The sequence below is a fragment of the Candidatus Pelagibacter sp. HIMB1517 genome (genome assembly GCF_052047895.1).
GTDB lineage: Bacteria > Pseudomonadota > Alphaproteobacteria > Pelagibacterales > Pelagibacteraceae > HIMB114.
Map to the genome: position 1 here is coordinate 1 of NZ_JBNAIW010000011.1, position 41,255 is coordinate 41,255.

The window sequence follows — 41,255 nt, forward strand, 5'->3', positions numbered from 1 at the left end:
TAATTAATGTAGCCTTTTTTTTATTTGCTTTATTAAGTAATTGATTTCTAGATGATAAAGCTAATCCATTACTATCTCTTATAGTTTTGCAGTTAATTATTTTAGTTTTGATTTTATTTAGAAATATAAAATCTTTTATAATTTTTAATTGTTGAAAATCCTTCTCTCCTAAATACATTTTTGAAGAAGGCACAATATCAGTAAGCTTTTCAATAACTTTCAAAACACCTTTAAAATGTCCTTTTCTATATTTGTGTTCCATAATTTTATTTATTTTTGGATATTTTCTTTTTTTTGACTTCCAGGAGTAAATTTCATTAAAAGATGGAATGAATAAGTAGTTTACCTTAAGCTTTTTACAAATACGGATGTCATCATTAATTTTTTTTGGATATTTTTTTAAATCATTCTTATTATTAAATTGTTTTGGATTTAAAAAAATACTCACAACTGTTATCTTGTTTTCTGTGATAGATTTTTTTATTAAATACTCATGTCCTTTGTGCAAAGACCCCATTGTAGGAACAAAACCAGATTTCTTGATATTCTTAAAAAGTAAATTGATTTCTTTGGATTTTTTTATAATTTTCATTTAAAGTTTTAATAATGATTAAACAAGCAATTATACCACTTGCCGGCTTAGGTACAAGGATGCTGCCCTTGACCAAAGCTTTTCCAAAAGAACTTTGGCCGTTAGGGAATAAATCAATTCTTGAAAATATTTTAGATGAATGTTTTGACGCAGGTATCAATGAAATTATTTTAGTGATTTCAAAAAAAAAAAAATCAATAAAAGATTACTTTAAAAAAGATATTGTTCTTGAAAAAAAAGTTAAAAATAAACCTGAACTTTTAAAGTCTTTAAAAAATTTAAATAAAATATCTTCTAAAATTAAATTTGTTTACCAGGACAAGCCCAAAGGATTAGGCCATGCTGTTTTGTGTGCAAAAAAATTAATTAAATCAAAGCATTTTTTACTATTACTTCCGGATGACATTATAAATGGTAAGAATTCTTCTAAAGAACTTATTGCCATAAATAAAAAAACAAACTCTTCAGTTATTGCAATAAGAAAAGTGATTAAAAAGGATGTTAAGCGATATGGTATAGTAGGGTTTGATGAATTCAAAAATTTAAAAATTAATAAAATGGTAGAAAAGCCTTCAGTAAAAAACTCACCATCTCAGTTTGCAATTATAGGAAGATATATTTTGAATAAATCTATTTTTAATTACCTAGGTAAACAAAAAAGTGGTAAATTAGGTGAAATTCAAATTACAGACGCAATGAACGCAATGCTTTTTCATGAAAATTTTTATGGATGCAAATTTAAAGGTAAATATTTAGACTGTGGAACTATAAATGGGTATATAAATTCATTTAAAGAAATAAATAAATAATGAAAATTTGTTTTATAGGTACTGGTTATGTTGGCCTTGTTTCTGGTGTGCTTTTCTCTGATTTTGGTAACAAGGTAACATGTGTAGATAATGACCAAAAAAAAATAGATAATTTAAAAAAAGGAATTATTCCAATTTTTGAACCTGGTCTTGATGAGCTAGTAATAAGAAATTATAAATCAAAAAGATTATCTTTTACAACTGACATAGCTAGAGCAATTAAAGACTCAGATATAATATTCATTGCAGTGGGAACACCTACAGCCAAAGACGGAGTCTCCGCAGATTTAAAAAATGTTTATGCAGTAGCAAATGTTATTTCTAAAAATATAAATAAGTATAAAATAATTATCACAAAATCTACCGTCCCGGTTTGTACTGGAGATGAAGTTGAAAAAATTATTAAAAAAAATAATCCATCTTCAAAATTTGATGTAGTTTCCAATCCAGAGTTTTTACGTGAAGGTGAGGCTATTCGGGACTTTAGATATGCTGATCGAGTTGTCATTGGATCAAATAATTTGTCAAAAACAAAACCAATATTGGAAAAACTTTATGAGCCAATTATTAAAAAAGGTGCAAAATTTATAGCAACAACTAGAAGAAGTTCAGAATTAATTAAATATGCAGCTAATGCATTCCTGGCTACCAAGATTACATTCATTAATGAAATAGCAAATCTTTGTGAACAGGTTGGCTCTAATGTTGAAGATATTGCCATTGGCATTGGAACAGACGCAAGGATAGGGCCTAGGTTTTTAAGGGCTGGCCCTGCTTATGGTGGTTCTTGTTTTCCAAAAGATACTAAAGCTCTTACTAAAATTGGAAACAAATTTAAAACGGATATGTCAGTTGTTAAATCTGTAATAAAAAGTAATGAAAAAAGAAAATCAAAACTTGCTGATCAAATATTAAAAATATTAGGTAATCCCAAAGGAAAAAAAGTTGGTTTTTTAGGTGTTACTTTTAAAGCAAATACAGATGACATGAGAGATACTCAATGTTTAAAAATTTTTCCTAAACTTTTGAATAAAGGAGTTAAGATTTCGTATTATGATCCAACTGGTGAAAAAAAAGAATTAAAAAAAATAAAATTTTTAAAAAGTTCTGATGAAATTTTAAATCAAAATGACTTAATAGTAATACACACTGAGTGGGATGAATTTAGATCGTTAAATTTTAAAAAAGCTAAATCTAAAAAGATTAAAATTTTTGACATGAGGAATTTATATCAGCCAGATAGTTTTTCAAATAAAAAAATTATTTATTATTCAATCGGTAGACCTGTGAATGAAAAAAAAGCTCGATAAACTTAATCAACTTGAATTTAAAGAACAAACCAAGAAACCTAAATTTTTCAAATTAATTCTTCTAAACGATGATTTTACAACAATGGATTTTGTTGTTAAGATTTTAGTAATGTTTTTAAATAAATCAAATCATGAAGCAAATTATTTAATGCTTAAAATTCACAATGAAGGATCTGCAATTTGCGGTGTTTTCCCTAAAGATGTTGCGCTTACGATTCAAAACAAGATTCATAACTTTTCAAAAATAAATAAACAACCTTTGAAATGCATTGTTAAAGAATAATGGCAACTTTTACAAAATCTTTAGAAAAATCAATTTCAAATGCATTTGCCTTAGCTACTGAAAAAAATCATCAGTATGTAACATTGGAGCATCTTTTGTTTTCATTAATGGATGAAGAAGATGCTCAAAATGTAATGAAAGCTTGCAGCGTTGATATAGGTTTATTAAGAGAAAATTTGGAACATTATATTGATCATGAATTAGATAATATAGTTAACTCTGAAAAAATTTCAGATCCTCAACCCACCGCTGGTTTTCAAAGAGTTATTCAAAGATCGATAGTACACGTTCAATCTTCAGGTAAATCTGAGGTAACAGGAGCAAACATTTTAGTTTCGTTATTTGCTGAAAGAGAAAGTCACGCAACTTATTTTTTACAAGAGCAGGAAGTTACCAGATACGATGTCGTTAATTTTATATCACATGGAATTACCAAAATAGAGAATTTTTCATATACGGAAAATTTAGAAACAGATCAAAAAATTGGACAAAAGACAAATGAACGAACTGCACTAGATAATTTTTGCGTAAATTTAAATCTAAAAGCTTCAGCCAATAAAATTGATACTTTGATCGGTAGAGATGATGAGGTGAATCGTATGGCTCAAATTTTATGCAGAAGAACCAAGAACAACCCACTATTAGTTGGCGATCCTGGTGTTGGCAAAACAGCAATTGTTGAAGGTTTAGCTAAAAGAATTTTTAATAAAAATGTTCCAGAACCATTAAAAGATTCTGTGATATTTTCACTTGATCTTGGATCATTACTAGCTGGAACGAGATATAGGGGTGATTTTGAAGAGCGTCTGAAAACAATTATTAATGAAATTGAAAAAAATGATAATTACATTCTTTTTATAGACGAGATTCATACGCTTGTAGGAGCTGGTACAACAACTGGTAACTCAATGGATGCAGCAAATATGCTTAAGCCAGCTTTACAATCTGGAAAAATTAAATGTATTGGCTCAACTACTTTTACAGAATATCGGTCAAATTTTGAAAAAGATAGAGCTCTCCAAAGAAGATTTCAAAAAATTGATGTTTCTGAACCAACTATTGATGAAGCTTATAAAATTATGTTTGGTTTAAGAGATAAATACGAGGAATATCACAAAGTAAAATACAGTGATGATGCTATTAAAGCATCTGTTGATTTATCAGCTAAATATATTGGAAACAAAAGACTTCCCGATAAATCAATTGATATTTTAGATGAACTGGGCGCGTTTGAAAATTTAAAAGAAAACAAAGACAGAAAAGAAATTTTAGACGAGAGTGATGTGGAGCAAGTTGTTGCCAAAATAACAAAAATACCAGAAAAAAGTATTACTGCTAACGATAGGTATTATCTTAAAGATTTAGATAAAAATTTAAAAAGGTTAATATATGGACAGGATCATGCAGTCGACGCACTTTGCTCATCAATTAAACTATCTAGATCTGGCTTAAGAAATCCAGAAAAAACTATAGGGAATTATTTATTTAATGGTCCAACAGGTGTTGGCAAAACAGAATTGGCAAAACAATTATCAAAAACTTTAGGGGTCGAACTTGTTAGATTTGATATGTCTGAATTTAGTGAGAAGCATACCATTTCTAAATTAATAGGCTCACCTCCTGGTTATGTTGGCTTTGATCAAGGCGGGCAACTTTCAGAGTCTATAGAAAAAAATCCATATTGTGTACTTTTGATTGATGAAATTGAAAAGGCACATCCTGATATTTTTAATATTCTTTTACAAATTATGGATTACGGAAAATTAAAAGATCAAAATGGAAAAAATGTTGATTTTAGAAATGTTATATTAATTTTAACTAGTAACATTGGTGCCGCAGAGTTAGAAAAAGATCAAATTGGTTTTTCAACTAAAAAAAATAATGAAATCGATCAACAGACAATAAATAAAGTTTTTAGTCCTGAATTTAGAAATAGATTAGACTCAATAATTAGTTTTAACAGACTTGATAAATCTATAATTAAGCAAATTGTCAGCAAGTTCATTCTTGAGCTCGAGACTCAATTAAATGCTAGAGATGTTGTGATTGAACTGTCTAACACTGCAAATGATTTAATATGTGAAAAAGGCTATTCACAAACAATGGGCGCGCGACCAATATCGAGGTATATAGATGAGCATATTAAAAAAACTTTAGCTGATGAAATTATACATGGAAAATTAGTAGATGGAGGACATGTTAAAGTTGATGTTAAAGATGAAAAAATTATTTTTAATTATAAAAAATTCTCAAAATCTGAAAAGCCAGAAAAAGTTCTAGGTAAAAATTAAACTTCAAATATAGTTTCTAACTCAACTGCTGCATCCAAGGGTAGGGTATTTGCACCAATTACAGCTCTTGCATGTTTACCTTTATCTCCAAAAATGTTTACTATTAAATCAGATGCAATATTTAAAAGTTTTGCATGTTCTTTAAATTCAGCAGAGCAATTATAGTAGCCTGTAATTTTAACACACCTTTTTACTAGATTTAAATCATTGGTTGCTTTTTTTAATTGTCCCAAAACATTGAGAATGGCTATTCTAGTTGCTTGTTCACCTTCTTCGATTGTTAAATTTTTACTAATTTTTCCCTTAATTATACTTCCGTCTGGAAGTATAGGTAACTGTCCAGAGATAAAAATTAAATTATTTGATTTTATAAAAGCTGAATAATTCCCAACAGGGTCAGGTGGATTTGGTATTTCGATATTTAGATTATTAAGCTTATCCTCAATAGACATTATTTTTTCTTTTTAGTCTTCTTTGTTTTTTTGAGGGTTTTACCTTTTTTTTGAGCGTCATACTCTAAACGTTTATCAATATAAACTAATGCCTCTTCCATGGTAATATCATTTGGATCTTTATCATCAGGTATGGTTGCATTTATTGTTTTGTATTTAATATACGGACCAAATTGACCTTTCATTACTTTTACTGGTTTTTTATCTTCGGGATGTTCACCGAGGTTTTTAATTTCGTTTGAAGACCTTCTTCCTGGCTTTGCTTCAGCAATTAAAGTAATTGCTTTATTGATTCCAATTGAAAAAATATCTTCAGGAGATTCTAAGGTAGCCGATTTGTTGGCGCACTTTACGTAAGGACCAAACCTTCCGTTATTTAAAGTAATATCCTCATTATTTTCGGGATACTTTCCTAAAACTTTTGGTAATCCTGATAAAAATTTTGCTTTTTCAATATCAACATCATTAGGCGATATTCCTTTTGGAATTGAAAAATTTTTCATTTCTTTTTCATCATTGCCAACTTGAAGGTATGGCCCAAATCTACCTTTTTTAAGCATAATTTTTTTGCCTTCATCAGTTTCTCCAATTTCCTTTGGCTCTGACATAAAATCTTCTTGAGCAGCTTTTATTCTTGATAAAGGTCTTGTAAATTTACATTCAGGATAATTAGAGCATCCAATAAAAGCACCAAATCGCCCAACTTTTAAGCTTAACTCGCCACCGCACTGGCATTTTCTTAAAACTTTTCCTTCTCCATCTTTATCAAAAATTATATCTGCTAAACTTTCATTAAGCATATCAAGAATAGTTCTTGTTCTTAATTCTTTGACTTCATTTATATTTGAATTAAATTTTTCCCAAAATTGACTTAAGACATCGATCCATTTGATTTTACCAGATGTTATTTCATCTAAGCTATCTTCTAAATTTGCGGTAAAGTTATAATCAACATATCTATTAAATAATTTATCTAAAAAAGCTGTTATTAATTTTCCTCGGTCTGTTGGGGTAAATTTTTTATTAATTAATTCTACATAATTTCTAGTTGATAAAACTGAAATAATACTTGCATAGGTTGATGGTCTGCCAATTCCTAGCTCTTCAAGTTTTTTAACTAAACTTGCCTCAGAATATCTTGGAGGAGGATTTGTAAAATGTTGTTCATCTATAATTTTATCTAATATTAGCTCATCACCTTCATTAACATTGGGTAAAATATTTTCATCATCATTATCGTCTTTTTTTTCATCTTCTTCTTTTGTTTCTTGATAAAGTTTTAAAAAACCATCAAATTTTTGAATGGAACCATTTGCTCTAAATCCTATAGTTTTGTCACTATTATAAATATCAACTGAAGTTCTCTCAAACTCAGCAGATTGCATTTGAGATGATACAGTTCTATTCCAAATCAGTTCGTATAACCTCATTTGATCTCTATCTAATATTGATTTTAAGGATGCTGGGTCTCTGTTAATGTCAGTTGGTCTAATTGCTTCGTGGGCCTCTTGTGCATTTTTTGCTTTTTTCCCACTGTAGTTCCTCGCTTGTTCTGGCAAATATTCTTTTCCAATTTTATTTTCAATAAAAGTTCTACAAGTCTGTAGCGCTTCATTGGATATTTGTATTCCATCAGTTCTCATATAAGTAATTAGTCCAACTGTTTCTCCATCAATTTCAAATCCTTGATATAATCTTTGAGCCACTTGCATTGTTCTTGAAGCTCCAAAGCCTAACTTTTTAGAAGCTTCTTGCTGCATTGTTGAAGTCGTAAAGGGTGCGTATGGATTTCTTTTATATGGTTTTTTTTCTATTTGAGTGATTTTAAAATTGTGTTTTTTTATTTCTTCTACTGCTGATTTAGTTTGTTCTTCATTTTTAAAGAAAAATTTATTTGTTTTTTCTGATTTAAATAAGGTAATTTTTGAATTTAAGTCTTTATTTTCTTTATTTTTAAATAAAGATTGAATACTCCAATATTCTTCTGGTTTAAAAAGTTCTATTTCATTCTCTCTTTGAACAATTAATTTTAAGGCAACAGATTGCACTCTACCTGCAGATTTAGATCCAGGTAGTTTTGTCCAAAGTATTGGCGATATATTAAAGCCAACCAAGTAATCCAAAGCTCTTCTTGCCATATAAGCGTCAACTAGCTCAGTGTTAATTGATCTAGGATTATCTATTCCATTTTTTACTGCTTTTTTTGTGATTTCATTAAATACAACTCTTTCAACTTGTTTGTCTTTTAATAATTTTTTATCATCAAGAATATTTTTAACATGCCAAGCTATTGCTTCACCTTCTCGATCGGGGTCAGTTGCAAGGATAATTTTTTTAGCATCTTTAGCCGCATCATAAATTTCTTTTAAAGGTTTTTTAGAACCAGGATCAATTTCCCAAGTCATATTAAAATTATTTTCAGTATCAACCGATCCATTTTTTGAAGGCAAATCTCTTACATGACCATAACTTGCTAACACGATATAATCTTCACCAAGATATTTGTTAATCGTCTTTGCTTTTGCAGGACTTTCCACAATTACTAAATTCATAGCAAAATCTAGTCTCAAATATTTTAATAATTGTCAATTTAATGTTGTTTGAAAGCAATAAAATGGTGCTTTTATTTAGTTTTTATTTTACTTTCGTCGCCAGAAATAATTCTCTTGATGTTATCTCTATGGGTGTAGATACTAAAAACTGTAAAGAAAAACATTAGTAAAGATAAATTAAAATCATAAAAAACAAATGTTACAAATAGAGTAACAATAAAAGCTATGATTGCTGACAATGAAGATATTTTAAAAATTTTGGCAATCACTCCCCATGTAATTAAAAAAACTAATCCTAAAATGTAATTTGTTATTAATATTCCACCAATAAAAGTTGCTACACCTTTTCCACCTTTAAACTTTAGCCAAACAGGAAAAATATGACCAAGGTATACAATTAAAAAAGATAAAAGACTGTACTCACTAAAAAATTTATTTGTAATTAATACTGCAATACTGCCTTTTGCAATATCTGATAACAAAGTATATGCCGCAACCTGCTTATTGCCCGTTCTAAGAACATTAGTTGCACCAATATTTCCTGATCCTATATTTCTAACATCACCTAATCCTGCAATTTTTGCATAAATTAATCCAAAGGGAATGCTGCCCAGTAAATACGAATATAAAATAACTAAAGTTATATTCATTATAGTTCAAAGACTAGCTTTCCATTGAGGAAAGTCTTCTCAACCTTGCCTTGTAGTTTTTTATCTTCAATTGCAGTATTTTTTGATTTTGATTGCATTTGATCTCTTTTTACTACCCAAGGTTTTTCAAGATCTATAACCGCTATATCAGCGGGCATTCCCTTTTCTAATGAACCGGCATTGATCCCAAAAATTTTTGCAGGATTTTCAGTAATTGCTTTAACTATAGTTTTAAGTTCGAGATTCCCGTTATGATACTGCTCCAAGGCTAGAGATAAAAATGTTTCTATTCCAGACGAGCCTGTAGCACACTTTTGAAAAGTTAGTCTTTTAGACTCTTCATCTTCTGGCTTGTGGTCAGACACAATAATATCAATTGTTCCATTTTTAACACCTTTGATTAAATCAAGTCTATCTTGCTCAGTTCTTAAAGGTGGTGATAATTTTAAAAAAGTTCTAAATTCACCAATATCATTTTCATTAAGTGACAAATGATTAATAGAAACACCAGTTGTAAAATCTATATTTTTTGATTTCCACTCATTTATAATTTCTAATGATTTTCCTGATGATAGTAGAGCAATATGATATTTAGATTTGTACTGACTAAGTAATCTTAAATCTCTCTCAATTACGACATGCTCAGCGTAATCGGGAATACCTTTTAAACCTAGTTTAGTTGCAATTAACCCTTCATTAATTACACCATTTTTGGATAATTCGTTATCCTGAGGCATTTGAACAATTAAAGCATTTTGGTTTTTCGCATAATTAAAAATCTTGTCCATTACATTGTTGCTTTGAACACACTTAATACCGTCAGTAAAACCTACGGCCCCACTAAGTTTTAATAATCCAAACTCGGTAATTTCATTTCCATCTAAGTTTTTTGTTAGAGAAGCTAAAGAATGAATTTTAATTAAAGATTTATCTCGAGCTCTTCTTTTAATAAAATCAAATGTAGACACATCATCAATAACGGGGTCAGTATTTGGCATAGTAACAACAGAGGTTACACCACCAGAAATAGCTGCTTGGCTTAAGGTTCTATAATTTTCTTTATACTCAAAACCTGGTTCCCCAGCAAAAACTCTACCATCAATTACACCGGGTATTGCAATTTTATTTGCACAGTCGTAAATTTTTACATCACCAACATTATTTTTAGTAACTTCTTTTCCAATAGCCTCAACAAAACCTTTTTCATCTATTAATATTCCACCAACTTCATCTATATCATTCTTTGTATCAATTATTCTTGCATTGATAATTGCTGATTTCATATTTGGTTCTCCATAAGAATTTTTAGACACGCCATTCTAACTGCAACACCCATTTCAACTTGCTGAACAATAATACTTCTATTAATATCATCAGCTAATGACGCATCAATTTCAATCCCTCTATTCATAGGACCCGGATGCATAATCAATGCATCTTCTTTGGCGTGCTTAATTTTTTTATAATCCAGGGCAAAAAATTCATAATATTCTCTTGTAGATGGGATATAAGATCCATCCATTCGTTCTAGCTGCATCCTTAACATCATAATAATATCTACATCTTTAAGCCCATCTTCCATGTTGGTATAAACTTTAACACCGAACTGATGAATTTCCTTTGGCATTAAAGTACTGGGAGCAATAACCCTTACTTCTGCACCCATCATTGTTAATAGATATATGTTAGACCTCGCAACACGTGAGTGCATAATGTCTCCACAAATTGCTATTTTCAATCCTTCAATTTTTCCAATTTTCATTTTGATTGTCATTGCATCTAGAAGAGCTTGAGTAGGGTGCTCTCTCCAACCATCACCAGCATTAATTACTGCACAATTTACTTTTCTTGATAATAAATTTGCCGCTCCAGAGTCTCCGTGTCTTATGACCAAAATATCTGGATGCATTGCATTTAAAGTCATTGCTGTATCTATAAGTGTTTCACCTTTTTTAATTGCAGAGTTTGAAACGTTCATGTTCATGACATCTGCACCAAGTCTTTTTCCCGCAAGCTCAAAAGATGAAAGAGTTCTTGTAGAACTTTCAAAAAATAAATTAATCTGAGTTTTTCCTTTTAATAAGCTTAATTTCTTGTTTTCTTTTCTATTTAGCTCAACAAAGGATTGGCTTTCGTTTAGTATATGAACAATTTCAGGAATAGATAAATCTTGAATACCTAGAAGGTGCTTCTTTTCATATTTAACAGCTTGTTTAGTTTTGAATAAAGCCATTAAAACCAGTCCTATAGGCTTATTTCATTAATTAGGCAAGCTATTTATTAAGAAAGTCAAGATAACCTTGAAGGATAAAAGCCGCCGCATGTTGATCTAGATTTTTTGATTTTTTAGAAGAGTTAATGTCCAAATCACTCATTAGATTAAACGCACCTTCACTTGATAATCGCTCATCCCATAAAGTTATAGGTAATTTCGTATTTTTTGAAATATTTTGTGCAAAGTCTCTAGCTGATTGCGATCTTGGTCCTGGGGTTCCGTCCATATTAATTGGATTACCAATTACTATCCCTTTGATTTCGTATTCTCTAATTATATTATTTAGTTCTTCTAAAAACTGTTTAAATTTTTTCATTACAATAATTTTAAAAGGTGTTGCTATTTTTTGATTAGGATCACTAACTGATAATCCTATGTTTTTTTTTCCAGGGTCTATTCCGAGTATTCTAGAATTTTTTCCAACTTTAATAAGAAAGTCGTTATTATCGCAAAGGTTGATAGTTTCCATTAAAGTGTTATTTTACCGCAAATTTTATCAAAGTCTAATGACAATTACCAAAGATACAGTAAAGAAAATTTCTAAACTTTCCAGGATTGCCTCAAACGAAAAGTTTGAAGAAAATATGATTAAAGATTTAAATGCAATTTTAAAATTCGTTGACCAACTTAATGAAGTAAAAATTGAAAATATAGAACCACTTGCTTCGACTGTTGAACAAGAATTAACCAAAAGAGATGATGAAGTAAAAAAAATGAATGAGAAGAAAGATATTCTTATTAATTCTCCAGAAGAAAATGATGATTTTTATGTTGTTCCAAAGGTTATTGAGTAATGACTGAAATTTATCAACTTACACTTTATGATTTAATAGAAAAAATAAAATCAAAAGAAATTTCTTGCGAGGAAGCAACAAAGTCATACGTCGATAGAGCTAAAAAATCACAAAAACTTAATTGTTTTATCGAAGAAACATTTGATCAAGCCTTAGATAAGGCAAAAAATCAGTCAGACAAAATAGATACTAGTAAAAAATTATTTGGCGCACCATTTGCAGTAAAAGATTTATTTTGTACTAAAGGTATTCAAACAACAGCTTCTAGTAAGATGCTTGAAGGATTTAAACCTGAATACGAGTCAACTGTTACTTCTAAACTATGGGATGAGGGAGCTAATCTTTTGGGCAAATTAAATTGTGATGAGTATGCGATGGGCTCATCAAACGAAACTAGTTATTTTGGAAATGTAATAAACCCATACAGAAATGATAAGGATTTAGTACCTGGTGGATCATCAGGAGGATCAGCGTCTGCGGTTGCAGCCCATCTTACATCGGCTACTGTTGGGACGGATACGGGTGGATCAATTAGACAACCAGCATCATTTACTGGAACTGTTGGTTTAAAACCAACTTATGGAAGATGTTCGAGATGGGGAATAGTTGCTTTTGCTTCTTCATTGGATCAAGCAGGACCAATGACAAAAGATGTTAGAGATGCTTCTTTATTAATGGAAGTTATTTCAGGACATGACAAAAAAGATTCAACGTCTGCACAAATAGAACAAGAAGCTTTTAGTCAAAAATTAACTAAAGATATTAAGGGTTTAAAAATTGGAATACCAAAAGAATATAAAATCGACGGTATGTCAAAAGAAATAATAGATCTTTGGGATAAAGGAATTGAGCTAGTAAAATCCTTAGGATGTGAAATTAAAGAAATATCGCTTCCGCATACAAAGTACGCTCTTCCAGCTTATTATATAATTGCCCCAGCAGAAGCTTCTTCTAATTTAGCAAGATACGATGGGGTAAGATATGGTTTTAGAGCTGAAGGTAAAGATTTAATAGAAATGTATGAAAACACTAGATCTTTGGGATTTGGTGATGAGGTAAAAAGAAGAATTTTAATTGGTACTTATGTTTTATCGTCAGGTTATTATGATGCCTATTATTTAAAAGCTCAAAAAGTTAGAAGGTTAATTAAAAATGACTTTGATGAAGCCTTTAAAAGTGTAGATACTATTCTAACACCTACAACACCATCAGCAGCATTCGCGATTGGTGAGAATGTTGATGATCCAATTTCTATGTATTTAAATGATGTGCTTACTGTGCCTGTAAATCTTGCAGGGTTACCAGCCATATCTATCCCTGCTGGATATGATCAAAACAATCTTCCATTAGGCCTACAATTGATTGGTAAATCTTTTGATGAGCAAACAGTTTTAAATAATGCATTTGCAATTGAACAGTCGATTAATTTTAAACCAAATTTCAAAGATTGGTGGATGTAATGTCAGAAAAAGAATTTGATTATTATTTAAAAGGTGAAAAAGGTGAGTATGAGGTTGTAATTGGTTTAGAAGTACATGCACAAGTTTTGTCAGAAGCTAAATTATTTTCTCCGTCTGCTACAAAATTTGGTTCAGAGCCAAATTCTCAAGTAAGTTTGGTCGACGCTGCGATGCCTGGAATGTTGCCTGTTATAAATAAATTTTGTGTAGAACAAGCTGTAAAAACAGGTTTAGGTTTAAATGCAAAGATAAATACCTTTTCTAAATTTGATAGAAAAAACTATTTTTACGCAGATCTCCCGCAAGGGTATCAAATTTCTCAATTTAAACATCCAATAGTAGGTGAGGGAAAAGTGATATTAGACATGCCTTACGGTACAAAAGAGATTGGAATTGAAAGATTGCACCTTGAACAGGACGCGGGAAAAAGCATACACGACCAAGATCCAAAAAATTCTTTAGTAGATTTAAATCGATCTGGAATAGCATTAATGGAAATCGTAAGTAAACCTGACCTAAGATCACCTGGTGAAGTTGGAGAATACATAAAAAAATTAAGATCAATTATGAGATATTTAAATACCTGTGATGGTAATATGGAACAAGGTTCATTGAGAGCTGATGTAAATGTTTCTGTGAGAAAAAAAGGATCAAAAGAATTTGGAACACGTTGTGAAATTAAAAATGTTAACTCAATTAAATTTATGCAGCAAGCCATTGACTATGAGGCCAGAAGACAAATTGAATTAATTGAAGAGGGCAATGAAGTTGATCAAGAAACGAGACTTTTTGATACAAAAAAACAAGAAACTAGATCGATGCGTAGTAAAGAAGACGCTCATGATTACAGATATTTTCCGGATCCGGATTTATTACCATTAAGATTGGAAGATTCTTATATCGAAGACTTAAAAAAAAGTTTACCAGAATTACCAGATCATAAAAAACAAAGATTGATATCAGAGTTTAAACTTTCAAATTATGAAGCAAGTGTAATTATATCTGATCAAGCCGTTTCGACATATTATGAAGAGGTAGCTAAAAATTCAGATTATAAACTTGCCGCAACGTGGTTAATGGGTGAATTGTTTGCAACTTTAAATAAAGAGGGCAAAGATATTACCGAAAGTCCAGTGAGCGCGGTTAATTTAGCTAAGATGATTAACTTAATTAAGGATGGAACAATTTCTGGAAAAATTGCCAAAACAGTTTTTGAAGAAATGATTAAAAACGATGGAGATCCATCAAAAATTGTTGAGGACAAAGGATTAAAACAAACTTCTGATCCAAAAGAAATTGAAAACATCGTTAATAAAGTTTTAGAAACAAATCAAGATAAAGTAGAACAATACAAGTCGGGCAAAGATAAACTTTTTGGTTTTTTTGTTGGTCAAGTTATGAAGGAAATGAAGGGAAAAGGAAACCCTCAGATGATCAACGATATTTTAAAAAATAAATTAAAATAATAAAAATGTCTGGAAATTTTCTACTCAATGAAAAACTTGAGAAATATATTTATGAAAATGGAGTTAACGAAACAAAAATAGAAGAAGAACTTAGAGAGTATAATAATAAAGAACACTCCAAATCAGCTCATTTGCAAATATCACCTGAGCAATCTGAGTTCCTTAAATTAATAATTAATATTGGTGGTTACAAAAACATATTAGAAATAGGCACTTATCTTGGTTATAGCGCTCTATCGATGGCGCTAGTCACTGAAGGTAGAGTAACCACAATTGACAAGGATGAAAAAACCAATGAAATTGCACTTAAATTTTGGAAAAAAGCAGGAGTTGATCATAAAATTAAGTTAATAACTGGTCTAGCGTCGAAAGAGTTAGATAAATTAAACGAAAAATATGATTTTATTTTTGTTGATGCCGATAAAACAAATAATGCTGAATATTATGAAAAATGCAAAAATCTTTTGAGTGAAGGAGGCGTTATGGCATTTGATAACATGCTTTGGAAAGGCAAGGTGTCAGAAGAAACAAATGATCCAAAGGTAGAAAAAATAAAAGCATTTAACAGTTATGTTAAACGTGATAATTATTTTGAAATTTCATTAATTTCCATAGGCGATGGAATAATGTTATGCAAAAAGAGAAATTCGATATAGTTAGTTTTTACAAATTCTGTCCTATTTTTGTTAATGAGGATTTAAGAATTAAATTCAAAAAAAATTTAATTGATTGTTCTTTAAAAGGAACCATAATTCTCTCACCCGAAGGAATTAATGGAACAATTTCTGGTTTATCAGGTTTTTTTTCAAGTTTTGAAAGTTTCGTCAAAATAACTTTAAAAATTGATAAATTTGATATTACAAATTCTTCATCATCAAATTTTATTCCTTTCAATAAACCCAAGGTTAAAATTAAAAAAGAAGTTGTCCCAATAGAAATAAAAACAAAAGTAAGAGATGGAAAACACTTAACACCTAGGGAATGGGATGAATTTATTATCAAAGATGATGTAATGCTTGTTGATGTGCGCAAGCCATTCGAATATGAGCTTGGTACTTTTAAAGGTGCAATTAATCCTCAGGTAAATAGTTTTAGAGAATTTAAAGAATATTTTTCAAAAGATTTTGTTAGAAAAAATAATAAAAAGCTTGCAATATTTTGCACAGGAGGAATTAGATGTGAAAAGGCTGCAGACCATTTGAAAACAATTGGAATGGAGAATGTATATCAGCTCGAAGGTGGTATTTTAAATTATTTAGATAATACAGATGAAGAAAAATCAAACTGGAATGGAGAGTGTTATGTTTTTGATCAACGTGTATCTGTTAAACATGGATCAAAACCTGGAACATACTCTATGTGTCATGGATGCAGACTTCCAATTAGCCTAAATGATAAAAAGTCAAAAAAATATATTGAGGGTATCACTTGTCCAAAATGCCATGATAAATTAACAGTTGATCAGAAAAAAAGATTTGCAATGAGACAATTTAATATTAAACATAATAACAAATGACACAAAAAATACCAAATTCAAGAATTGTAATCAGAGAAGATGGCAAGTTTATAGAAAAAGATATTTATGAATATTTTACGGGAAAAAAAATTGTAGCTTTTGCTTTACCTGGTGCATTTACTCCAACTTGTTCTAACTACCATGTTCCTGCTTATGAAGAAGAATATGAAAATATAACAGCTTTAGGTGTTGATGAAATTTATTGCATAAGTATGAACGATCCTTTTGTTATTGAAAAATGGAAGGAAATTTCTGGGGCAAAAAAGATTAAATTTATTCCTGATGGAAATGGTGTTTTTACTAACGATATGAAAATGATTTCAGATCGAAGTGCTTCAGGTATGGGGCCACGTTCCTTTAGGTACTCAATGTATGTTGAAGATGGGAATATAATAAAGTTATTTAAAGACGAAGATGGAAAATTTGATGTGAGCGATCCAAAAACAATGATAAATTTTCTTAAAGAAAATAAATAGTGATAACAAGAAAATCTTTTACCAGACCAGTAACAAAAACATCTAACCCTCAACCAATAAATAAAAAATCTAAAGACTGGATTATTTGGGCTGCATGGGCAGATAGGGTAACTTTTGAAGATATAAAAAGAGAAACAGGCAAAACAGAGTCTGAGGTGATTAAAATCATGAGATCTACATTAAAACCATCATCCTTTAGGCTTTGGAGGAAAAGAGTTCATACTAAATCTATAAAAAACCTTAAAAAATTTAGAGAAGATAGAAAAAAAATAAGAGATAAATCTTACAAAAACTACCTATAGTTGTACTTTTTTGGCGAATCTGCTACATGTTGACCTGTAATTAAGAATAATTCTCAACAGTGTTGACATTGAGAATCATTCTCATTATTACTTTAAAAAATTTAAACAAAGAGATTAAAAAAATTAAATGACTGAGTTTGCCACACCTTTTATGAGTTCATTCTTCATAATCCTAAGAGAGGGATTTGAAGCTATGTTAATTGCAATGCTAGTATTTATGTTCTTGGATAAAATGAATGCTAGACACCAAAGACCAGCTGTCTTTTGGGGAATGGGTGTAGGAGTTTTAGTATCTTTATTATTAGCAGTAGGCTTTAGAAAAATTCACGGCATGACAGGCGCTCATGAAGAAATTTTCGAAGGCTGCGTTATGTTGATTGCTTCAGGAATGTTGGCTTATTGCGCATTATTTTGTCATAATGCAAAAGAACATGTTGAGGGCAAAGTAGATAAAGCAATAGATTCAGGAAAAACTTGGTTATTGTCTTTTACGGTATTCTTAGCAATTGTTAGAGAAGGTTTTGAAGTAGTATTATTTTATGCAGCTTTATTTGCAACGGGAGTTCAAAGTATTAACGCAGTAGTGTTTGGTGCTGTGATTGGATTGGCTGCGCTAGTTGCGTCTTACTATGGTTTAAGTCGTTTAACAAAAATCATTCCAATCGGGATGTTCTTTAGAGCTTCAGCAGTATTTTTACTAATTATGTCTGTATACTTTGGTTATGAGGGTGTGCACGAGTTAGTTGAAGGTCTTGAAGATCTTAAAGTTTTATAAAAATTTAACTTTAAATTTACTTAATTATAATTAAATAAATTTTAATTATTTTTTAAGAATTTATTTTAATTAAAAGGAGAAAAAATGAGCACAGAGTATAAAAAATCAAATGGAAATGGAAAATGCCCAGTTATACATGGTGCATTAACAGAGAGTGGTGATACTCCAACGGCATGGTGGCCAAATAGTTTAAACTTAGACATTCTTCATCAGCATGACACGAAAACTAATCCAATGGATGAAGGTTATGATTATAAACAAGAAGTTAAGAAACTAGATTTTAAAGCATTAGAAAAAGATTTACATGCATTAATGACAGACAGCCAGGAATGGTGGCCAGCAGATTTAGGTCATTACGGTGGATTAATGATCAGAATGGCATGGCATTCTGCAGGAACATATAGAATTTCTGATGGAAGAGGTGGAAGTGGAACTGGTAACCATAGATTTGCTCCACTTAATTCTTGGCCTGATAATACAAACCTAGATAAAGCTAGAAGATTATTATGGCCGATTAAAAAGAAGTACGGAAATAAAATTAGTTGGGCTGACCTCATGATCCTAGCAGGAAACATTGCGTATGAGTCTATGGGTCTTAAAATGTATGGATTCAGTTATGGACGTGAAGATATTTGGCATCCGGAAAAAGATATTTACTGGGGTTCTGAAAAAGAATGGTTAGGTGAAGAAAGATATGACAAAGATGGAGTTAACAGATCATCTTTAGAAAATCCTTTAGCAGCAGTTCAAATGGGATTAATTTATGTAAATCCAGAAGGAGTAGGTGGAAAACCAGATCCTTTAAGAACAGCAATGGATGTTAGAGAAACATTTGCAAGAATGGCAATGAATGACGAAGAAACTTGTGCTCTAACTGCTGGTGGTCACTCTGTTGGTAGAGCCCATGGTAATGGTGATGCAGCAAAGTTAGGAGCTGAACCTGAAGCTGCAGGAGTCGAACAGCAAGGTTTAGGCTGGAATAGAGCAGATGGTGGCGGATTAGGCGTTGAACAAGTAACTAGTGGTATCGAAGGTGCTTGGACTACTAACCCTGATAAATGGGATAATTCATACTTTAAATTACTTCTTGAATATGAGTGGGAATTAAAGAAAAGCCCTGCAGGTGCTAACCAATGGGAACCAATTAATATTAAAGAAGAAGATAAACCTGTAGATTTAGCAGATCCTTCTAAAAGACATAATCCAATCATGACTGATGCAGATATGGCTATGAAAATGGATCCTGAATACAGAAAAATTTCAGAAAAATTCTACAAAGATCACAAATACTTTGAAGAAACTTTTGCTAGAGCTTGGTTTAAATTGACTCATAGAGATATGGGAAAAAGAGTGAATTACATTGGGCCAAACGCTCCAAAAGAAGATTTAATTTGGCATGATCCAGTACAACCAGGAAAAACAGATTATGATGTTGAGGCTGCAAAAAAATTGATTAAAGAAAGCGGTTTAACAACAAGTCAGATGGTTACTACTGCGTGGGACAGTGCAAGAACTTATAGAAGAACAGATCTTAGAGGTGGTGCAAACGGCTCAAGAATTCGTTTAGCTCCACAAAAAGACTGGGAAGGCAATGAACCTGCTAAACTTGCAAAAGTATTACCTGTATTGGAAGGCATTGCATCAAAAACTGGTGCTAGCGTCGCTGATATCATTGTCTTAGCTGGAAACGTTGGTGTTGAAGAAGCAGCAAAAGAAGCGGGAGTAGATATCAAAGTACCATTTAAAACTGGAAGAGGCGATGCAACAGACGATCAAACTGACGTGGCATCTTTTGCAGTATTAGAACCTATACATGATGCTTTTAGAAACTATGTAAAAGAAGATTATGCAGTTTCACCTGAAGAGTTAATGCTTGATAGATCATCATTAATGGATTTATCTGCAAAAGAAATGACAGTGCTATTAGGTGGAATGAGAGTTCTTGGAACTAATCATGGTAGTTCTCAGCATGGAGTATTTACAGATAAAGTTGGAGCCCTAACAACTGACTTTTTTGTAAACCTAACTGATATGAAATTTAAATGGGTCCCAACTGGAAAAAACTCATATGATATCGTTGACAGAAAATCTAATGACAAAAAGTTTACTGCAACAAGAGTTGATTTAGTATTTGGTTCGAACTCCATTTTACGCTCATATGCAGAAGTATACGCTCAAGATGACAACAAAGAAAAATTTGTTAAAGACTTTGTTAAAGCGTGGACTAAAGTAATGAACGCTGACTTACCATCAGTTAACTAAAAAAAATTAAACTTAACCCCGTGTTTTAAGTAATGCGGGGTTATTTTTTTGCTTGAAGATTTGTTGAAACAAGCTGTTCATGTTTAGGCATGAACTTTATCCAAGCTTGTGTTATTGCATTAACAAACTTTTTAATGTCTTCTTTGGAGTGACTTGGAGTAGGAGTAATTCTTATTCTTTCAGTTCCTTTTGGCACTGTTGGAAAATTAATTGGTTGCACATAAACTTGATGTTCTTCTAATAAATAATCACTTATTTTTCTACAAAGTTTACTTTCACCAATAATTACTGGGATAATATGAGATCCAGAGTCTAAAAATGGTATTCCAGCTTTTTCGAGTTCAGATTTAACTAATTTAACATTCTCAAAAAATTTCGATCTAATTTCAGGATTATCTTGAACAGTTTCAACACTTTTTAATGTTCCCGCTGCAACTGCTGGACACATAGATGTAGTAAAAATAAATCCTTTAGAAAAGCTTCTTACAAAATCAATAATAGAGTTTGATGAAGCAATATAACCTCCGGCTAGACCAAAAGCTTTTGCTAAAGTTCCGTTAATAATATCTATTTGATTTGCTACACCTTCTTGTTCCGCAATACCTGCTGCATTCTCACCGTATAGCCCAACCGCATGTACCTCATCTAAATAAATTAAAGCTCCATGCTCATGAGCAACTTCAACAATTTCTTTTAATGGGGCAAAGTCTGCTTCCATTGAATATACAGACTCCAGTACGATCATTTTGGGTCTGTTAAAAGGAATCCCTTTCAGAACAGCCTTTAAATGTTCTACATCATTGTGTTTATAAATTACCTTTTCTCTTTTACTTGCTCTAATACCTTCAATTAACGAGGCGTGGTTTAATTCATCACTTAATACCAAGCAGTTATCAATTGCAGATAAGATGGAAGTTAGAGCAGAGTCATTTGCACTATAACCAGAGTTAAAAGCAAGAGCTCTTTCTTTGCCGTGTAATTTTGCAATTTTTTCTTCTAATTCTACATGAAATCGAGTTGTGCCAGATATATTTCTTGTGCCACCTGATCCAGCACCTAATTGATCTACTGCATTTTTCATTGCAGACATCACTTCGGTGTTTTGACTCATACTTAAATAATCATTTGAACACCAGACATCAATTTCTTTAGTTTTTCCATCTTTATGGTGTAGGGCTTTTGGATATTGACCTGCTTTTCTCTCAATCTCATTGAAGTATCTATAATGACCTTCGTTTTTTATTTCCTGTAATTTTTGGTCAAATATTGAATTGTATGATGATTTCCAATTGTGAGCTTTATTGACTGACATAAATAGGTTTATAGCTATTAGATTATCTATTAAAATATCTAAATAGACGCACTTATCATATCATTTAAGAACAGTATAATTAAACAATGTCTTTATCTTTAATAATAGGATCCAGAGCTAGTTTTTTAGCCAAAATACAAACTTTTATCGTAAAACAAGAATTAAAGAAAAAAACTAAAAGTATTAAAATTATAACCAAGTATCATTCAACCAAAGGTGACAAGAATCAAGCACACGCACCGTGGAAAAATTTAGGATATGGAATTTTTACTACATCATTAACCAAGGGGCTTATAAATAAACATTTTAATTGTGTCGTTCATTCCTACAAGGATTTACCAATTTTAAAGTCAAAGACAGATTATATCACAATTACAAGAGATGACCCCAGAGATCTTCTTTTAATTAAAAAAAAATCCATAAATAAAAGAAACTTAATTATTGGAACATCATCACCAAGAAGAAGATCATCTGTTAGAGATCTAAAAGATTTAATAGGAGTTAAAAATATCAAAACAAAAACTATACGGGGAAATGTAACTACTCGATTATTAAAAGTAACATTAAAAAATCAATATGATGCAGTGTTTATGGCAAAAGCTGCAATTGATAGAATTTTTAAATATGGGAACAAAGTAGATAAAGTAGAAACAAAAAAATTTTTAAATCTTTTTAAAAAATTTAAACCATTTATTCTACCTTTATCAATTTTCCCTACAGCTGCTAGCCAAGGGGCAATAGCAATTGAATATTTAAAAAATGATAAAAAAACAAAATCTATTTTAAATAAAATTAACTGTAAAAAAACACAGTCTATTTGTAATCAAGAAAGAAGTCTTTTAAAAAAATATGGTGGAGGCTGTGGTCTGGATATTGGTATTACCATAGAGGAAATAAAAAATAATAACTTCTTATTCAGCAAGGGTGTTGACGCCAGGAATAATAAAGAATTTCATATCAATAAAATTTTAAATAAAAAAAGTATAAAGAAAACAAAATCTATATTTCCTCAAAATATCAAAGATTATCAAATATTTTCAAGAATTGAGTTAAAACTTCCAAAAATAAAAAACTCAACAATCATTCTAACAAGACCAGATTTTTCAATTAAAGATTTAAATAATAACAATTTTTTTATTACAAGCGGTATACAAACATGGAAAAGAGTTGCTAAAGAAAATAAAATCGCACAATGTAGTTTTGATGGTTTGGGAGAAGATTATCGCCTCCCGGAAATTTATTATCGAAATTATAAAAATATAAAAAAAATTACCTATAAAAATAGCATGTCAATTTATAAGACTAAGCAAATTAATGGTTACGAGCTTATTCCTCAAATCAATTCTAAAACCATAAATAATTTATTTAATGCAAAAGTATTTTATTGGATGAGCTATTCAGCATTTAAATTAGCAAAAGCTATTAGGCCAGATATTGTAAAATATCAGCATTGCAGCGGCCCTGGATCAACATTTGAGCAATTAAAAAAAGAAATTCCTAAAAAAAGGTTAAAATTGTTTTTTAATTATAAAGATTTTAAAGAGAGTGTATATCAGACCAGATGAAAAATTTATTTAATTCTAATAAACTTAAAGCAAGCAATTTAATACAACCTATATTTATTGAAGAGGGTTTGAAATCGAAAAAAGTTATCAAAGGTTTGGGGGTTAATTACAGTCATACAATCCAGAGTGCCAAAAAAACTATTTCATCTGATATTAAAAAAGGTGTTAAAAATTTTATTTTTTTTATTGTTCCAAAGAATAAGCAAAAAAAACCAGAGGATTTTAATTTTCATTATCAATCATTATCTCAAATCAAAAAAACATTTGGAAAACGAATAATTATGATCGTTGATACATGTTTATGTTCAGTTACAACTGATGGACATTGTGGCATTACTCATAAAAATAAAATAAACTTAAAAGAAACTCATAAATCACTAGGAATTGCAGCTGATATTTTTATTCAAGCAGGAGCTGATATCATAGCACCTAGTGATATGATGAAAGGCACAACAAAATATTTAAGATCATTATTTAAAAAGAAAAAATTCAAAACTCCAATTATGAGTTATTCATCAAAATTTTTTAGTAGTTTTTATGGCCCTTTTAGAAATGCTGCAAAATCTTCTCCAAAAAAATTTGATCGATCTTCTTATCAATTGCCAGTTCATGATCGCAAAAAAGCAATACAGAGTTCTTTAACGAATGCAAAGCAAGGAGCCTCTTTCTTAATGGTAAAACCCGGTATTACATCTATTGATTTGATCAGAGAAATTAAAAATAAAACCAAATTACCTACAGGGGCGTATCAAGTAAGTGGTGAATATGCTTCTTTACAATATTTAGCAAAAAATAAGCTTGGTGATTTTAGTAAACTGTATAAAGAAAGTTTATTAGCTATTCATAGAGCTGGCGCTGATTTTATTATAACTTATGGAGCTAGAGACATTGCCAAAGATCTATAATCAAAAATTTTATAACGCATTACATCGCATTGAACAGAAAGTTCCCCCTATTTGGTTGATGAGGCAAGCAGGTCGTTATCATTCGCATTATCAAAATTTAAAAACAAAACATACTTTTGAAGAATTATGTAAGATACCAGAACTTATTTGCGAGACAACCATGGGTCCGATTCAAGGTTTTGATTTTGATGCAGCAATTCTCTTTAGTGATATTTTGTTTCCACTAGATTATCTTGGGATGGGCTTGGCTTTTAATCCAGGACCAGAGTTTGCTAATCCTTTAACTGAACAAATCCTCAATAATGAAAAAAAACAAAATTTTTCTGATTACATTAAATTTCAAATAGATGGTTTGACTTTAATCAGAGATACTTTGCCTGATAATAAGTCCTTAATCGGCTTTGTAGGTGCTCCATATACTTTATTTAAATTTGCACAAAGACATCCTCAATCAAACTCAAATTTATTAAATGATTTTTTACCTGTTATAGAAAAAATTCTCGAAGAGAATATTGATTTACAATTTGGTATAGATTTAGACATATTAATGATTTTTGATACTGAAGCTCAGCATTTAAATCTCGATGAGTTTAATAAGAACGTAAAACCATTTATTGAGAAAATTGCAAATAAGTATCCTGGAAAAATTGGATATTTTACAAAAGATATTGATGATGAAAAATATGAAAGTCTAAAGACAATAAAAGATTTAAAATTAACTGTTGTAGGTTCTAATCAAGATATTTTTTCCAAATTATCAAATACAGATCTATCTCTTCAAGGTAATTTTCCCAATGAATACCTTGCTATTGAAGATATTGATGAATTTAAAAAGCGTTTAGATAATTTTATTAGATATATAAAAGATCAAGATCTAGCCAAAAGAGCAGGCTGGATTTGCAGTTTAGATCATGGTGTTTTAAAAACTACACCAGAACATAATGTTAAACTATTTATAGATAAAATTAGAACAGAATTATAATGGCAAAATTTATCGGAAATCCTGATTTTAAACACGGTACTAAATTGAAAATTGGTATTTTATTATCTAATCTTGGAACACCTGATAAACCTCAGCGCAAAGAATTAAGAGTTTATTTAAAAGAATTCTTATCTGATCCAAGGGTAATTGAAACGCCAAAGTTAATTTGGCAAATAATATTAAATGGTATTATCTTGAATACCAGACCTCAAAAATCTGCAAAAAATTATCAAAAAGTTTGGACAGATGAAGGTTCTCCACTTTTAGTGATTTTAAATAAGCAAAAAAACCTTGCACAAGATTTATTAAAAAAAGAAAACCTAGATTTAGAGTTTGCTATAGGTATGCGCTATGGAAATCCTAGCATAGAAAAAGGCTTAGAAGAATTAAGAGAAAAACATTGTAATAAAATTATCATATTACCGATGTATCCACATTACTGTGCAGCTACTACTGGTTCAACTTTTGATGCCGTATCAAATACAATGCAAAAATGGAGATGGGTACCGTCATTGAGATTTATATCAACTTATCACGATCACCCAAATTACATAAAGGCATTAGCAAATAGTATCCAAAAGCATTGGGATGAACATGGCAAACCAGATAAAATTTTATTCAGTTACCATGGTATTCCAAAGAAGTATTTTACCAAAGGCGACCCGTATCACTGTCTTTGCAGTAAAACGACAAGATTGGTTAGAGAAGAAATGGGTCTATCAGAAGAATTTGCCATGACAACCTTTCAATCTCGTTTTGGACCTGAAGAATGGTTGCAACCCTACACTGATAAGACGGTAGAAAAATTAGCCAAAGATAAAGTAGAACACCTTCAAATTATTGCACCAGGATTTTCTGCAGATTGTTTGGAAACTATTGAAGAGCTGGATGGTGAAAATAGAGAAATTTTCGAAGAACATGGTGGAAAAAAGTTTAGCTATATTCCTTGTTTAAATGATCAGCCTGATCACATAAACCTTATTGGAGCCTTAATTAAAAATGAACTCCAAGGTTGGGTATGAGCAAAAATATAGAAGACAAAAAAAAATTAACCTCGAATTGGTTTCAAGATTTACAAAATCAAATGATTAGTTCTTTTGAAGCTCTAGATACAAAAAAATTTGAAAAAAAAACATGGGATAGACCAGGTGGAGGTGGTGGCACTATGGCTGTTATGAAGGGCGAAGTGTTTGAAAAAGTTGGAGTTAATATTTCTGTTGTATATGGCAAGTTTAGTGAAGAATTTAGAAAAAAAATACCTGGAACTGAAAACAGTGCAAATTTTTGGGCTGCTGGGATTTCAATAGTTGCGCATATGAAAAATCCAAAAATAGCTGCAGCTCATTTTAATACCAGGTTTATTGCAACTGAAAAATCTTGGTTTGGGGGAGGCTGCGATTTAACACCAGCTTTACCAGAAAATGAGGAAACAAAATCTTTTCACTCTGGTTTAGAAAATTTGTGTAAAAAAAACTCATACGATTATCCAAAATGGAAAAAAGAATGTGATGAATATTTTTATTTAAAGCACAGAAAAGAACCAAGAGGAATAGGTGGTATTTTCTTTGATTATTTAAATGAAGATAATTTTGAAAATGAATTTGATTTTATTAAGAATTTAGGGGTTTATTTTAAAGATTTTGTTCACGACAATGCTGAAAGAAAAAAAGATTTACCTTATACTGAAGAAGATATGAAAAAATTAATGCACAAAAGATCCAGATATGTTGAATTCAATTTATTGTATGACAGAGGCACTTTGTTTGGCTTAAAAACAGATGGAAATGTTGAGGCTATTTTAATGTCAATGCCTCCAAAAGCGGAGTGGAATTGATGTACGAGTGGATTAAAGTTTTGCATATTATTTCTTTTGTAGCTTGGTTTGCAGGGCTTTTTTATTTACCAAGACTTTATGTTTATCATGCAGAAAATGCAGATCACGATCATACAAGAAAAACTTTAGAAACAATGGAATATAAATTGCTTAAATTTATCATGAACCCAGCGATGATTGCGACTTGGATTTTTGGAGTTGCATTAATCCATTATGCTGGTTCAGCGGGGTGGTTGCATGCTAAAATTACCTTAGTTGTAATTTTGTCTGCATTTCATATGTATTTAGGAGTTATTAGAAAGAAATTAATCAACGAACCATCAAAATATTCTTCTAAATATTTTCGATATATTAATGAAGTTCCAACTGTACTTTTAATTTTAATTGTAATTCTAGTAGTAGTTAAACCTTTTTAATTGAAAAAAATATTATAAAAGATTAGAAAACATTCAAGGACAGGTGGGTGAGTGGTTGAAACCAGCTGGTTGCTAACTAGCCTTACGAGTAACATCGTAACGAGGGTTCGAATCCCTCCCTGTCCGCCACAAATATGAAAAAAGATATCTCGATTGGAAAAACGTTAGCTAACTCTTTTCAATTTTTAATTACAAATTTTGACAAAAGATTAAAAGAAGGCTTGCCCGCGGTCATTTTCATTACCATAGCCTTTAATATATTAAATTATTTAATCTCTAATGAGATTGCTACTAATTTTACTATTTTATTTTTCTTTATTTTTACAATGATAATTTCAAGCGCAATAGGTGTTTGTGTTCATGAAGAAATTTTAAATAAGTCTAAGACAGTATTTTTAAAAGAATTTTTATCACCAAGGAGTATTAAGTATTTTTTTAATTTTTTAGCTTTAACAATTATAGCCTTATCACCTTTATTAATACATTTTGTGTTGAAAAATGTTTTAGCTATTAAAAGTGACCACGCCTCTGGTCTGCTAATATTATGGATTTTTACAACTATTTTATCTTTAAAACTAATATTTATTTTACCAAAACTAGCTCTTGGTATTAATTTTAAGTATGATTTTAAAGAACTAAATTCAATTGGGTCAAAATTATTTTTATTATTAACTATTGTTACAATAATTTTTTTAGTACCTTCAATGATTTACTTGACGCTACAATTATCATTTATGACAAGTTACAAAGACCTATACCAAATTATCAAACCTTTGTTTGATGTTGGATCTTTTTACATATCTTATTTAAATTATATTACAATTTTTGCAGTAATTTCTTACGCCTTTAAAGATTATTTTTCAAAATAGAATTTTTTCAATATCGTTAGTTACTGTTTTTTTATTAATTACGTATTTGTAAACTTGAATATTCTCTACAACTCTTTGTACATAGTTTCTCGTTTCTGAGAAGGGTATCAATTCAATCCAATCTATTGGGCTGATTTTTCCTTTTCTTGGATCACCAAATCTTTTTATCCATCTTTTTACACGATGCGGACCGGCGTTGTATGCTGCAAATGCCATATATAAAGCTCCATCTAAATTTGATGTTAAATTAGTGATATAAAATGATCCAATTTGTAAATTAAAATATTCATCTTCAATAAGTTTAGATCTTGAGTACCTCAAACCTGCTTGCTTAGCTACCAATCTTCCAGTTGCAGGCATAATTTGCATCAATCCTTTTGCGCCAACCCAGCTATTAGCTCTTCCATCAAATTCACTTTCTTGCCTGATAAGTGCTAAAATTATTGATTGATCCAGTATATTTTTTTTCGCAACAACTTTGGGTGTTTCGATAATAGGGTAATTTAACTCTAAAAGATTTTTGTTTTCATAAGATGCTTGTTTTGCGATTTGAATAGCAAAGTCTAATCTATTTATTTCTTGTGACAATAAACCAGCATAAACTTGCTCTTTAATAGTTCTTTCTTCAGAACCAAGATGTCGTATTATATCTTTAGCTTTTTGAGATTCATCTAGCTCATCTAGAAGGATCACAGCTTTTGGAAGCTCTTGTTTTAAAAATTTATTAAATTCATCTTTTGAAAATGTGAAATTGTTTTTTACTTTAAATTTTTCTTTTTCAATTTTTGCAGCTGCAAGTTGACCATAAAATGTTGTATTAAATTTAGACGCTGATGCGTACCATTGTTTTGCTCTTTGATTTTCTCCAAGTTTTTCATAAGCTTCTCCCAACCAGTAGGCCCCTCTAGATTTGCTTATTGGATAGTTAACACCATCATGCATTATTTTAAAATGTTCGACTGCAGCTTTAGGGTTATTTAAAAATCTTAGAGCTAACCAACCTGCATGCCACTCTGCTTCTGCTAGCAAGCTACTTTCTAAAACACCATGATTAATTAACAAATCATAAGCTTCTTGATATTTTTTTTTATTTATATGTCTTCTTGCTATAATAAACTTTTCCTTAAACCACAGATCAGGTTTGACTAAGCGTTTTGGGTCATTGGGTAGAGAGTTTATGATTTCTAAAGCGCTATTATACCTTCCTCTTTTCCTTCTCCATTTTGCCCTGTCATATTGTAAGCCAATATTATTTTTAAATTGAGGTGGAACTTTTGCAATTGCACTATCAACACCGTAGGATCTAGTCATAAGTGCAAATCTTGCAAAATAAAGTTCTTTATATCCTTTTGGTAAGTATCTTAATGTTCTTCTTAATTCATAAAAATCTTGTTCCCAAGCTAAATACTCAGCTCTAATAATGTAATCATTTTTAGTTAACAAATTTTTAAATTTTTTATTAAGATATCTATGATCGTCCCTACTTAAATTTGCATTTTTAAAACCATCAGCAATAAGTTGATGAGCTCTATTTGTTTCTCCTTGTATTAAGAAAGCCTCGCCTAATTTAATTTTTCCAAAACCACTTAATGGTTCCTGGTCAGCAAAAAATTTTATTACTTCTTTAGCTTTAATTTCTTTAAAGTTAATTTTATGTTCTGCCAAATACCTTAATCTATTAATTCTTGGCCAATCTGGGTTGTTTTTTATAAAATCAGAATAATCTTGAAATGTTGCACGATTTCTTGGTTCCTTTAAATACATCCAATTCACCAATTTTCTTAAAAGTGGATTTTTTGATTTTGAAACTTGTTTTTGTGCAGAGTTCCATCTTTTTCTTTTAATTTGAGCAAATGTTTTTTGAGCTATCAAAAAATCTTTTTGAGAAAGTATTTTAGAATTCTTTTTGTTTACACCTAGATCATCAGGTTTTTTTAAAGGTAGAATATTATTAGTTACACTGAAGTTTTCTTCTTTATCTTTTTTAATCTCTCTTTTTTTTATTTTAGGAAGTTGTTTTTTATTAGTTTTTTTTGAAACGGTTTTCTCTATTTTTTTAGGAACAATTTTTTTTGGAGTTACTTTTTTTTCAAAAATATTTTTAACTTCTTTTTTCTTTTTTGTTTCTCTTATTTCATTTTTAGTTTTTGAAGTATTAGTTTTAAATTCATTAGGTTTTGGTTGAGGTTTAATTAATCTTGCAAATGAGTTATCATGAATAAAAAAAAATACAGATAAGCAAAGTACTATTTTTAGTATAGTTTTTCTTTTAATCATGTAATAAATCTATATATAAATTCTTATATTTTATAACTATGTTTAAAGGATCTATAACAGCTTTAGTTACCCCATTTAAAGGCAATAAATTAGACGAAAATGCTTACGAAAAGTTTATTGATTTTCAAATTTCCAATGGAACTAATGGTATAGTACCATGTGGTACAACTGGTGAGTCGCCAACAATTAGTCATGACGAACACAGACGCTTAATAGAAATAGCAGTTAAGTCCTCTGGCGGCAAAATACCAGTAATTGCAGGAACTGGTTCTAACTCCACAGATGAAGCTGTAGAAATGACTAAGTTTGCCGAGCAAGCAAAGGCAGATGCAGCACTTATAGTTACTCCTTACTATAATAAACCTACTCAAGAAGGTTTGTATCAACATTATAAAAAAATTAATGATAGCTGTGGCATTCCAATAATTATTTATAATATTCCCGGAAGGTCTGTAGTTGATATGAGCGTTGATACAATGGCTCGACTTTATGAATTAAAAAATATTGTTGGTGTAAAAGATGCCACAGGTGATTTAGATAGAGTTACTCAACAAAAAAATAAAATGGGTAATGAATTTATTATGTTGTCTGGAAACGATGAGAATACACTTGAGTTTAATAAACTTGGTGGTGTTGGATGTATTTCAGTGTCGGCAAATGTAGCGCCAAAAATGTGTTCAGATTTTCACAAATTATGTAACGCAGGTAATTTTGATGACGCAAAGACTTTATTTGAAAAATTGCTACCTATGCATGATGTAATGTTTGTTGAAAGCAATCCTGTTCCAGCAAAATATAGTCTAAGTTTAATGGGCATGATGTCAGAAGATGTTAGATTACCTCTTGTCACTGCTGAAAACTCTTCTAAAGAAAAAATTAAAGCAGTTTTAAAAAAACTAGATTTAATTTAATGAATAAAAAAAACGTATCTAGCAACATTGTTGCTCAGAATCGTAAAGCAAATTTTAATTATTTTTTTGAAGATACTTTAGAAGCGGGCATTGAATTATTAGGCTCAGAAGTAAAATCATTAAGAGCAGGAAAAGGAAATATAGCAGATGCATATGCTTTGGACAGTGAGGGTGAAATTTATTTGCACAATGCTTACATACCTGAATACAAGCAAAGTAGTTATAATAACCACGACCCGAGAAGATTAAGAAAACTTTTATTAAATAAAAAAGAGATTAATAAAATTATTGGAAAAATTAACAGAGATGGTTTTACTGTGGTGCCAACAAAAATTTATTTTAATTCCAAAGGTATTGCCAAAGTTAACATTGCAATTGCAAAGGGTAAAAAATTACATGACAAAAGACAGACAAAAAAACAAAGAGATTGGAATAGAGAAAAATCAAGAGTTTTTAGAAAATCAAGTTAATGAAAATTTTAGCCTTTGGATCAAATCTTCCTTTTAAAAATAATTCCACAAAAGAAAATATTGAGTCTGCTTACAAAACACTAAGTCAATTTAATATTAATATTTTAAAAAAATCTTTTTTTTATCAATCAGAGGCTTACCCAAATAAATCTGATCCATTGTTTTGTAATTCAGCAGTTTCCATTGATACTAATCTTTCACCTCATGATTTATTATTGAATATTTTAAAGATTGAGAAAAGATTTGGTAGAGAAAGAAAAGAAAAAAACTCTCCAAGAACATTAGATATAGATATTATATGTTTTGACGATTTAATTATTAATGATGATAACTTAAATATTCCTCACCCAAATTTACATAAAAGACCTTTTGTTTTTTTACCCATTAGAGATCTTGATAAAAGTTGGAAACATCCTGTTTTTTTAAAAACTATTGATGAATTTGTTAAAGAATTTGATCCAAATGAATTAAAATCTATTAAAAAAATATTATAAATTGTTATAATTTTATTATGTCAGATGAACTTCAGTTAATTAAAAAAATTAAGTCTTATAATAATTACGTTGATGAAAATGTAATCATTAATGCATATAAATATGCATCAGAATTACATAAGACACAAAAAAGACATTCTGGCGATCCTTATATCAGTCACCCAGTAGCAGTTGCCAATATTTTAGCAGAACTTAAGCTTGATGGCCCCACTATTACTACTGCTTTATTGCATGATACAATTGAAGACACAAAGGCAACTTATGATGAAGTTAAAAATAATTTTGGCGAAGAGATTGCGGATCTTGTAGATGGTGTAACAAAAATTTCAAAACTTGAAGTCGAAAAGAAAACTTTAACGGCTGGTGAAAATTTTAGAAAATTAATTTTAGCTACATCCAAAGACATTAGAGTTTTATTAGTTAAACTTGCTGATAGGTTGCACAATATTAGAACAATCACATCAATCGATAAAAAAGAAAAAAGAGAAAGAATTGCAAAAGAGACAATGGAAATTTATGCGCCATTGGCCGAAAGAATGGGTATGCATAAAGTTAGAGATGAGCTTGAAGATAGATCATTTGCAATATTAAATGATGAGGCAAGATCATTAATCGTAAATAGAGTAAAAGAAATATCCCCGGGTAGAAAAAAAATATTTAACGAGGTTTTAAAGGAAATTGAACAAATTTTAGATCAAAATAATATTGATGCTGAAGTAATTGGTAGAGAAAAAACTCCCTTTTCAATATGGAGAAAAGTAAACGAAAAAAGAATTTCTCTTGAGCAAATAACAGATTTAATTGGTTTTAGAATTATAACTAAAAATAATGCAGATTGTTATAGTTGTTTAGGTGTATTTCATAGTAAATGGAGTGCGGTTCCAGGCAGGTTTAAAGATTATATTTCAACACCAAAATCTAATAGATACCAGTCGATACACACAACTATTATTGGACCAAAAAAACAAAGGGTTGAAATTCAAATAAGAACACAGCAAATGAATGATTATGCCGAAAGAGGTGTTGCCGCTCATTGGCTTTATAAAAAAAATGAAAATATAGATAAAAAAAATAGCTATGAATACTCTTGGTTAAGTGATCTTGTTGAATTTTTAGAGTCAGGCGAAAATCCAGAGCATTATTACGAATATACCAAGCTGCAATTATATGCTGACCAAGTTTTTTGTTTTACCCCTAACGGTGCAGTAATTAGATTACCTAAAAGAGCAACACCTATAGATTTTGCGTATGCTGTTCATACTGATTTAGGCGACACTTGTACTGGATGTAAGATAAACGGAAAACATTCGCCACTTCAAACACATTTAAGAAATGGTGACTTGGTTGAAATTTTAAGTTCAACAAAAAAATCACCCTCATATCATTGGCTATCTTACGCAAAAACGGGGAAGGCCAGAAGTGCAATTAGAAGATATTGGCATGATAAACTGCCAGTACAAAATGAAAGCAAAATTCATAAATCAAGTATTTGGGTTCTATTAAGCCATAAAGCTGGAACGTTAGGAGAGATATGCACTTTAATAGGTAAACATAAATGCAATATCTTTAATGTTGAATTAGTTGATAAAAAAGAGGATTTCCTGAGTTTTATATTTGATATTGAAATTAAAAATTTAAAAGATTTTACAAATTTAATATCTGAATTAAAAGTCAGATCAATTAATTTTAAAATAATTAGACATAGAAAATCAGATTAATGTTAAATGAAGAACAAACTATTGATATTTTAAAAAAAACAAATTCATTATTAGAAGGTCATTTCATTTTATCATCAGGTTTAAGGAGTGAAAAATATTTACAATGCGCTCAATTAATGATGCATGCAGACTTAGCCGAGAAAGTATGTGAGTCTTTAGCAGAAAAAATCAAGAATGAAAAAATTGATTTTGATTTAGTAGCATCACCAGCTATTGGTGGAATATTAGTTGGATACCAGGTATCAAAGTTTTTGAATGTTCCAAATATATTTGTAGAGAGAGTAGATAATATATTTAATTTAAGAAGGGGTTTTGATTGCAAAAATAAAAAAATCTTAATTCTTGAAGATGTCATTACTACTGGCAAATCAAGCATAGAATGCGCAAAATGTCTTGAAAACTTAGGTTCAAAAATTGTTGGATATGCTTGTATTATAGATCGATCTGGCGGTAATTCTGAGATTAATAAAATCATATCGCAAATTAGTTTCAATATACCAACTTACTCCAAAGATAATTTACCAGAACACTTAAAAAAAATCGAAGCCGTAAAACCAGGTAGTAGAAAAATTTAGTAATATGAAAGCTAAATTAGGTGTAAATATTGATCATGTTGCTACTTTAAGAAATGCAAGAGGCGAAGGTCATCCAGATATTATAAGTGCAGCTAAAGAGGTAATTAAAAGCGGAGCGGATTCAATCACAATACATGTGAGAGAGGACCAAAGACATATTAAGAAAACAGATGCTTTAATTTTAAAAAAAAAAATAAATAAACCGATTAATTTAGAAATGGCTCCAACCGAAGATATGTTGCGCTTTGCGTTAAAATTAAAACCAAAATATGTTTGTATAGTTCCCGAAAAAAGACAAGAAATAACAACAGAAGGTGGTTTGAACCTAAACCAAAAAAACTTAAAAAATATTATTCAAAAACTTAAGAATAAAAAAATTGAAGTATCATTGTTTATTAATCCTAATTTAAAAGACGTAAAAAGATCACACATATTAGGAGCAAATGCTGTTGAAATTCATACTGGTGCTTTTGCATCTTCTTTAAAAAATAAAAATAAAAATAAAGTTAATATTGAATTCAACAAAATAAAACAATGTCAAATTGAATGCCAAAATACACACATGAAATTTAATGTTGGCCATGGTTTAACCTATGACTCAGCTGCTTATTTAAAAAAAATTAAAAATATTAACGAATATAATATTGGTCACTTTATTATTGGTGAAAGTTTGTTTGACGGTTTTTCAAAAGTTGTAAAAAAATTTAAAAATATATTAGTTAAGTAATGACTTTATTAGGCCTGGGCACTGATATCGTAAATATTAAAAGAATAGAAAAAATCTTATTAAAAGATAAGAAAAAATTCATAGATAAAATTCTTCATTTCGAGGAAAAAAAACAAAAAAAAATAACAGCTAATTTTTTATCTAAAAAATTTGCAGCAAAAGAAGCGTTTTCTAAGGCATTAGGTACTGGTATTGGCGGTGTAATAAATTTTAATGAAATTATAATTTTCAATAAACCTAGTGGGGCACCTGACATTAAAATAGATAAAAAGGCTCAAAAAAGAGTCTTAAAAAAATTAAAAGTAAGTAAAGCTAAATTTTTTATATCTATTTCTGATGATTATCCTTTTGCTTTGGCAACAGTTATTATATCGAAATAAATAATTCATGAAAAAAAAAATTATAGAAAATGTCAAAACATTAATAATTGCATTGATATTGGCTGTAATAATAAGGTCCCTTTTAATTCAACCATTTTTCATTCCATCATCATCTATGGAGAATACTTTATTAATAGGTGATCGTCTATTTGTCACAAAATATTCTTATGGTTATAGCAGACACTCATTTCCATTTAGCATAAAACTTTTATCTGAAAGAGTTTTATATACTGAGCCAGATAGGGGTGATGTCATTGTGTTCAAAACCCCAGCCGACAATAGAACAGACTATATCAAAAGGTTAATTGGCAAACCAGGTGATACTATTCAATTTGTTAATGGTGACCTTTATTTAAATAAAAAAAAAATAGAGAAAGAATTTGTTAAAAAAGATACAGTTTTATGCGGTCAAGAAAAAATTGAAGTAAATATATATAAAGAAAAAATTACTGAAGACAGTGAATATCAAATTGCGTATTTTACAAATGACTCTATGACAGATACAGATTCTTACACGGTACCCAAAGATCATTTTTTCTTTTTGGGAGACAATAGAGACTGCTCAAAAGATAGTAGATTTTTAATGAGTGTTGGGTATGTAAATAAAGAAAATTTAGTTGGCAAAGCGAGATTTTTATTTTTTTCAAATGATCAAAGAATTGGAAATTTTTTTACATTTTGGAGGTGGCATAACTCAATACGCTTCAACAGAATATTAAAAAAAATAATTTAATGAAAAAAAATGACCTTGCGCAAGTAGAGAAAATTTTAGAAATAAAATTTAATAACAAATCTTTAATTGAACAAGCTTTTACCCATAAAAGTAAAACAGTTAATATAAATAATAATAATGAAAGACTTGAATTCCTAGGGGACAGAGTTTTAGGCCTTGTTATAGCAAGTTATTTAAATGATAATTACCCCAAAGACTCTGAGGGTGTGTTAGATAAAAAATTAGCATCATTAGTAAATAAAGAAACTTGTTCCAAAATTATTTCCTCTTTAGAAATCGATAGATTTTTAAGCCTCAGTAAGGCTCAAAAACAAAACAAAGCAGGTAACAAAAAAATATTAGGTGATTTGTGCGAATCTATTATTGGTGCTGTTTTTATGGATAAGGGATTTGAGCAAACAAAAAAATTTATATTAAAGATATGGAAAGAAAATTTAAAAAATACCTCTCAAGTTTTTATTGATCCAAAAACCAAACTTCAAGAGTATTCTTTGAAACTTTACAAGAAACTTCCTGTATACAAATATATTTCTAATTCGGGCCCTTCTCACATACCAAATTTTAAAGTGTCTGTTTCTATTGAGCAATCAAAGAGTTTTGTAGCAACTGGAACTTCTAAAAAAAATGCTGAAACAAATGCTGCAAAGAAACTTATTGAGTATTTAAAAATCAAATAATGAAAACTTCTTACATTGCTTTATCAGGTCCTACTAATTCTGGTAAATCAACATTATTAAACTGTTTTGCCAATAAAAAAGTTTCAATTGTTTCAAAAAAAATACAAACAACCAATTTTAACATTGAGTTTTCAATTAATTATAAAAATACACAAATGATTTTCATTGATACTCCCGGTTTCTACAAAGATAACATTAATGACAATTATTTAAGAGAAGCAATTCAAGGCTTGGAAAGAGCCGATATAGTCATATTTTTACTGGATATTAATAATAAATTTAGACATCTTGATAAAATAAAAAATAATTTAGAAAAAATTAAAAATAAAATTCTAGTTTTTAATAAAATAGATAAAGTTGATAATGATGAAATTTTAGAGAAAATAAAAACTTTAGATTTTATTAATAGGTTTGATGAAATTTTTTATATTTCTGCATTAAAAAAAAAGAATATTGAAAAAATACTTAACTATATCGAAAAGAAATCATTAAAAGAAACAACAAAATTTACAAAGCGCATTTCAAAGGAAAAGTTTTTTTCAGAGATCACAAGAGAAGCGCTTTTATTTTATATTCATAAGGAAATTCCATATAAATCTTTAATTGTCACTGATAGTATTAAAAAGGGAAAATATTTAACTGTGAATCAAACTATAATAGTAAAAACAGAAGTACATAAAAAAATTATTTTAGGAAAAAATGGTCAAATGATTAAAAAAATTGGTATTTACTCAAGGTCTCAACTGGAAAAAATTTTGAAAAAAAAAGTAAACCTTTTTTTAAAATTGAAATTGTCAAAAGTTAAATAAATGCGATGGAGCGACATTGGATATTTACTTTCAGTATCAGCTACTAAAGAAAATTCTTCTTTAGTCAAAGTTTTCTCAAGAGAGCATGGTTGCGTTACTGGTGTTGTTTACGGTAGTTCATCGAAAAAGAAAAAGCCAGATTTACAAATTGGTAATAAAATAAAATTGAATTTTAATTCTAAAAATGAAGATGCTCTAGGTTATTTCTCTATAGAGTTGATGGAAAATATATCAATAAAATTTTTTAATGATTTGAAAAAACTAAATTTATTAATCATTTCAATTGAGGTTATTTCAAAAATTATGCCAGAGCAGCAAAAATATACTGAATGCTTTGATGAGTATGATCAATTAATTAAGTCTTTAGAGGGTGATAGCTTAAAGTCATATTTAATATGGGAGTTTAATTTCTTAAAAAACATTGGCTATGGAGTAGATATAAATGAAGAGGGTTTTAACCCAGTAATAAAAAGTATTTTAAATGGTAGTAGTTTAGACTTTACTATTGAGGATTTAAAAGCAATTTTTAATTTAAATAGTGAAACAATATCTAATAGATTAGTTGATGTAATTAATATAACAAATTTTAAAAATAGACCAAAGATTCTAAATTATTTAAATGAGTAAAAATATTGCAAAAGATGAATTGCAAAACCAATTTGCTAAAAAATATCTTGCGTATGCATTATCTACAATTACGCAACGTGCATTGCCCGATGTTAGAGATGGTTTGAAGCCAGTACATAGGAGATTAATATATGCAATGTATTTACTAAACTTGAGTCCAAAATCTCAATTTAAAAAGTCCGCAAGAGTAGTGGGTGATGTGATTGGTAAATTTCACCCTCATGGAGATCAATCTGTCTACGATGCTTTAGTGAGATTGGCCCAAGATTTTTCTACACATTATCCATTAGTAAATGGTCAAGGTAATTTTGGAAATATTGACGGTGATAATGCAGCTGCCATGAGATATACGGAAACTAAATTAACTAAAACGTCAGAATATTTACTCGCAGATATTGAAGAGGAGACTGTTAATTTTAAGAAAACATATGATGGAGAACTAGATGAACCTGAAATATTACCATCACAATTCCCAAATATTTTAGCAAACGGATCTTCAGGTATTGCCGTAGGAATGGCAACCTCAATACCACCACATAATGTACAAGAAATATGCGAAGCAATAATTCACTTAAATGATAATCCAAATTGTTCTGTAAAGGATTTGCTTAAATTTATCAAAGGACCAGATTTTCCAACTGGCGGTATACTAAACGAAGATAAAAAGGAAATTTTCAAGGCTTATAATACTGGCCGTGGTTTTTTTGAAATAAAATCAAAATACAAAGTAGAAGATCTTGGAAGGGGATTATATCAAATTGCGGTTACTGAAATTCCTTACTCAGTTAATAAATCAAAATTAATTGAAAAATTAGCTGGAATTATAATTAATAAGAAAAATAAATTGTTAGATCATGTTTCTGATGAATCTGATGAGAAAATAAGAATTGTCTTGAGGCCTAAGAACAGAAATGTGAAACCTGAAGATTTAATGAACTCGCTTTTTGAACAGTCAGAACTTAAAAACAAAATTTTTTTAAATATGAATGTTCTTAACGAAAAAAATGAACCAAAAGTAATGAATTTAAAGGAAATTTTAAAATCATTACTTAAGCATAGATATATTATTTTAAATAATAAAATTAATTTTCAGCTTAAAAAAATTAAAAGAAGATTAGAAATTTTAAAAGGTTTTATAATTGTATATAAAAACTTAAATCAAATAATAAAAATTATAAGGAACTCTAAAGATCCAAAGAAAGAATTAATAAAAAAATATAAATTTACTTTAATACAGGTTGACTCAATTTTAGAGATGAGGCTTCGAAATTTAAAAAAAATTGAAGAACTAGATATTAAAAAAGAGTTTAAAAATCTAGAGTTAGAAAAGAAAAGATTATCTAAAATTTTAAATTCAAAAACACTTCAAAGGAAAGAAATTAACAATGAGTATACAGTGGTTATAAATGAATTTGGAGATAATTCTGTTTATGGACCAAGACGATCTATCCTTGAAAAATTTGTTCAATTTACAGATGATGAATTAGAGTCAAAACTTGAAGTTATCGAAAATATAAATGTTTCGCTTATTAATGAAAAATTTTTAAAATCTAAAAAAGGTACTTATAAAAGAAGTGAAAAAAATATTGATGACATTAATCTAATTATTAATTGCAAAACTTCAGATCAGATTTGTTTATTATCTAATATTGGCAAATCTTATATTTTAAATTGTTCTAATTTAAAATTTGGGTCAACAAAGGGATTTTTAATTTCATCATATTTAAAATTAAAAGACGAAGAAAAAATTGTTGATTTATTTGTTTATAAAGAAAAGCAACAAATTATTTTATCATCACAAAATGGGTATGGTTTTTTGGTAAAATCAGAAGATTTATTTACGAATAAAAAATCTGGAAAAAAAATATTTAATATTAAAAAAAATGACCAGTTTTTCGGATCATGTTTAATAAATAAAGAAAAAGATAAGTTTATAGCATTATTCTTAAAAGATAATTTAAAATATAAATTAATAATATTTGAACTTAATGAAGTCCCTTATCTACAAAAAGGATCAGGTGTTACTTTATTTAAAGCAAAGGGTTTCAAATTAAATAATTTTTGCTCTATAGATGATAATCTTTCATTAATTGATATTGATTCAAAAAAAATTGAATTAGGTAATTTGAAATCTTTTTTATCAAAAAGAGGAAAATCTGGTAGAGTTATTAAATTAAAAAAAGAAATTTCACTAAACAAAGGTTTTACTGGATATTATAAATTTAATTCTTAAAAAGAATATTATTATAAGTATATGATTGAAAAATTTAAAGCTGCTCTTTCAAAGTATCCAACCGGTATTGCCTGTGTACTAAGTAAGAATATAAAAAATAATTATAATGGCATTATAATTAATTCATTTTCTTCAGTTTCATTAAAACCCCTCATGGTTTTGTGGAGCTTAGATATTAAATCAAGTAAGTTTAAAAATTTTAAGAGTTCAAAGAAACAAACTGTTGTATTATTAAGTAAAAATCAAAAGAAATTAGTTAATAAAATGGCATTTCAAAATGATGAAATATCAAGTTTGGAATATAAAAAAATTATAGATAATTCTGTTTTTTCTCTTCAATGTAATAAATTCAAAGAAATTAAAGCTGGTGATCATTTTACCATATTTTTAAAGGTAAAAAAAATATTGATTAATTCAAAGACAAAACCATTATTATATTACCAAAAAAAAATTCTAACATTTTGAATGTTAATAAG

The 41,255-nt window shown here is 29.5% G+C and carries 42 protein-coding genes and 1 tRNA gene; 34 read left to right on the forward strand and 9 right to left on the reverse strand.

The genetic code is table 11. The features are described 5' to 3' along the window. On the reverse strand, nt 1-592 hold a 592-nt coding region (locus tag ACTTAT_RS05720; RefSeq protein WP_440680075.1), incomplete at its 3' end, for a pantoate--beta-alanine ligase. A gap of 14 nt (nt 593-606) precedes the next feature. Between ACTTAT_RS05720 and ACTTAT_RS05725 the strand changes: the two genes are divergently transcribed. Genes ACTTAT_RS05725 through clpA form a run of 4 tightly spaced genes read left to right on the forward strand, consistent with a single transcriptional unit; the run spans nt 607 to nt 5,285 of the window. Then, a complete protein-coding gene (locus ACTTAT_RS05725; RefSeq protein ID WP_440680076.1) occupies nt 607-1,401 on the forward strand; it encodes a sugar phosphate nucleotidyltransferase in 795 nt (264 codons plus the stop codon). Beyond that, nucleotides 1,401-2,711: a UDP-glucose dehydrogenase family protein gene (locus ACTTAT_RS05730; RefSeq protein ID WP_440680077.1), complete on the forward strand. Its 1,311-nt coding sequence runs from the start codon at nt 1,401-1,403 to the stop codon at nt 2,709-2,711. The genes ACTTAT_RS05725 and ACTTAT_RS05730 overlap by 1 nt, the downstream gene beginning before the upstream one ends. Continuing rightward, nucleotides 2,692-2,994: an ATP-dependent Clp protease adaptor ClpS gene (locus tag ACTTAT_RS05735; protein ID WP_440680078.1), complete on the forward strand. Its 303-nt coding sequence runs from the start codon at nt 2,692-2,694 to the stop codon at nt 2,992-2,994. The genes ACTTAT_RS05730 and ACTTAT_RS05735 overlap by 20 nt, the downstream gene beginning before the upstream one ends. Beyond that, complete coding sequence (gene clpA / locus ACTTAT_RS05740; protein WP_440680079.1) at nt 2,994-5,285, forward strand: ATP-dependent Clp protease ATP-binding subunit ClpA; 2,292 nt, start codon at nt 2,994-2,996, stop codon at nt 5,283-5,285. The genes ACTTAT_RS05735 and clpA overlap by 1 nt, the downstream gene beginning before the upstream one ends. Here the strand turns inward: clpA and ACTTAT_RS05745 are convergent. The 6 genes from ACTTAT_RS05745 to ruvX all read right to left on the reverse strand — a co-directional run bounded on the left by ACTTAT_RS05745 (nt 5,282) and on the right by ruvX (nt 11,683). Next, complete coding sequence (locus ACTTAT_RS05745; protein WP_440680080.1) at nt 5,282-5,737, reverse strand: RidA family protein; 456 nt, start codon at nt 5,735-5,737, stop codon at nt 5,282-5,284. The genes clpA and ACTTAT_RS05745 overlap by 4 nt on opposite strands. Beyond that, entirely contained in the window at nt 5,737-8,289 is a 2,553-nt protein-coding gene (gene topA / locus ACTTAT_RS05750; RefSeq protein ID WP_440680081.1) for a type I DNA topoisomerase, read from the reverse strand. Before topA ends, ACTTAT_RS05745 begins: the two co-directional genes overlap by 1 nt. Nucleotides 8,290-8,360: 71 nt before the next feature. Beyond that, complete coding sequence (plsY, locus tag ACTTAT_RS05755) at nt 8,361-8,939, reverse strand: glycerol-3-phosphate 1-O-acyltransferase PlsY (protein WP_440680082.1); 579 nt, start codon at nt 8,937-8,939, stop codon at nt 8,361-8,363. Further along, on the reverse strand, nt 8,939-10,222 hold the full coding sequence (pyrC, locus tag ACTTAT_RS05760) for a dihydroorotase (RefSeq protein WP_440680083.1): 1,284 nt from the start codon (nt 10,220-10,222) through the stop codon (nt 8,939-8,941). The genes plsY and pyrC overlap by 1 nt, the downstream gene beginning before the upstream one ends. Beyond that, nucleotides 10,219-11,172 (reverse strand): aspartate carbamoyltransferase catalytic subunit, encoded by a 954-nt coding sequence (locus ACTTAT_RS05765; protein WP_009360143.1) that lies wholly within the window; start codon nt 11,170-11,172, stop codon nt 10,219-10,221. The genes pyrC and ACTTAT_RS05765 overlap by 4 nt, the downstream gene beginning before the upstream one ends. 40 nt (nt 11,173-11,212) lie before the next feature. Next, nucleotides 11,213-11,683, reverse strand: coding sequence for a Holliday junction resolvase RuvX (gene ruvX, locus ACTTAT_RS05770; protein ID WP_440680084.1), 471 nt, complete (start codon nt 11,681-11,683; stop codon nt 11,213-11,215). Nucleotides 11,684-11,720: 37 nt separating this feature from the next. On the opposite strand from ruvX, the gene gatC reads away from it, so the two are divergent. From gatC to katG, 9 genes are all read left to right on the forward strand, one after another. Further along, nucleotides 11,721-12,008, forward strand: a complete 288-nt coding sequence (gatC, locus tag ACTTAT_RS05775; RefSeq protein ID WP_440680085.1) for an Asp-tRNA(Asn)/Glu-tRNA(Gln) amidotransferase subunit GatC — start codon at nt 11,721-11,723, stop codon at nt 12,006-12,008. Continuing rightward, the gene (gene gatA / locus ACTTAT_RS05780) at nt 12,008-13,468 is read left to right on the forward strand and encodes an Asp-tRNA(Asn)/Glu-tRNA(Gln) amidotransferase subunit GatA (protein WP_440680086.1); all 1,461 of its coding nucleotides are present in this window, start codon (nt 12,008-12,010) and stop codon (nt 13,466-13,468) included. Before gatC ends, gatA begins: the two co-directional genes overlap by 1 nt. Further along, nucleotides 13,468-14,934, forward strand: a complete 1,467-nt coding sequence (gene gatB / locus ACTTAT_RS05785) for an Asp-tRNA(Asn)/Glu-tRNA(Gln) amidotransferase subunit GatB (protein ID WP_440680087.1) — start codon at nt 13,468-13,470, stop codon at nt 14,932-14,934. The genes gatA and gatB overlap by 1 nt, the downstream gene beginning before the upstream one ends. A gap of 5 nt (nt 14,935-14,939) precedes the next feature. After that, complete coding sequence (locus ACTTAT_RS05790) at nt 14,940-15,590, forward strand: O-methyltransferase (RefSeq protein WP_440680088.1); 651 nt, start codon at nt 14,940-14,942, stop codon at nt 15,588-15,590. Further along, nucleotides 15,566-16,450, forward strand: a complete 885-nt coding sequence (gene trhO / locus ACTTAT_RS05795) for an oxygen-dependent tRNA uridine(34) hydroxylase TrhO (protein WP_440680089.1) — start codon at nt 15,566-15,568, stop codon at nt 16,448-16,450. The genes ACTTAT_RS05790 and trhO overlap by 25 nt, the downstream gene beginning before the upstream one ends. Next, on the forward strand, nt 16,447-16,926 hold the full coding sequence (locus ACTTAT_RS05800) for a redoxin family protein (RefSeq protein WP_440680090.1): 480 nt from the start codon (nt 16,447-16,449) through the stop codon (nt 16,924-16,926). The genes trhO and ACTTAT_RS05800 overlap by 4 nt, the downstream gene beginning before the upstream one ends. Further along, on the forward strand, nt 16,926-17,228 hold the full coding sequence (locus ACTTAT_RS05805; protein WP_440680091.1) for a TIGR03643 family protein: 303 nt from the start codon (nt 16,926-16,928) through the stop codon (nt 17,226-17,228). Before ACTTAT_RS05800 ends, ACTTAT_RS05805 begins: the two co-directional genes overlap by 1 nt. Before the next feature lie 127 nt (nt 17,229-17,355). Further along, on the forward strand, nt 17,356-18,003 hold the full coding sequence (locus ACTTAT_RS05810; RefSeq protein WP_440680092.1) for an FTR1 family iron permease: 648 nt from the start codon (nt 17,356-17,358) through the stop codon (nt 18,001-18,003). Between the two features lie 84 nt (nt 18,004-18,087). Further along, nucleotides 18,088-20,265 (forward strand): catalase/peroxidase HPI, encoded by a 2,178-nt coding sequence (katG, locus tag ACTTAT_RS05815; RefSeq protein ID WP_440680093.1) that lies wholly within the window; start codon nt 18,088-18,090, stop codon nt 20,263-20,265. A gap of 40 nt (nt 20,266-20,305) precedes the next feature. Here katG and hemA read toward each other — a convergent pair whose 3' ends face one another. Next, entirely contained in the window at nt 20,306-21,577 is a 1,272-nt protein-coding gene (gene hemA / locus ACTTAT_RS05820; protein ID WP_440680094.1) for a 5-aminolevulinate synthase, read from the reverse strand. An 86-nt stretch (nt 21,578-21,663) separates the two neighbouring features. On the opposite strand from hemA, the gene hemC reads away from it, so the two are divergent. From hemC to ACTTAT_RS05860, 8 genes are all read left to right on the forward strand, one after another. Then, nucleotides 21,664-23,142, forward strand: coding sequence for a hydroxymethylbilane synthase (hemC, locus tag ACTTAT_RS05825; RefSeq protein ID WP_440680095.1), 1,479 nt, complete (start codon nt 21,664-21,666; stop codon nt 23,140-23,142). Further along, nucleotides 23,139-24,047: a delta-aminolevulinic acid dehydratase gene (locus ACTTAT_RS05830; RefSeq protein WP_440680096.1), complete on the forward strand. Its 909-nt coding sequence runs from the start codon at nt 23,139-23,141 to the stop codon at nt 24,045-24,047. The genes hemC and ACTTAT_RS05830 overlap by 4 nt, the downstream gene beginning before the upstream one ends. Next, nucleotides 24,016-25,029, forward strand: coding sequence for a uroporphyrinogen decarboxylase family protein (locus ACTTAT_RS05835; RefSeq protein ID WP_440680097.1), 1,014 nt, complete (start codon nt 24,016-24,018; stop codon nt 25,027-25,029). The genes ACTTAT_RS05830 and ACTTAT_RS05835 overlap by 32 nt, the downstream gene beginning before the upstream one ends. Beyond that, nucleotides 25,029-26,051 (forward strand): ferrochelatase, encoded by a 1,023-nt coding sequence (gene hemH, locus ACTTAT_RS05840; RefSeq protein WP_440680098.1) that lies wholly within the window; start codon nt 25,029-25,031, stop codon nt 26,049-26,051. Before ACTTAT_RS05835 ends, hemH begins: the two co-directional genes overlap by 1 nt. After that, nucleotides 26,048-26,863 (forward strand): oxygen-dependent coproporphyrinogen oxidase, encoded by an 816-nt coding sequence (hemF, locus tag ACTTAT_RS05845; RefSeq protein ID WP_440680099.1) that lies wholly within the window; start codon nt 26,048-26,050, stop codon nt 26,861-26,863. The genes hemH and hemF overlap by 4 nt, the downstream gene beginning before the upstream one ends. Next, nucleotides 26,863-27,279 carry a protoporphyrinogen oxidase HemJ gene (gene hemJ, locus ACTTAT_RS05850; protein ID WP_440680100.1) on the forward strand — a complete coding sequence of 139 codons (417 nt, stop codon included), beginning with the start codon at nt 26,863-26,865 and terminating at the stop codon, nt 27,277-27,279. Before hemF ends, hemJ begins: the two co-directional genes overlap by 1 nt. Before the next feature lie 37 nt (nt 27,280-27,316). Further along, nucleotides 27,317-27,408, forward strand: a tRNA-Ser gene (locus tag ACTTAT_RS05855). Between the two features lie 5 nt (nt 27,409-27,413). Further along, nucleotides 27,414-28,148: a hypothetical protein gene (locus ACTTAT_RS05860; protein WP_440680101.1), complete on the forward strand. Its 735-nt coding sequence runs from the start codon at nt 27,414-27,416 to the stop codon at nt 28,146-28,148. On the opposite strand, the gene ACTTAT_RS05865 is transcribed toward ACTTAT_RS05860, so the two are convergent. Next, on the reverse strand, nt 28,140-30,425 hold the full coding sequence (locus ACTTAT_RS05865; protein ID WP_440680102.1) for a transglycosylase SLT domain-containing protein: 2,286 nt from the start codon (nt 30,423-30,425) through the stop codon (nt 28,140-28,142). The two genes, ACTTAT_RS05860 and ACTTAT_RS05865, sit on opposite strands and share 9 nt — an antisense overlap. A gap of 38 nt (nt 30,426-30,463) precedes the next feature. Here ACTTAT_RS05865 and dapA point away from each other — a divergent pair, with 38 nt between their 5' ends. Genes dapA through ACTTAT_RS05930 form a run of 13 tightly spaced genes read left to right on the forward strand, consistent with a single transcriptional unit; the run spans nt 30,464 to nt 41,244 of the window. Next, entirely contained in the window at nt 30,464-31,336 is an 873-nt protein-coding gene (gene dapA, locus ACTTAT_RS05870) for a 4-hydroxy-tetrahydrodipicolinate synthase (RefSeq protein ID WP_440680103.1), read from the forward strand. After that, on the forward strand, nt 31,336-31,806 hold the full coding sequence (smpB, locus tag ACTTAT_RS05875) for an SsrA-binding protein SmpB (protein WP_440680104.1): 471 nt from the start codon (nt 31,336-31,338) through the stop codon (nt 31,804-31,806). The genes dapA and smpB overlap by 1 nt, the downstream gene beginning before the upstream one ends. Further along, entirely contained in the window at nt 31,806-32,300 is a 495-nt protein-coding gene (folK, locus tag ACTTAT_RS05880) for a 2-amino-4-hydroxy-6-hydroxymethyldihydropteridine diphosphokinase (RefSeq protein ID WP_440680105.1), read from the forward strand. Before smpB ends, folK begins: the two co-directional genes overlap by 1 nt. 17 nt (nt 32,301-32,317) lie before the next feature. Next, nucleotides 32,318-34,018, forward strand: coding sequence for a bifunctional (p)ppGpp synthetase/guanosine-3',5'-bis(diphosphate) 3'-pyrophosphohydrolase (locus tag ACTTAT_RS05885; RefSeq protein WP_440680106.1), 1,701 nt, complete (start codon nt 32,318-32,320; stop codon nt 34,016-34,018). After that, nucleotides 34,018-34,593, forward strand: a complete 576-nt coding sequence (pyrE, locus tag ACTTAT_RS05890; protein WP_440680107.1) for an orotate phosphoribosyltransferase — start codon at nt 34,018-34,020, stop codon at nt 34,591-34,593. The genes ACTTAT_RS05885 and pyrE overlap by 1 nt, the downstream gene beginning before the upstream one ends. 4 nt (nt 34,594-34,597) lie before the next feature. Beyond that, complete coding sequence (locus ACTTAT_RS05895; RefSeq protein ID WP_440680108.1) at nt 34,598-35,320, forward strand: pyridoxine 5'-phosphate synthase; 723 nt, start codon at nt 34,598-34,600, stop codon at nt 35,318-35,320. Further along, complete coding sequence (acpS, locus tag ACTTAT_RS05900; protein WP_440680109.1) at nt 35,320-35,700, forward strand: holo-ACP synthase; 381 nt, start codon at nt 35,320-35,322, stop codon at nt 35,698-35,700. Before ACTTAT_RS05895 ends, acpS begins: the two co-directional genes overlap by 1 nt. Nucleotides 35,701-35,707: 7 nt before the next feature. After that, the gene (lepB, locus tag ACTTAT_RS05905) at nt 35,708-36,433 is read left to right on the forward strand and encodes a signal peptidase I (RefSeq protein WP_440680110.1); all 726 of its coding nucleotides are present in this window, start codon (nt 35,708-35,710) and stop codon (nt 36,431-36,433) included. Next, a complete protein-coding gene (rnc, locus tag ACTTAT_RS05910) occupies nt 36,433-37,110 on the forward strand; it encodes a ribonuclease III (protein ID WP_440680111.1) in 678 nt (225 codons plus the stop codon). The genes lepB and rnc overlap by 1 nt, the downstream gene beginning before the upstream one ends. Next, on the forward strand, nt 37,110-37,919 hold the full coding sequence (era, locus tag ACTTAT_RS05915) for a GTPase Era (RefSeq protein ID WP_440680112.1): 810 nt from the start codon (nt 37,110-37,112) through the stop codon (nt 37,917-37,919). Before rnc ends, era begins: the two co-directional genes overlap by 1 nt. Then, nucleotides 37,920-38,546: a DNA repair protein RecO gene (gene recO / locus ACTTAT_RS05920; protein WP_440680113.1), complete on the forward strand. Its 627-nt coding sequence runs from the start codon at nt 37,920-37,922 to the stop codon at nt 38,544-38,546. Further along, on the forward strand, nt 38,539-40,779 hold the full coding sequence (gene parC, locus ACTTAT_RS05925) for a DNA topoisomerase IV subunit A (protein ID WP_440680114.1): 2,241 nt from the start codon (nt 38,539-38,541) through the stop codon (nt 40,777-40,779). Before recO ends, parC begins: the two co-directional genes overlap by 8 nt. A gap of 21 nt (nt 40,780-40,800) precedes the next feature. Continuing rightward, nucleotides 40,801-41,244 (forward strand): flavin reductase family protein, encoded by a 444-nt coding sequence (locus ACTTAT_RS05930; protein ID WP_440680115.1) that lies wholly within the window; start codon nt 40,801-40,803, stop codon nt 41,242-41,244. Nucleotides 41,245-41,255 lie beyond the last annotated feature (11 nt).

Bases quoted from the DNA above. Each gene is read 5' to 3' on its own strand.
- clpA (WP_440680079.1), top strand. From the start codon at position 2,994: ATGGCAACTTTTACAAAATCTTTAGAAAAATCAATTTCAAATGCATTT.
- recO (WP_440680113.1), top strand. From the start codon at position 37,920: ATGCGATGGAGCGACATTGGATATTTACTTTCAGTATCAGCTACTAAA.
- gatA (WP_440680086.1), top strand. From the start codon at position 12,008: ATGACTGAAATTTATCAACTTACACTTTATGATTTAATAGAAAAAATA.
- lepB (WP_440680110.1), top strand. From the start codon at position 35,708: ATGAAAAAAAAAATTATAGAAAATGTCAAAACATTAATAATTGCATTG.
- ACTTAT_RS05835 (WP_440680097.1), top strand. From the start codon at position 24,016: ATGGAGCTAGAGACATTGCCAAAGATCTATAATCAAAAATTTTATAAC.
- ACTTAT_RS05730 (WP_440680077.1), top strand. From the start codon at position 1,401: ATGAAAATTTGTTTTATAGGTACTGGTTATGTTGGCCTTGTTTCTGGT.
- ACTTAT_RS05790 (WP_440680088.1), top strand. From the start codon at position 14,940: ATGTCTGGAAATTTTCTACTCAATGAAAAACTTGAGAAATATATTTAT.
- pyrC (WP_440680083.1), bottom strand. From the start codon at position 10,222: ATGAAATCAGCAATTATCAATGCAAGAATAATTGATACAAAGAATGAT.
- parC (WP_440680114.1), top strand. From the start codon at position 38,539: ATGAGTAAAAATATTGCAAAAGATGAATTGCAAAACCAATTTGCTAAA.
- ACTTAT_RS05735 (WP_440680078.1), top strand. From the start codon at position 2,692: ATGAAAAAAAAGCTCGATAAACTTAATCAACTTGAATTTAAAGAACAA.
- ACTTAT_RS05930 (WP_440680115.1), top strand. From the start codon at position 40,801: ATGATTGAAAAATTTAAAGCTGCTCTTTCAAAGTATCCAACCGGTATT.
- ACTTAT_RS05765 (WP_009360143.1), bottom strand. From the start codon at position 11,172: ATGGCTTTATTCAAAACTAAACAAGCTGTTAAATATGAAAAGAAGCAC.
- hemJ (WP_440680100.1), top strand. From the start codon at position 26,863: ATGTACGAGTGGATTAAAGTTTTGCATATTATTTCTTTTGTAGCTTGG.
- ACTTAT_RS05895 (WP_440680108.1), top strand. From the start codon at position 34,598: ATGAAAGCTAAATTAGGTGTAAATATTGATCATGTTGCTACTTTAAGA.
- gatB (WP_440680087.1), top strand. From the start codon at position 13,468: ATGTCAGAAAAAGAATTTGATTATTATTTAAAAGGTGAAAAAGGTGAG.
- ACTTAT_RS05865 (WP_440680102.1), bottom strand. From the start codon at position 30,425: ATGATTAAAAGAAAAACTATACTAAAAATAGTACTTTGCTTATCTGTA.
- folK (WP_440680105.1), top strand. From the start codon at position 31,806: ATGAAAATTTTAGCCTTTGGATCAAATCTTCCTTTTAAAAATAATTCC.
- ACTTAT_RS05860 (WP_440680101.1), top strand. From the start codon at position 27,414: ATGAAAAAAGATATCTCGATTGGAAAAACGTTAGCTAACTCTTTTCAA.
- era (WP_440680112.1), top strand. From the start codon at position 37,110: ATGAAAACTTCTTACATTGCTTTATCAGGTCCTACTAATTCTGGTAAA.
- ACTTAT_RS05800 (WP_440680090.1), top strand. From the start codon at position 16,447: ATGACACAAAAAATACCAAATTCAAGAATTGTAATCAGAGAAGATGGC.
- acpS (WP_440680109.1), top strand. From the start codon at position 35,320: ATGACTTTATTAGGCCTGGGCACTGATATCGTAAATATTAAAAGAATA.
- trhO (WP_440680089.1), top strand. From the start codon at position 15,566: ATGCAAAAAGAGAAATTCGATATAGTTAGTTTTTACAAATTCTGTCCT.
- smpB (WP_440680104.1), top strand. From the start codon at position 31,336: ATGAATAAAAAAAACGTATCTAGCAACATTGTTGCTCAGAATCGTAAA.
- pyrE (WP_440680107.1), top strand. From the start codon at position 34,018: ATGTTAAATGAAGAACAAACTATTGATATTTTAAAAAAAACAAATTCA.
- dapA (WP_440680103.1), top strand. From the start codon at position 30,464: ATGTTTAAAGGATCTATAACAGCTTTAGTTACCCCATTTAAAGGCAAT.
- katG (WP_440680093.1), top strand. From the start codon at position 18,088: ATGAGCACAGAGTATAAAAAATCAAATGGAAATGGAAAATGCCCAGTT.
- hemA (WP_440680094.1), bottom strand. From the start codon at position 21,577: ATGTCAGTCAATAAAGCTCACAATTGGAAATCATCATACAATTCAATA.
- hemH (WP_440680098.1), top strand. From the start codon at position 25,029: ATGGCAAAATTTATCGGAAATCCTGATTTTAAACACGGTACTAAATTG.
- ACTTAT_RS05830 (WP_440680096.1), top strand. From the start codon at position 23,139: ATGAAAAATTTATTTAATTCTAATAAACTTAAAGCAAGCAATTTAATA.
- ACTTAT_RS05725 (WP_440680076.1), top strand. From the start codon at position 607: ATGATTAAACAAGCAATTATACCACTTGCCGGCTTAGGTACAAGGATG.
- hemC (WP_440680095.1), top strand. From the start codon at position 21,664: ATGTCTTTATCTTTAATAATAGGATCCAGAGCTAGTTTTTTAGCCAAA.
- rnc (WP_440680111.1), top strand. From the start codon at position 36,433: ATGAAAAAAAATGACCTTGCGCAAGTAGAGAAAATTTTAGAAATAAAA.
- gatC (WP_440680085.1), top strand. From the start codon at position 11,721: ATGACAATTACCAAAGATACAGTAAAGAAAATTTCTAAACTTTCCAGG.
- ACTTAT_RS05885 (WP_440680106.1), top strand. From the start codon at position 32,318: ATGTCAGATGAACTTCAGTTAATTAAAAAAATTAAGTCTTATAATAAT.
- hemF (WP_440680099.1), top strand. From the start codon at position 26,048: ATGAGCAAAAATATAGAAGACAAAAAAAAATTAACCTCGAATTGGTTT.
- plsY (WP_440680082.1), bottom strand. From the start codon at position 8,939: ATGAATATAACTTTAGTTATTTTATATTCGTATTTACTGGGCAGCATT.
- ACTTAT_RS05745 (WP_440680080.1), bottom strand. From the start codon at position 5,737: ATGTCTATTGAGGATAAGCTTAATAATCTAAATATCGAAATACCAAAT.
- ACTTAT_RS05810 (WP_440680092.1), top strand. From the start codon at position 17,356: ATGACTGAGTTTGCCACACCTTTTATGAGTTCATTCTTCATAATCCTA.
- ruvX (WP_440680084.1), bottom strand. From the start codon at position 11,683: ATGGAAACTATCAACCTTTGCGATAATAACGACTTTCTTATTAAAGTT.
- topA (WP_440680081.1), bottom strand. From the start codon at position 8,289: ATGAATTTAGTAATTGTGGAAAGTCCTGCAAAAGCAAAGACGATTAAC.